Origin of the sequence: Actinomyces graevenitzii C83 (assembly GCF_000239695.1) — a bacterium.
Lineage (GTDB): Bacteria > Actinomycetota > Actinomycetes > Actinomycetales > Actinomycetaceae > Actinomyces > Actinomyces graevenitzii.
Genome location: NZ_JH470339.1, coordinates 209541 through 266045, shown reverse-complemented (window position 1 = coordinate 266045; position 56505 = coordinate 209541). Strand labels below are relative to the sequence as shown.

Sequence of the window (56505 nt, the reverse complement as noted above, 5' to 3'; positions counted from 1 at the left end):
ATCAGGCGCCCACCGCTAAGCAGCCCCACGGTGGATTCACGGGTTAGCACTGCAATGGCTCGTCCACCGCGCACCACCGGAATGAATTCTTCTTTAACCGCTACCGTGCCGTTCCAAACACTGTCTTTAGCGATCTTTACCTGACAGGAAGCCAGCGCCTCCAGGGCCAGTGCTTCACGCACTGCCGGCATACGTAGGCCGATTACGTCGTCGGGATGCACAGTGGGGTTGTTGGAGGGACGGCACTGATCCATAGCCATCAGCCGCCCGTTCTTGTTACGCACCCACAGCACCAGGTCTGCCATCGATAGGTCAGCTACCAGCTGCCAGTCCCCCACAAGTTGATGCAGCCAGTCCAGGTCAGCTGGGGCAAACTCAACTTTATCTCGTAGCGCTGCGGGGAGAGTCGTCATGACTCCAGCCTAGCGCGCATGGCAGGCTTATCTCATGCGTACATCAGTAAAAATTAATTATCCGGCTCCTTGTGAACAGATTTTGTCGATGTTTAATGACCCTGACTACCAACTAATCCGTTTCGGTAAGGCCCCGCTAGAAAATTTGCACGCTAGTGCCCTGCCCACCAGCACCGACGCCGCCGGTAAAACCTGGCAGGGTACGCTCACCAAGGCCGCCGTGAGCCCCCGCGTTATTCCTGCCAACGCCAGCCGTTTTATAAAGGGTGAGGTAAACCTAGCGCTGGCCCAACGTTGGTGCACCCAGCCTCAGGCCGACTCAAGCTACCAGGGCCAAATTGCCACCCAGATCAGCGGGGTGCCGCTCAAGCTAAGCGGCCAGGGCACCCTAGCCCCCACTGCCTCGGGATGCGAGCTAAATGTGGATATTGATGCGACTTTGGCGATCCCGCTTTTTGGTGAGCGCATCTTACGTAGCGCCCTGAAGTTCTCCGACGACGCCGTCGCCTATGAGCTGGCATGCGCCGCTAAGTACCTGGCCGCTCGCAGCGCCAACTAGGCGCACCCAAACTGCCTGCCCGGCCGCAGCCCTAGCGAGGCCACCTGCCGGGCACAAAGTCCATTGCGCCGCAAGCAATAGCTATGCCGGCTAGCGGCGCAGCATGTAAAGATATTGCACATGAGCGAGCTACACCCTGAACTTGTCCCTGCTAACCTACCCGCCGCCGGGGTTTGGGCTAAGCGCCTAGGCACCCGCCACTACCTGGCCGGAAACGAGGCCGGCGTAAGCGTTGAGATTGGCGGCGAAGGTAACTTCACCCCCGGTGAGCTGATGAAAATCGCCCTGCTCACCTGCCAGACCCTTTCAGCTGACCACCGTATCGCCCGCGAACTGGGTGAAAACGGCCAGCTGACCGCCGTGGCCGCCACCGTCAAAAACGAGGCTGAAGAGCGCTATGAATCCTTCACCGTTGACATTGACGCAGCCCTAGCCGGCCTAGATGAAGACCAGCTGGCCAAGCTACGCGAACGCGTGGATGTAGCCATTGACCGTTACTGCACGGTAGGCCACACGGTAGAGCACGGTGCCCACGTAACCACCCGCCTTAACGGCACCCCTATCGCCTAATTAACCACTAACTGAAGGGAGCGGGGGCTTGTCCCTAGAACCTAGCAAGTTTGAAACTGCACTAGATAAGGCCCTATCCATTCCGGCAGACCGGGTGGTTGTGCGCGCCGAGCGCATGCGGGCCCAAAACCCCCACGCCACCACTGAGGAACTGGTGGAATTGGCTGGGCGCGCCCTAGTGCGTGACGTTTCGCTATCTAGCGGGGCGGTAGGTACTGCCGCCGCTCTGCCTTCAGTTGGCACCATTGCGGCAGCGGGCCTAACCACGGCCCAAACTGCCGCATTTTTCGTGCAAGCCGCCTACTATGTGCTCACCGTAGCCCAGCTACAGGGCATTTCCGTAGTAGACCGCGAGCGCCGTCGTACCCTGCTACTCAGCGCCCTGCTGGGCAAGGAGGGCCAGGAAATTATTGAGGGCCAGCTAGGGATGCAGTCCCTGGTGTGGGTGGGGCAGCTGGTTAACACCCTGCCTATTTCCACGGTGCGTACGGTTAACGCCAAACTGGCTACTCGCGCCGCTAAGTATGCCGGGCGCAAGGTGTTGGGCGTGGCCGCTGGGCGCCTGGCTCCCCTGGGGATTGGCGCAGCTGTGGGCTGGTGGGGTGGACGTTCCCTGGCCCGGCAGGTGATTGAGTCCACCCAGGTGGCGATGCAGGATCATACTGCGGATCTAGTTTCCTCCCTCAAAGTTGTAGACCTGGACTTAGACGAAAGCAAGGTTATCGACCTATGAGCTACCCCTTTTTGGAAGCTATGGGACTGACCGCGCCTGAAGGCGTTGACGTGGCCTATGAGGAGCTTTTAGCTGAGGTACTCACCAGTGGCGCCCGTAAATCTGACCGCACCGGTACGGGCACGCTCAGTGTTTTTGGCCGCCAGTTGCGCTATGACCTAAGCAAGGGTTTTCCGCGTATTACCACCAAGTTTGTGGCTATGAAGGCGGTTAAGGGTGAGCTGCTGTGGTTTTTGCGTGGCGACACTAATGTGCGTTGGTTGCAAGAGCGCGGCATCACTATTTGGGATGAGTGGGCCGACGCCGCCGGTGAGCTGGGGCCGGTTTATGGGCACCAGTGGCGTAGCTGGCAGGGTGCTGACGGGGCCACCTATGACCAGATTGCGCAGCTAGTTGCGGATTTGCGGGCTAACCCTGATTCGCGCCGGATGATTGTTTCGGCCTGGAATGTGGGGGCTTTGCAGGATATGGCGCTGGCGCCTTGTCATGCTTTCTTCCAGTGCTATGTGGCCGATAGCAAACTGTCTTTGCAGATTTATCAGCGCAGCGCCGACCTATTCTTAGGGGTGCCGTTCAATATTGCTTCTTATGCGCTGCTAGTGCATATGTTGGCGCAGCAAACCGGTTTGCAGCCCGGTGAGCTGGTGTGGACTGGCGGGGACTGCCACATTTATTTGAACCACTTGGAGCAGGTGCGCACGCAGCTTAGCCGGGTGCCGCAGGCTTATAGCTTCCCCACTTTGCGTCTTAACCGGGCTGATTCGATTGACAGCTATCAGATGGATGACATTGATGCTTCTGAGGGCTACCGCCACCACCCCACGATTAAGGCTCCGGTAGCGGTGTGAGCGGTGTAGTTGCTGCCTCTGGCCGTGTTGGGGATGGCTTTGGCGCTGATTCTGCGGTGGTTGGCCCTGTAGCTGGCTCTGGGGCGACGGCGCCGGCTTTGTCTCCAGCTTTGGGGCGCGTGGGGCTGATTTGGGCCCAGTCTGACGACGGCGTGCTTGGGGTTGACGGCGACATGGCCTGGCGGGTGCCGGCTGATTTCAAGCATTTTCGGGCCGCCACCATGGGCTGCGGCGTGGTTATGGGTTCGCGCACCTGGCATTCGCTAGGTGGGGCCCTACCTGGACGTAACTGTGTGGTGCTTACCCGCCGGGGCGTGGCTGGGCCTACCTGCGCCTCCACCCTAGATGAAGCTTTGCAGTTGGCTGGCGCGGGCCTGGGCCCAGATCCACGTGAGGGCATTTACCGTACTTTCCCAAGGGTTTGGGTGGTAGGTGGAGCCCAGGTGTATCAGCTGGCTTTAGATAGCGACCTGGCTGATGTGCTGGTGATTAGCGAGCTGGAGCTAGACGCCCGCGCCAAGCTGGGACCATTGCATGGGCGCCAGTTAACCCTGGCTCCCCAAGTGGATTATTCACGTTTCCGTCTAGAAGCTAGCGCTAGCGATAGCCATTGGCGTCCGCTTAGTGGCGATGCCCGCTGGCGCGTAAAAACCTGGGTGCGTGCCTAAACCGCCCCCAAAAAGTCGTACCTAAAGCACCCCTAAAAGTAGTGGCCAGCGGGTTTAAACCGGCTGGCCACTAGCGTTTTAGTTGGCGCTTACTTGGTGCTTTCTTGTACTTGGCGCCTTCTTGCTCCTGACGCTTACTCAGCGTTTTCTTGCTGCTTGCGCCAGCGGATACCGGCGTCGATGAAGCCGTCAATGTCGCCGTCGAACACAGACTCAGGGTTACCCACCTCGTAGTTGGTGCGCAGGTCCTTAACCATCTGGTAGGGGTTGAGCACGTAGGAGCGCATCTGGTCACCCCAGGAGGCCTTAACGTCGCCAGCCAGTTCCTTCTTCTTGGCGTCTTCTTCCTGCTGCTTTAACAGCAACAGTCGCGACTGCAGCACGCGCATAGCGGCGGCGCGGTTTTGAATCTGGGACTTTTCATCCTGCATGGACACCACCAGGCCGGTGGGCAAGTGGGTGATGCGCACAGCCGAGTCAGTGGTGTTAACGCTCTGACCGCCCGGGCCTGAGGAACGGAAGACATCAATGCGGATGTCGGTTTCGGGAATTTCGATGTGGTCGGTGGATTCAATCAGAGGAATAACCTCAACCGCCGCAAATGAAGTCTGGCGCCTGCCCTGGTTATCGAAGGGGCTGATACGCACCAGGCGGTGGGTGCCGCCCTCAACCGAAAGCGTGCCGTAAGCGTAGGGGGCGTGTACCTCGAAGGTAACCGACTTTAGACCAGCTTCTTCAGCGTAGGAGGTGTCCAGCACTTTAACCGGGTATTCGTGGCGTTCAGCCCAACGCAAGTACATGCGTAGCAGCATCTGGGCGAAGTCTGCCGCATCCACACCGCCGGCGCCTGAACGGATAGTTACTACGGCGTCGCGCTGATCGTATTCGCCCGAAAGCAGGGTGCGGATTTCTAGGTCTGCCAGGTCTTTGGAGATAGCTTCCAGGTCAGCGCCGGCCTCGTCGAGGATAGCCTCGCGCTCGTCGCCTTCTTCTTCCTCAGCTAGCTCCACCATGGCTTGTAGGTCTTCAATGCGCTCGCCTAACTTCTCCACGCGGGCCAGTTCAGCCTGGGCGTGGGACAGGGCGCTGGTGACCACCTGGGCCGCCTCGGGGTCATCCCAAAGGTCTGGGGCGGCAGCTTTTTCGCTTAATTCGTCGATGCGTGCCCGCAGTGCTTGCGGGTCGGTTACTGCTGCGATGGAAGAGTAGGTGTGTTCTAGTCGCTCAATTTCAGCTGAAAAATCAATGGCCACTGCTTAAGTCTAACGGGTCGACAGGCAAATTGTCGGCCTAGATGGGCCGCAAGTGGCACACTTTGCTTATGCGCGTGTTGCACACTTCCGACTGGCACCTGGGCCGTTTCTTCCACGGCCATGATCTGCATGAGATCCACAGCGCTTTTTTGGATCACCTCATTGAGGTGGTTAAAGACCAAAAAATTGATTTGGTGGTGCTATCTGGGGATGTTTTTGACCGCGCGGTTGCCCCAACCCAGTCGGTAGCCCTGGCTGATGAGGCATTTAGGCGGCTAACTGAGCTGACCCGCGTGGTGTTAACTGCCGGCAACCACGACAGTGATATTCGTTTAGGCTTCAACGCTGAGCAGCTAAATGAGCGCCTAACTATTGGGGCCCGGATTGAAAATTGTGGGCGCGGCTATGACTTTCCCGACGCCAGTGGCCGGGTTGGTTTGCGGGTTTACCCCCTGCCTTATCTTGATCCCGACGCCGCCCGGGTCACTTTGCCGCCTCACTTGCGGCTTTTGGGTGAGCAAGTGTGGGCTGAGGGCGAGGAGCATCCGCAAAGTTGGCAGATGCTGGCGCGCTCCCATGAGGCGGCGGTGGGCGCAGCGCTGCGCCTGGTGCAGGCGGATTTGGCGGCGCATAAGCCGAAAACACCGGTGTTGGTGATGGCCCATGCTTTTGTGGTGGGCGGCCAAGCTAGCCAGTCTGAACGCGATATTCGCGTGGGTGGGGTTGATAGCGTGCCCAGCGCGCTTTTTACCCAAGTCCCGGGCCTGGCCTATGCAGCTTTAGGGCATTTGCACCGCCCCCAGGAGATAGCTTTAGGTGACTTAGACTCTGCCCGCCCACCGGCGCGACTGGTCTATAGCGGCTCACCTGTGCCCCTGTCTTTTGGGGAGGCTGAGTTTGAAAAGTCTTCTGTTATCGCTGAGTTTGACGGCGCCGGACTAGTTAGCTTGGAGCGGGTGGCTGTGCCCAGCTTCCAACCTATTGCCACTATTAGCGGCACTTTTGAGCAGCTAATGGGACCCGATTTTGATAACTACAGTGAGCATTGGCTGCGGGTACGCCTGGCTGGAGCGCGTCCACCGCAGGCTTTAGCTCAACTCAAGCAGCGTTTTAAGGGCTTGTGTGTGTTTGAGCAAACAGATTTGCCCCAGCAAATTGACTCCCCGCGCCTTAACCGCGACAACACGCTTTCCCCCTTGCAGTTAAGCCAAGGTTTTATGGATGAGATGGGTATTGAGTTAAATCCCTACCAGCTCCAGATTTTGCGTAGCAGCTATGAAAAAGTTGTTAAGGAGGCGCGCTGATGCGCATTTTGCGGCTAACCATGGATGCGGTGGGGCCATTTCCAGGCCACGAAGTTATTGATTTTGAGGCCTTTAGCGACGCCGGCCGCTTCCTACTCTCTGGCCCTACCGGAGCGGGTAAATCAACCATCATTGATGCGATTGTGTTTGCTCTTTACGGCAAGGTTTCTGGCGGCAGAGATTCTTCTGATAGTCGCATCCGTTCACGCTACGCCAATGAACAGGCCAAAACTGAGGTGGAGCTGATCTTTTCTACCTCCTCAGGCAACTATAAGGTGCGTCGCCAACCAGCCTATGAACGGGTTAAGAAAAACGGTAAAGGCGTCACTAAACAAAACGCTAAGGCATGGCTATTTAAGCTAGATGAGCAGCTACGGGAAGTAAGCGAACCACTTACTAAAACCAGCGACGTCGGCACTGAAATAACCCGCATTGTGGGCCTAAGCCGCGAGCAATTCACCCAAACCGTGGTTTTACCGCAAGGTAAGTTCGCCCAGTTTTTGCGTTCAACTTCAAAAGACCGCCAAGATCTGCTGCAAGAGCTATTTGGCACCGCCATTTTTGAAGATTTGCAGCTTGATCTAGTTGAGCGTGCCCGTAAGGTCAAAAAGAATCAGGAAGCTTTAGACGCCACCTTGCGCGCCAATTTGGGGGTGCTGGCCTCGCTGTTAGACGAGGCGCCCCAGTTAGACCCGGCGCGCTGCCTGGTCTACGAACCGGTGCCGGAAGTTGACTGCGAGTTTGACCCGCTAGAAACCGCTTGGGACAGCCGGTTTAAGCCGCTTACGCCCTGGCTGGAGCACAACCAGCGCTGCGCCAATTTGGAGGTGAGCGCGCTTAGAGGACAGGAAGATAAATTACGCAGCGAATTTGCATACCAGCGTGATTTGGCAGCCCGCCAAGAACGCTATTTGGCGCTTACTAAAGAGCATGAGCAGCTAGTGGCCCAGGGGCCTGCCCAGAGGCAGCGCCTAGCCCAGATTCAGGCTTTGCAGGCTCTATCTGACTTAAAGCCTTGGCATGAGCAGCTAAAACAGGCCCAAGCCCAGCAAGCTGTAGCGCAGCGCCAGCTAAGCCAGGCTCTGGAGCTTGAGCAGCTGGAGTCAGATGAGCGCGCGCAAGCTGTTTTACAGCCTTTAGATTACCGAGGTGCCCAGGCCTTAAGTGTGCAGCTAACCGCCCAGGTGGCAGCCCTAAGCCCACAGGTGGAGCTAGAGGCGGGGCTAGCCGGACGACGTCGTAATTTACAGACCAAAACCCAGGCCCACGAAAGCGCCAGTGCCAAACTAGCCCAGGGACGCGAACGCGAAAACCAGCTACCCACCCAGATTGCCTCCAAGCAGGAACTTTTGGAGCAGCTAAACGAGCAGGCCGCCACCTTGCCCGCTGCCCAGCTGGCCCAGGAGCAAGCCGCCCAGACCCTGAAACTAGCTAAAGCCCATGAGCAGCTAGTCGAAGACCAGCAGCAGGCACTTAAACTTCAGCAGCTTGTGGCGCTGGAGTTAAAGCAGGCTAGCCAGAGCCACAAGCACATGTTGGAGCAGTGGCTAAGCCAGTCGGCCCTGAACTTGGCACAAAATTTGGTTGCTGGTGAGCCTTGCCCAGTCTGCGGCGCCACCGAGCACCCTGCCCCGGCCACCCAGGGCGGCGAAAACATCAGCCAAGACCAGCTAGATCAGGCCCTTGAGGAAGTTAACGAGGTTCAAGGCCAGCTTTCGCAGGCTAGTGAAAAGGTAACGAAACTGGCCGCCCAGCTTGAGGCGCAGCCTTGCCAACTAAGCCCAGCCCAGGCTAGCGAGCAGTTACAGGAGGCTAAAGCAGCTCTGACGGCTGCCCAGCAGGCTAGTGAGCAGGCAAGCAGCTGTAAGGCGCAGATTGCCGAGCTAAATGCGCAGCTTGAGGCGCTGCGGGCAGATAATCAGACGGCCCAGGCTCGCCTGGCTGGTGACGCTAAAGAGATCCAGTTGTTGGGTGAAAAGATTGACGCCGATGCGGCTTCGCTAAGCTGTGAGGGATTTGAGAGTGTAGCCGCGAAGGTTGAGTATTTGAGTCAGTTGGCCGCCGCCCTTGAGCAGTTGGCTAACGCCGCCCAGGAGCTGGACCAATGTAAAAAGCGTGCGCAGCAGGCCGCTGACAGTTTCGCTGCGCAATGGGCCCATGCCAGTGAGAGCTTTGCTGAGCACAGTGCTAAACCGGCAGCGGCGGCAGAGTCAACCGCTACAGCCCCTGTCCCAGCAGAGCCAGCCCCGGCACAAGCGGCTACAGGCCCCGCCCCCGCAGAGTCAAGCCAAGACACCAGCGCCGCTAACGCCCAGGACGGCTATGCGCAGGCCTGCCAGGCTTTTGCCGGCCTAGATTTGACCGCTTTGAAGGCGGCTGCAGCCAGTTACGAAAAATCCTTATCGATTAACCAGGCGGCTTTAGATGAGCTTGCAGGAATTGAGCTGACCCCTCCCCCGCTGGAGCAAACCCAGGCCCAGCTAGAGCAGGCTCAAGCTAAGACACAAGCGTGCCAAACCTATGCCAGTACCTGGCAGGCTTTTGCTGGGCAGGTAAACGCGCAGCTAGCTAAGCTCAATAAGCTTCTGGCCCGCCGCAGCCAAGCTAGCGCTACAGATGCCCAGCTGTTGGCGTTGGCTAGCGCCGCCAATGGCGACAACCATGCTCGCTTGACACTGTCTGCTTGGGTATTGCAGGCCCATTTCCGCCAGGTGCTAGTGTTCGCTAATGAGCGCCTGGGGGTGATTGGGGCGGGCCGCTATGAGCTGATTAATGTTGATAGCGAGGAAGATACTCGCCAGCAAAAGCAGGGCTTAGGTCTGGCGGTGGTTGACCATTTAAGTGGCACTACGCGCTCGCCACGTACGCTTTCGGGGGGCGAAAGTTTCTATGTGTCTTTGGCTTTAGCCCTGGCTTTGGCTGATGTGGTGGCCACCCAAAATGGGGGCATCGAAATGAACACCCTGTTTATTGATGAGGGGTTTGGTTCCCTTGATGAGGGCACGCTGGCTGAGGTTATGGATGTGCTTGGCGCTTTGCATTCAGGCGGGCGCGTAGTGGGGATTGTTTCTCACGTCAGCGAGCTAAAGCGCGCTATCCCCGCCGCCATTGAGGTACGTCCTCTGCTTGGCGGTGGCTCTACCCTGCGCACGCGGGTTTAGGTGCGTGCCCTCGCCGCGTGCAAGTCTGGCGCGGCCCCAAGCTTGCACGCTAGTCTAGGGCCTGCGCGCAGTTTTAGGACCAGTTTTTAGCCAGAACCGCCACTTCGCACACGTCGAACCAGAGCAGATCGGCGTCAGCGCTGCGCTCGAAAGCTTCCTCGTCGCCTTCGGCAGCTAGTTTTACATCAGCGCTGGCTTGATCTTCATCTGCCAGCACTGCGGCCACGTCATCCCAAGGCACATCCACCAGCACCTGGACAGTGCCAGGTAGGGTTTCGTCGTCGACCTCTAATTCACGCAGGTTCTCGCGGTCCACGTCAGCAGCAATTACTACGCGACGGTAGCGTTTTTGCGCCTCATCTTGCTCAGAGATGGCAATTACTGAGGAGTCGGCTGCGCACAGGCAAGCCGACACTTCCAGGCCTTCCTCGTCTTCATCAGGTAGCGCCGCAGCCAGTGAGGCGGTGGCGGCGTGAGCCTGACGGGAGGTTATGGCCGGGGCGGAAAGGTCCGCCACTGTGGCAGGTAGATATACGCGCATAACGTTTAGTTTAACGGCCTAACCGAAACTAAAGCGCTAGCGCCTCGCCAAAGCTGGCTGGTTACACGCCGCCACCGCCTAAGCCCATATAAAGCTGCAGGGCTTTAGTCCACCAGCATCCTAAGCCCACAGGCCGCTTAAGCCAGCTGGGTCATCACTAGCTTGGCCAGTTTGGCAATGGATTTGGCGGCCGCGCTGCGGCTTTCCACCACTGCCACCGGCTGGGCTTGCATCAGGGCCTTATCGAATAGGCGATAGTCTGCCGGCACGTAGACAATGTCTGAAGCGCTGGTGTAGCGGGCAAGTACGCTGCCGATAGCACTGTTGGGGTCGGCCCCGGCAGTGCTTGAGCGTACTCGGTTAACCACCACTTGACTGCGTCCACCAACTGCTTGGCGGCTGGAGTTGAGCAGCTGGATTAGGCGTCTAATACCTACCGGGTCAGCCGCACCCACAATCAAAGTCAGGTCTGCCTGCTCAAGTAGGGCGGCGGCGACGGCGTCATGGTCGGGTTCCATGGCGAAGTCTTCTACCCGCTCTTCTTCCAGCCCACCGCTTAGGTCCACCACCGTGTATTCGGCGGTATGACGGCAAACTTCCCAGACCTTATTCATGGAGGCTACTGGCAGTTCACGCCAGCGCCCAGAGCGCCCCAGGCCGGTTAGTACCTGCAAGTCAGCTTTGGCGCTGAGCAGGGTTTGTACCAGGCGGGTGGAGTCAAGCTCGCCGTGGGTGGCTAGGCGCGCGGCGCTGGCCAGTCCAGAGGAGTCTTCAGGCAGTCCCAGCAGCTGTACCTGGGAGGGAGCATTGATATCGCAGTCAACCAAAATGGTGCTGCCCTGCTCGTTTAGGTAGGCAGCCAATGCCAGCGCCAAGGTGGAGCGTCCCGGAGCCCCGTGAGTACCCCAAACCGCAATAATTTTGCCGATTTGAGGCTTAGCAACAGCGTCAATTTCTTCGCGGTGTGAAGCTGGCGCAAAAGCACTTGTGGCCGGGCTTGAGGGGGTTCCGGCGGTGACCGGCCAGCCGAGCTTTACTTCAGGCTGCGCTGAGTGAGTGGTTGCAGCCGCGTTTAATGGGGCTGCATTATTGCGCGACGACGCCGCAGCTAAGGGGCCTGCAGCTGCGGCCGCCCCAGCCCCGGCCGCCCCAGCCCCAGCTGCGCTGGCTGCTGAAAAAGCAGCCCGCTTGGAGCGGCGCGTGGGGGCTCCTGTACCTCCAGCTGGGGTATTAGCGCCGCGCTGGCCATTGGGAGCATAAGCCCCCTGACCACCAGGCGTAGCGCCAGGCATCGCAGCGCCAGGAGCACCAGGCATAGCCGGTCCACCGGCCCCAGGCGCAGCACCCGGAACACCACCAGCGCCGGGCATAGCCGGGGTCATAGCAGCTACGCCCGGAGCTACAGCCGGAGGCGTGACCATAGCGGGAGCGGGCATACCGGTTACGCCAGCGCCAACAACTCCACCGCCGGCAATGGCGCCGGGCACACCGCGTACACCACCGGGTGCGCCACCAGGGACAGCACCAGGCACACCAGCTGGGCCAGCAACTACCGGGCCGCCTGCAACTACCGGGCCACCTGCACTAGGTGTGTTTGCGCCGGTTTTACGTGCCAAAAAGGCTCGTAAACCTTTACGACGCGGAGGCTGAGCAGCCCCATTATTAGCGCCAGGTGGATTTTGATAGCCGTTAATTTGTCCAGGAGCCAACAGAGTCTGTGCCGGCATAGGACCGCCAGGTGCCGCTGCTGAAGCCGCGAAAGGCGCTGAAGTCGCCGACCAGCCAGTGCCCGCAGCTGACATCGCCGACCAGGGCCCGCCGGCCGCTGAGGCCGCAGAGGGCATTGCAGCTGAGGCTGCTGAAGCATAAGGAGCAGCCGACGCCGCCGAGCCATAGGGTGCGGCAGAGGCAGCCGAGCCATAAGGCGCAGCTGAGGCTGCTGAAGCAAAGGAGGCGGCCGAGGCCAGCGGCCCAGCTGAAGCAGCAGACATGCCAGTGCCAGCCGAGAAACCAGAAGCTGCCAAATCTGAGCTAGCCGCGCCGCGCTGCTGCGGCGGAGCAAAAGGCGAGGTTTCTATCCCGCCGCCTGCCATCTGGCCCGCTTCACCTAAAGCTGCCATTCCAGTCTGGGGAGCCATTCCAACCTGGGGTGCCATTCCAGCTTGCGGCACCGCTCCGTTTGGGCCAGCCAGCCCAGTTTGAGCGCCTGCGGCAGGCCCAGCCGGCGCGGCGGGGCGGACCGCTTGGGAGCGACGCACACTGCGGCGCGTAACTGGTTGAACCGACTGCGGTAGCACGCGGGCAGCTAACGCCCCTTCAGGCAGTGGCGGCGAATCAACACTGGCCTGCTCACCTGAAACAGGCGAGTTGACAGCGTCTACATTCAAGTCACTTAGCTGCGCCTGCCCGGCCTGCGCAACGCTGGTCTGAGCTCCCGCAGCGCTAGCTTCAGCTCCCGCAGCGCTAGCTTGAGCCTCACCGCCTTGCCCCTGACCAGCTGTAGTGAAGTAGCTGGCCGCGCTGCCTTGGCTTGGAGTAGCCGGGCTGGCGGCATGGCTAGCACGGCGGGCCCGACGGCGCCCCATGCGGGTGGTTGGCTGCGCAGCGGTGATATCCGCCGGGCTTTGCGAAGCAGCCGTAGATTCTGCGGCCGAAAAAGCTGAACTAGCCGAAAACAAGTCAGAGCTTGCCGCCGAAGACTCAGCCTGCGCCACAGGCAAATCGACGCTTGCCGGCGCCGCAAAGCTTGGAGCCGGCGGCAACGGCAATGCCAAAGCCGGATCAAGCTGCCCACTAGGTGTCGGAAGCTCAGCTGCCCCGGTAAACGCCGTTTGTTCTGGCGCAAGTGGCGGGGGCGGCAACTGCCCTGGCGGCGCGGGAGGCGGGCTTGAGGCTGAAGCCTGACTTTGCGCGACAGCGTCGAACAAAGGAGAACTGGCCCCATCCGTCGTCGTCGGTAAGGGGACATCTAAAGGATTAAAAGCCGCAGGACGCGGAGCAGACAGGCCCAAGGCGCCGTCGTCAACTGCCGTAGGTGAAAGCCCAAACAGCTCATCACCCAAACTGGCGGCAGCAGTGGGCTGGGGCGAAACCGTGCCGGCAACTAAAACCCGTGAAATTTCAGCAACCACGCGCTGAGGCGAACCTGGCCAGGGAGCCACCCAAGCACCCAAATCATGCCAGCGCACCCCGTCATTGCGGGTCAACACAATCGCGGGCACACCATAAGAATTCAAAGTGGCGATAACCGTGCGGTCTAGACCGTCAAGCTGCTCATCAATAATGGCCAGCTGCCCTAGTCCCACGGCGGCGTCGGCCAAAAGCTCACTTATATCCGCACAGCGGCGTGAAACATACAGGTCACGCTCAGCGTCAATTTGTCGTAACAGTGTGGAATCGTCATCCCACAGAGCTAGTAATACGGCTGTTCTCATTGCTCAGACCCCGTGTTCACCAGCACCAAGCCGGCACCGGAGCCGACTGCGGTGAGCACGGGCTCAACTTGTTCGGCCGGTACCAGCACGCGCACGCTGGTGCTTTTATCTGCGACGATGGCGTTTTGATCGCCTCCGATTGCGTCCACTATCAGTCCTTGGGCCACGCGCCTAGCCCCATTGGTGCTAGCTGCTTTAGTTGCCGACGGCGTGGGTGCTACAGCCGCTACGTTTCTAGAAGGCAACTGCCACAGCTCCACGGTATCGCCAACCCGGATGCTATTTAAAAGCTGGCCACTGCTTTGCACCACAATTGAGCGCATATTCAATTTGCTTTGCTGGCTGGTGGCATCGGCTGGCAATAACTCTCCTGAGTGTAATGAACGTTGCGCATATGTGTCAGCTTTAAGTTGCTTTTGTTGCACATAAGCGCTACTTGCACTCCCAAGATTCACTGAGACTAATTTCAGGTTTTTTCCAGCTTTTAGAGCAGTTCCTGGGGCTACATCCTGACTCAAAGCCCATACTTGCTGCGTGCTAGTGGCTCTATCGATTAGTACGGAACCAGCTACCATAGACACGATGACCAGCACTATTCCAATAAAAAGCCTAGGATCACGCCAAGTTGGGCGCCTCCAACGCCAAGCGTCAATGCTCGCAGCAGCATCACTTTGATGCTGTCGAGCCTCATATCTATTTGGTTGATTCAATTCAGACATATGCGCACCCCTTGGTAAAAATCCCCAGGTCGTCCAGCTAACTGCCTATCCTAAGAGAAATTCTGAGCAGCCACGAAGTTTTCACAATCTCACCTAGCCAGTTTGCATCTGGGCTGACCCGTGACATTATTAGGTCATGGCACCTCGATTTTTATCTATCGCCGACGTCGCCGAGCAGTTATCGATTTCCGCCCAGGCCGTCCGTTCACTTATCCGCACCGGAGAGCTACCCGCCATTCAGGTTGGCGCTCGCGGTCTATGGCGCATTGAAGTAGCTGCACTCGAAGACTACATCGACAAGCAGTATGCGCACACCCGCGAGGCCGTATCCGAAGGCGGACTAGACCTCTAAGCACTATCGCTAGCACCCAATTTCGGGTAGCGATAGTGGCCGCACGACCTAAATATTAGCCGCTTGCGGCTAAATACTGGTCACAATTTCGATTGCTGACAGGATAAGCGTGACTCTATCCGATAAGTCACGCTTATCCATGCTCAGCACGTCCACATGATCCGCACCGACGCGGATGATCCTTCCCGTGATGTCACCCGCCGCCGTGTTGAATCTGGCCGGTCGCTTAGTTCGCATGATCTGGCGCAAAACTGCCGCAACCGTGTAGCTAACCCGCTGCGACGACGTCGTCTCCAACTGGCGCCCTACGCCCCGCACACTAACCACTGCTCCCATTGGCACCAGCATCTGACTGGAGTCGGCGGCGCGCAGTAGCAAAAATTCTTGGCGCGCTTGCAGCAGCTTTCCGCTAACTACCCGCCCAGTGCGGGTGGTCACGCTAAGCGCACCGCCTTCCACCGCCCGCAGGCGATCTACCAGCGCGGTTCTACCAGCTTCAGCCTCCGCCAGCTCCCACGCCTGAGCTGCCCGGGCAGAGCGTTCGTACTGCTCAAACTGGCTATCTAGATCCGCTAGCAGGCTCTCTAAATGCATGATTCAAGATTGCCATAACCAAAGTCACATTTACTATTGACAGGGCACTTTCGGCAAAACATAATTAAACATCATTACTCCTCACCAAAGAAGGTGTACCGATGTCTAAGAGCCTAAAATGTTGGCTAGGTCTTCACCTAGTTGCCTGGCTCGGCACAGCGCTGAGCGTCTTGCTGATAGCAGCCGCCGTGGCTTTGCTCAGGCCCTTGTCTTTGCAGTATTTGTCGCTATGGTCGATGGCGGATGTCAGCACTGCGCTGGCCGGCCTGGCTGCTGGGGCCGGTGCCGTACTGGTAGCTTGGCACGCGCTTGGGGCCATATGGGTGTTGCTAAGTGCTTGCACTCACCGCACTTTAAATTTGCGTCACAGCGCGCCTTTGGTGCGCAAACTGGCAACTGGGGCCACCATTATTGCCCTTAGCTGCGCCCCGGCCAGCGCTAATGACGACAATCTGGGCTGGGGTGCGCATGGTCCAGGGCCCAGGCCTACCGCGAGCACCTCGGCCACTGCTTCACCTACTAGTCATGCCAGCGCTTCGCCTAGTGCCCGGCCCACCAGCCGGGCTAGCGCCTCGCCTTCTAGCCAGGCCAGCGCTTCGCCCACCAGCGCCTCGCCCACTAGCCGCGCCAGAGCTACAGCAGCTCCCAGCGCCTCAAGCCGGCCTAGCACGCGGGCCTCAGCCAGCCCTAGCCGCTCTAGTGCTCACCCACGCACTGGCGCCCACCCACGCACTGGCGGTCCGGGCGCTAAAACCCCGGGAGCTAAAACACCTGGCGCTAAGGCCCCGGGCAAAGCACCAGGGGCCAAAGCCGCCCCTAAGACAGGCGGTAAGTCGGGCGGCGTTAAGTCGGGAGCTGGCAAGTCAGGCGGCGTTAAGTCAGGCGCCGTTAAAGCCGCCCCCGACACTAAAGCGGGCAGCAAGGCCAGCGCTAAAAGCGCTATCCCTAAGCCGAGCGGAGCGCAGCGCTCAGGCACTTGCGTCCCAGCTCCCGCAGCTAAACCAGCCCCGGTTATTCGCCAGCACCTGGTTTTAGCCGGCGAAAGCTTGTGGTCAATTTCCGTCCAGTGGCTGCGGCAAAATGGGGTACTCTCCCCCACGAACGGGCAGATAGCGCAGCTATCAAAGCAAATTTTTGCGGCCAATGCGGCGTTAATTGGCTCTAATCCTGATTTGATTCGTCCCGGCTTGACGCTGACGATTCCCACTAAGGGCTAGCCATGAGCACGCTTTACGCACCCACCATGCCCACCGCGCGTCAGCAAGCCGCCCAAAAAAGCCAAAGCACAGGGCCCACCGCCCGCAGCCCGCAGCGCCAGGCAAGCGGCGCCGTCGGCTATGGACCCACCGCGCCCAGTGTGCAGCAAAGCCACCAGCCCCAAAACCAGCAACTACCCGATCCAGGGCGCTGGGCGGGGACGGTAGCCGTTTATGCCTGGGAAATCATGCACGGAATGCGCCAGCCGCAGCATTTAGCCCGCTGGCTCACCCCGGAACTGTACGATGCGCTCAGCCGCCGCGCGCAGGTGGCCGTGCGTTGCCAGGTCGGCAAACCGGCCCGGATCCCCTACCTATATGCGGTACGGGCCCAGGCCAGTGCCAGTGGTTGGGAGGTTAGCGTGCTGCTCTCCCACGATGGGCGTATCCACGCCTGTGCCTGCCAGATCCAGTCGCGCCACGGGCACTGGGTGATGACCTACCTGCACATGGGCTAATGGATTCTTGGGTGCTTTATGTATTGGGTGCTTTGTGGCTGCGCGGCCTGCTCAGCTGCCCCAAGCACCCGCTCAGCTACCCCAGGCCCTGTACCCCAGACTTGCTCAGCGGCGACGACGCTTCTTGTTGGAGCGACGACGGCGCTCAGCGCGGTTGCCCTGATTGTCGCTGCCTTGAGTGTCGGCGTCGGAGTAGGTCACCCCGGTGGACAGGGCCTTACGGCCGGTGTCCCCCATAATCGAGGCCTGCTCGCGGGCCTGGGCGGCTTCACGGGCAACCTGCTTAGCCTGGGCCTCAAAGCGGGCACAGTAAGCGAAGATCTGCTCAATCGTGTCTTCACGAATGGCGTCCATCATGGCCTTGAACATGTGGGCACCCTCGTTGGCGTATTCAACCAACGGGTCGCGCTGGGCCATGGCCCGCAGGCCAATACCTTCCTTGAGGTAGTCCATTTCGTACAGGTGCTCGCGCCAATGCTGGTCCACCACAGCCAGCAGCAGGCGACGCTCCAGGGTACGCATGGGCTCTTCACCCAGCTGCGCTAAAGCTAGCTCGTTAGCGGACAAGTTAGCTTCAGCGTCCTCATAGGCCACCGCCATGTCCTCGGTGAGCTCTTCAGCTAGGCGCTCGCTGGTCAGAGCATCCAGGCCACCTACGCCGTCGACCACCTCATCCACGGTCAAACCCATCGGGTAGACAGTGGACAGGTCCTTCCACAGCTGGTCCAGGTCCCACTGGTCGCTGCGGCCCTCGGCGGTGCGCTGCGCCACCACGTTGGCAATCACGCGCTCACGGAAAGCCTTGATGTGGGGCTCTAGGTCCTCACCCTGCAGCACCATGCGGCGCTCGTCGTAAACCTTTTGACGCTGCTCGGTGAGCACGTCGTCGTACTTAAGCACGTTTTTACGGATCTCAAAGTTACGTGCTTCTAGCTGACGCTGGTAGGAGGCGATGTTGCGGGTGATCATCTTGGATTCCAGCGGCACGTCGTCGGGGTAACGGTCCGAGGAGATGATCTGCTGAGCCAGGCCAGTGGCGTAGGTGCGCATCAGATCGTCCTGCATGGACAGGTAGAAGCGGCTCTCACCGGGGTCACCCTGACGGCCACTACGACCACGCAGCTGGTTGTCGATACGGCGTGACTCGTGGCGTTCGGTGCCCAGCACGTACAGACCACCAAGCTCCACCACCTCGTCATGCTCCACCGAGACGGCTTCCTTGGCTGCCTTCAGGGCGGCCGGCCAGGCCTTTTCGTACTCGTCGGGGGTGTCGATGGGGTCCAGGCCGGCTTCCTTCAGGGAGGCCACGGCAATGAACTCAGCGTTACCACCCAGCATGATGTCAGTACCACGACCAGCCATGTTGGTGGCCACGGTTACCGCACCCTTACGTCCGGCCATGGCGACGACGGCGGCTTCGCGGGCGTGCTGCTTAGCGTTTAGCACCTCGTGGGGGATGCGACGCTCACGCAGTAGAGCCGAGAGCTCTTCGCTCTTTTCCACACTGGTGGTACCCACCAAAACCGGCTGCCCGGCGTCGTGACGCTCTTCAATGTCGTCAACTACCGCATTCAACTTAGCCTTGACGGACTTGTACACCAGGTCCGGCTGGTCCTTGCGGATCATGGGCTTGTTGGTGGGGATAGGCACGACGCCGATCTTGTAGGTACCAGCGAATTCTGCGGCCTCAGTTTCGGCCGTACCGGTCATACCTGAGCGCGAACCTTCCGGATACAAACGGAAGTAGTTCTGCAAGGTGATGGTAGCTAGAGTCTGGTTTTCACTCTTAATCTCTACACCTTCCTTGGCTTCAATAGCCTGGTGTAGACCTTCGTTGTAGCGGCGCCCAGCCAGCACGCGACCGGTGTGCTCATCGACAATCAGCACTTCGCCGTCGGCAACAATGTAGTCACGGTCGCGCTTGAACAGCTCCTTGGCGCGGATGGCGTTGTTGAGGAAACCGATCAGGGCCGTGTTGCCGGCTTCGTAGAGGTTGTCGATGCCTAGACGATCCTCGATCTTCTCAATACCGGGGGCCAAAATACCCACGGTGCGCTTCTTCTCGTCTACCTCATAGTCCTTGACGGGCTTTAGCAAGTTAGCGATCTCAGCGAACTCGCGGTACCACTTGTTGTTGTCGCCGTCGGCAGGGCCAGAAATAATCAGCGGGGTACGGGCCTCGTCAATAAGAATGGAGTCAACCTCGTCAACAATCACGAAGTTGTGCCCGCGCTGAACCATATCTTCAGGGCGCTGGGCCATATTGTCACGCAGGTAGTCAAAGCCCATCTCGTTGTTGGTGCCGTAAGTGATGTCGCAGTCATACTGCTTGCGGCGCTCAGAAGGGTCCTGACCAGCAAGTACACAACCGGTGGTCAGCCCCAGGAAGCGGTGCACACGCCCCATTAGGTCAGACTGGTACTCAGCCAAGAAGTCGTTGACGGTAACCACGTGCACACCCTTGCCGGTTAGCGCGCGCAGGTAGGAAGGCAAAGCGGCAACCAAGGTTTTACCTTCACCGGTCTTCATCTCAGCGATGTTGCCCAGGTGCAGGGCCGCGCCACCCATTAGCTGCACCCGGTAGGGGCGCTGGCCTAGTACGCGGTCAGCAGCTTCACGCACAGTTGCAAAAGCTTCAGGCAAGATATCGTCGAGGGTTTCGCCTTCTTCTAGGCGCTGGCGAAACTCTTTGGTCTGATCACGCAGTTCTTCGTCAGTGAATTTGCGGTAGTCATCTTCAAGAGCATCAACCTGGTCCGCGATAGCACTTAGCTTTCGCAAGGTCCGGCCTTCACCGATGCGTAGGATCCGGTCAACAATAGACACGCTTACAAGCTCCTTGCTGGCTTAAGCCTGTTACGGGCAGCCATTTGAATATATTCAACCTTGTCTATCGTACTATCGCCCGGCTAAGGCTTTGAATCTATTCGCTATTTGCTTTTCGTGCACCTGGCCTCATCGCTAAATCAAACTATGGGCTTGGGCTTATCGCTCAAGCGCTTGCCAGCCAGGCGACCGCCTCCCAATTCACGCGCCTCAGCTTCGCCTTTAAGGCGCTCTCACAGCCCCAGCTTCATGTTTCATGCACCTGCCGCACATCAGCCTTACCGGCTTGACCAGGGCTTGAGCGAGTTTTCCACAGATTTATTTTAGCTATTGGCGCCGGCAGATCATGTTAGAGATATTTGATTTATGTTTAACGCTCTTATGCCTCTTGCCCGGCCTCCTACTGCGAAAGTCAACGCTACTTCTAGCGATGAAAGCCGCGCCGGCGTTACCTCCAGGCCCCCTGCCCTCAAGGCCATCGCCCTCAAGTGCGCCCCATTCAGAACCGCCGGTCAGCTGGTTTTGCCGCGCCAATGCGCTGGTTGCGGCCTGTGGGATACAGACCTATGCCCACAGTGTCAGCAATTACTAAGCCGTAGCGCCACCTTGCTCAACAGTGATTTACTGCCAGCCACAGATCTGGCCATCTGGAGTCAAGGCACCTACGCGGGAGCTTTACGCCAAATTGTGCTCAGCTTTAAAAGCGGTCGCCACCGCGCTATCACCGGCGCCGTATTAGCTGGGATTAACGACGGCGCCGCCACCATGGTCCCCTGGCTTGCCTGCCAACTCGCTAAAGATAAACCCCTGGCAATCATTAACGCTCCTTCTAAGCTTTCGCGGCGTTGGCACGCCAACCTAGTGGCTCGCCAATTAGCCCAAGGTCTAACCGATTATTTAGCTCCACAGCTAGATATAGCTGTGGTCAGCGCCGATCCACTGCGTCTACGTTCAGGCAAGCAGCTTGGTAAAAACTCGCGTCAACGCGCTCAGCGCCAGGTGAAGTGCCTAGCCGACGCTACCGGCTGGCAGGTAGTGCTGGTGGACGACGTCGTCACTACCGGAGCCACGCTGGAAGCCAGCGCCAAAGCCATAGAGGCGGCAGGCGGCGTCGTCGTTTGCGCCTGGACACTGGCTGCAGCCCCTACCAAAAAACGCACAGCACGGCCCTAAATTCAACACAAAACACGATTTCGCCTACAGAGTACTAGCCAAAATAATGGTGACACAGAACACGATCATGTACTATAGTGTGTCTTACAACACACCATCCCAATCGTTGGTATGTTTCGGAAACAACCAAGGAGGGTTGATTCAACTATGGAAATCACGGTTGTAGGCCGCCACGCTGAGATTAGCTCCCGCTTCCGCAGCTACGCAGAAGAGAAGATCAGCAAGGTAACCCAGTACGACCCGCGCGCACAGCGAGTAGAAATCGAAGTCAGCCACGAGCGCAACCCCCGTTTGGCAGACACTTCTGAGCGAGTTGAGCTCACGGTAATCTCCAAGGGCCCGGTTATCCGCGCAGAGGCCAGCTCCAGCGACCGCTACGCAGCTTTTGACTTGGCTATCGACAAGCTATTCGAGCGCCTACGTCGTGCACGTGATCGTAAGAAGGACCACCGCCGCTACCCGATGATCACCGCTGAGGTCGAACAGGCCCTAGTTGAGCAGGGTATCGAAGTAGCCCCCGAGGCCGAGGTTGAGGAAATCGTACTGCCGCCCACCAAGCCCGGTGAGGTAGTTGAATCCCAGATCGGCGACTCCCCGGTGATTGTGCGCCAGAAACTACACCAGTCCACGCCTTTGACCATTGAAGAGGCGCTTTACGAAATGGAACTGGTAGGCCACTCCTTCTACCTATTTGTTGAAGCATCCTCCGGCCAGCCTTGCGTGATCTACCACCGCAAAGGTTGGACCTACGGTCTACTGCGTCTAGAGACGGTGTAGACACCTAAAGCGGGGCATAGAGCGTTTTAAAACGCCTGCCCACGGCTGCTAATGCAGCACGGGTGGCTGGGGAAACCCAGCCACCCTTTTTATGTCCCGGCTCTTTATGCCTGGGCCGGTTTACGCCTGGGCAGGCGCCGTTGGCAGCAGATATCTGCGCTGCACCCGACGCTAGCAGCGCAGGTACCCAGCCCTGCGGCGTCGGCAGTTCAATCAGGTAAGCGAGCGGCGCCGTCGGCAGCACAAACAGGTAAAGCGCCCGGCGCTGGCCCACATTTACACCCAAAATCGTCCGTCGCCTATGAAAATACGCGTTTAAATTATAGGGAAGGGACGATTTTGCCTGTATTTGTCTGTGTTTACCTGTACCTACCTGTGTTTGCCTGTATTTGTCTGTACCCTCATTTGTGCCTGTGACACATATGCAGGCTAGACGCGGCTGTAGGTGGCCGCTCTCAGACCCGAATAGCTGGGCACCCAGGTGGCACCCGAAGAAACCATCAGCTGCCCCTGGGTGGTCAGAACCGATACCTGCCCGCCATGCTTGCCTGAAACCAGGCGCACAGCATTAGTGACCTGAGTCATATCGGTTACCATCCCACCCACTGGGGCGTAGGTCAGCTGCCCCACCCCGGCAGTATTAGCGGTAGCCAGCACCGCCACGGTCACCTCATCAACCCAGCTCAGCGCCGCCACGTCAGTTTGGTAAATCGAATATGCTTCGCCTAGCCCAGTGGGCACGCCCTTATCGTCACGCACCACCGCACATACTGAAACTCGCATGGATTCACCCACGGCCACCGCATAGGCCAGGCGGTTGCCATCGCTAGCCACATCAAAAGCCGCAATAGGCAGGTTTGAGGGCACAGCAAGTGTGTAGCGCGTCCCCTGAGGCGAGTAAACCAGCACATTAGCGCCCTGGTAGAGCCACACCCAGCCGGAATTATCGGCGCATACCGGGCCTAAATCAGTGTCGCCATTTACTTGCGTAAGGGTCTTGGTAGATACGCTCAGCCGCTCCAAAGCATTATTGCGTTGCAGGTAAATGGTGTTGGCGTCGGCTACCGCCACCCCATTGATACCTTCACCTAGGGCGCCGGCATCTAGCAGTACCTTCGTGTTATTACCCTCCAGGCGCACCAGGCCTGCCGCGCTAGCGGCCACCACCGCACCAGGCGAACGATGGCCCTGGCGGATGGTGGCACTAGAGCCAATAACTGTGCCACCACAGTCAACTATCACCTGGTTAACTGAGCCCAACTGTCCCAAAGTAGTGGCCAATTGACGCACAATCGCCTGCTTATCGTTAGCCGAAGCGTTAGCCACCTCGCTGGATAAATCCACGGTGGCCACCGCCTGGCTCACCTCAACTCCCCCACTGCCCAGGGTGACGCCGTCGGGAATGGCACTAGAAAGAGTCTGGTTAAGCCAGGGTGCCGGGCCGGTCAGCAGCGCACTAACCACGTGAGCAGTTAGCCTGCGGCGCAACACCCAGCGCCTATCGGCCACCAAAGCAGTGCGGGAACGGTTGAAAAAGTACAGGTTTTGCGCCGCGAAAGCGTTCTGGAAAGAAGTAGCAGAAAGCAAAACGCCGTCGGGAAGCGCCGCAATACGCCACTGTCCGGACCCGTCGGTGGCCAGCGACAAGGTCAGCTCATGGTTTGCTCCCCCAAAAGCCACCGAGTAGATACCTTTAGCATCCAGCGTGGCCAGGGCCGGGGCCGAGACGTTTATAGAGCCGTCACTGGCGTCAGTCACCCGCGCATTGCCGGCAGAATCATAAATCCACACCTGGGCATCCGGACGCCAGGAGCTAGCTGCCTGACCCAGCAAGAAGCTGCGGGCGGTAGCAAATTCGTCAGAGTAGCCGGCCGCGCAAGCCAGCAAGAAACCCTCCACGATCTGGGTGGGGCTAGCGCCTTTAACCGGCCCCTGGGCGTATTGCAGCACCAGATCGGCTTGGCGCACCCCGTGATCAGCCACTCGTACCGGCCCGCTAGTGGGCAGCGTGGCGCAGGCTCCTAGCCCCAGCCCCGCCCCTGCCAGCAGTGAGGCTTTGAGCAGGGCGCGACGTGAGGCAAAGTTAGCGCCAAGACGTGAGGCAAAGTTGGCGTCAGGAAGGCGCTTAGCAGAGTTAGGAGGCATCATTTTCCTCCTCCTCATCAGCCCAGCGCGTAGCCGGAATCAGCAGCGGCAACCCTAGCGACGGCGTCGGCACCGGCTCAGGGTTAGGACCCACATGCCCGGCCACATCCTTAACCAAAGCCTCCAGCGGGGCGTCGGGAGGAATCACGTCCAGCGGGCCTCTACCTGCAGGAACATCCTGCTTGCGGGGAATAAGCAGTAAGAAAGCGGCGCCGTCACCAGGCCAGCCCCAAGCGCTGAGGGTGCCATTGTGTAAGGCAGCATCCTCACGCGAAATCGACAGGCCCAGCCCGGTGCCCCCACTTTTGCGCGCCCGCGAAGGATCGGCCCGGTAGAAGCGGTCAAAGACGTGCTCGGCCACCTCTTCGCTCATGCCAATGCCGTGGTCACGCACCCGCACAGCCACAGCGGTGTCGTCACCCACCACGTTGATATCGATGGGCTTGCCTTCGCCGTGTTCGGTTGCGTTAACCACCAGGTTGCGCAGGATTCGCTCAATTCGGGTGTGGTCGACGACGGCGGTCACCTTATTGCCTTCAATGTGCAGGCGGATTTGGCAGCCGTTAGCTTGAGCTAGTGGCTGGGCAAAATCAATGACGTCGCGGGCAATTTCGCCCACATCCCATTCCTGCAAAGATAGGGCCGCTGAGCCGGCGTCGAAACGCGAAATTTCTAGCAGGTCCGCCAGCATCTTGTCGAAACGCTCAATTTGCCCAAATAGCAGCTCGGTGCTGCGTTTTAGGCGCGGATCACTGAAGTTATCGCGGGCATCAAACAGGGTCTCACCAGCCAGCAAAATGGTGGTCATGGGCGTGCGCAGCTCATGGGAAACATCAGAAACAAAACGCTGTTGCAGACGCGAAAGCTCACTTAGGCGATCAATTTGGGCTTCAATTGAATCAGCCATGTTGTTAAAAGACAGCGCTAGGGAGGCAGCCTCATCCTGGCTTTTAATTTCTAGACGCTCACCAAAATTGCCAGCGGCTAGGCGCTGGGCAGCTAGCGAGGTGCGTCTAACTGGCAGCAGCACACGCCAAGTAAGTAATGCCACGGCAATTCCCATGGCTACCACCAGCATGGCTCCACCCGACACCAGGGCGCGGGTGGCCACATCAAGTAGGTGTTGCTCATTTTTTAGCGAATACACCAGGAACACGTTGTAAGTACCAGCCAAAGGCAAAGTAAGTTGGCTAGCCACCACAATGCCGGGTACCGCATTACCGTCGTCGGTCACCTTGGCGTACTGCCAGTATTGGCGGTGCGGATTAGATTCCAGCTGGTTGATTAGATCATTAGAAATGGCCTGGCGTAACCCGGAGGTGGAAGACAGGTCGTTAATAACAATCGAGGAGTTTGAGCTACGCGAACGCATTAGCACCACCCCCACCCCGTTGGCGCCGCTAATGGCGTCTTTTAGGGAGGTGACTTGGCTTTGGGCCAGGGCCGAGACTTCCGCCGTGGTGTTGACGGCGGTGGCGTCCATTTGGCTTTGGGCTGTGGCCACGCGCGTATCGGCATCTGCAATTACTGCGTCTAGGCGTTCGCGCAGTAGGTCGGAGCGTACCCAGGAAGTGGCGAAGATGATCAGGGCTAGCACTGACACCATCCCCACCACCATGACCTGCACGGCTACGCGCAGCACTAGTGAACGTGCTAGGGCTAGGCGAAAGTATTTTAGGGGGCTACGCGCCAGCCACTGGCGTATAGCGTCTAGGCCACGCATCAGCCCTGGGCACTACCGGCGCGGTAACCTACGCCGCGCACAGTGATAACCACCTTGGGGTGTTCGGGGTCTAGTTCCACCTTGGCCCGCAGGCGCTGCACATGCACGTTGACCAGGCGATTGTCGGCGCTGTGCTGGTAACCCCACACACGCTCTAGCAGTTCTTCGCGCGTAAACACCTTCCAGGGTTCACGCGCCAAGGTCACTACCAGGTCAAATTCCAGCGGGGTCAGCGGCACTACTTGACCGGCGCGGCGAGCCTCATGGGCAAGCACATCAATGTCAATATCGCCAATGCGCAGTTTGTCCTTGGGGGGCTCAGAGTTAGTGGCGACGTCGCTGACGCGGCGCAGGCGGGTACGTACCCGGGCCATAAGCTCACGGTTTTTGAAGGGCTTAGCCACATAGTCGTCAGCCCCGGCCTCCAGCCCCGCCACCACATCCTGGGTGTCACTGCGGGCGGTGAGCATAATGATGGGCACGTCAGAAATAGCCCTAATGCGGCGGCAGATTTCAATGCCATCCATGCCCGGCAGCATCAGGTCCAGCAGCACTAGCTCTGGCTGGTTAATAGTAAAAGCTTGCAAAGCATGCGTACCGTCTGCGCAATAAACCACGTCATAACCCCCGCTTTCGAGGGTCATGCCAACCATTTCAGACAGGGCAGTATCATCATCTACCAGTAAGATACGCGTGCTCATAACTACATTGTGACACTTAAAGCATATTTTTGCATGGTTATACAGGAAGTAGCTAAACCTCCTCCTCAAGGCGTAGGTGCAAGTTACCCAAACCTGGCAGGATTAGTTACGTAGCATATTCCCGAGGAGGTAACGGTGAGCGAAACTTGGCAAACGCCTAATTTCGACGAAAGCGCGGGTGAACACTCATCTGGGCAGCCGGCTGGATCTGCAAGCAGCTCTGGCGGCTATGCCAACCCCTACCCTGGGCAAGGTTCCTACCCGGGTGCTGGTTACGACGGCGGCGCTGGCGTGCCTGGTGTCGGTGCGGCTAGTGCTACTGGGGCTGGTTACCCTGGCTATCCCGGCACTGGTGGCCACACCCCCGGCGCTGACCCTGGTTACCCTGGCGCGGGCAGTTCTGCCACCTCCGGGGCTGGTAGTTACCCTGGCGCAGGTGGATACAACCCGGGGACTTACCCGGGCGGTAGCTACCCTGGCGCTGCTCCTGGTTACCCCGGCACTGGTAGTTACCCAGGTGGTGGCGCTTATCCGGGCGGCGGCTACGGATCTATGGGCGCTGCAAACCTATATATTTACAAACCCGGCATTATTCCCCTGCGCCCACTGTCTATTGGCGACATCTACCAGGGTGCGTTTGCGGCAATTAAAACTAATGCGCGCACCATGTTTGGTTTTACTGCCGCCCTGCTAGGGGTGGCGCTAGTAATTAGTGTTGGCATAAATTACGCAATTATCAACCTAGCATTACCTAGCTACATAAACGCTGATTCTCCATATGCTAGTGCTTTAGGAGGCGCGTTTGGTGCATTTTCTCAGCTAGGTGGCACTCTCTTACAGGGTTTAGCTACGGTTTTACTTTCAGGTTTAATTGTTGTAGCGGTATCGCGCTCTGTACTTGGGCGAGTAGCTTCCAGTAAAGAAGTGTGGGAACGCACTAAATCAAAGTTCCTGCCGTTAATTGGGTTGAATATAATCACCAGCATTATTAGCGGCCTGATGATGATAATTGGAATCGCCGTATTTTTTGTGCTGTTAGCTGGCGTAGCTTCTACAGCTAAGACAGACCGCGAATTTCTCCAAGACCTGGGTATCAGTCTAGTTGGCTTATTGATACTGATGGTGGTTAGCGCATTAGTAAGCTACTACTTATCCATTAAATTCAGTGTTGCCTCACCAGCCATGGTGCTTGAAAACCTGGGAGTATTTGCCGCTATTGGCCGCTCTTGGAGCCTAACTCGTGGAAACTTTTGGCGCCTGTTCGGCATTAATATCCTGACCAGTATAATAATCTCTGTGGTGGCCGGCGTCTTTGGCGGTATCACCAGCGTAATTGGTGCATTCTCTACTGTCGTTGCATCATCATCTACTAATGACTTTATGGGAGCACTAAGCATCACCTTCATAATATATATGGTCATGACCGCCATTAGCCTACTAATTACTCTGCCTTTCAGCTCCTCGGTCAACGCGCTGCTATATATCGATCTGCGTATGCGCAAAGAGGGCCTGGATGTGGAGCTACGTAACGCTGTAGCAGAACAACAGGCGCAATGAATTTAATCTGGAAGTTAGCCCTCCTACCGACTTGGAGTCAACCCACTCCAAGCCCAGATGAGGCACGCCAACAAGCCCACCATGAGCTCAGTAAAGTAGCTTATAAACCTAAACAAAATATTTTAGAAAAGCTGTTTAAATGGCTGGACTCCACGCTAAGTAAAGCTAAGCTAAATTTGGGTTTACCGGAATGGGTTGGAGTGCTGCTTACCTTTTTGATCTTTATGGCGCTGCTAGCTTTGCTGCTCTACTTGACCACGAAAATCACTTTGGCGCGCCGTAAACGCAAATCAAAAGCGCTTTTTGAAGATAAACGTGACGCCAGTATGCTCACGCTTAGTGCCAATAAGGCGGCGGCTGCAGGCGACTGGGTCAGCGCCGTCGTAGACCGTTTCCGTGCCATTATCCGCTCTCTAGACGAGCGCGCCTTGCTGGAAGATTATCCGGGCATGACTGCACAGGAGGCCGGTTATCTTGGCACCCAGGTAATGCCAACGCTAAGTGAGGGATTTGCCTACGCCGCTAACCTGTTTGACCGGGCTCGCTATGGCCACGAAGAAACCGGCCCTAGCGATGATCAGTGGATGCGCGATTTCGCCGTCACCGTCACCAACACCCCAGGCATAACCCAGCAAAGCGCCCACAACCTGACCCCGGAGCTAACTCACGGCTCAGCTGGCCCACTGGATGTTAACCCATATGCCTCTAACCCCTACGCCACTGAAGGTAGGCGGCGATGAGTGTACAAACAGCCCCCGCACAAGCCACTGCCAACTCTAAAAAGAGCGGCTTTAAAGGCTGGAAACTGCTGGCAATCACGCTTAGCTTGCTGCTGGCAGGCATGGTTATCTACGCCTCCATGAAAGAGGAAATCACTAAAGAGCCCTACGACATCCACAGCGTTGGCTCTAAGGGTGTGCGGGCTTTAACTCAGGTACTTGGCGACCACTATGACGTCTCAGTGGACCAGGTGCGTTCACCTGCAAAAGCTATCGAGGCTGCCCAGCAGGGCAAACCGGTAACCATCTTTAATGCTGGCCAGCTACGAAATTATGATTTTGAGACTCTACTAACCACCTCAAACGCTGATATCACCTTGGTTGGCTTCGAGTACTACCTGCCTGAGGCCCTGACTGAAAGCGGCTTGGAACCGCAAGGTTATAACGATAAACCTGTCTCTCGCGGCACCTGCTCTATACCCACCAAAGCCCAAACCATCAGCGCAACCGGAAACGCCATCATAGTGCGTAACCCGCAGGCGCTGGCCGACAGCCAGTACCTAGGCCGTGGCCCCGCTCAGCTGTGTTTCGCTTACGCTAACGGCTACGGTTACCTAGAGCTGCCCTTAAAATCTGGCAAAACCCTGCGCATCATCACTAATCCAGAGCTAGTTACCAACAAGTACCTAGACAAAGATGACAACGCAGCCTTGGCGCTTTACGCCACTGGCCGGGGCAGTGAAGTAGTTTTTTATAACGCTGAAACTAATGAGTCAGTTCATGCAGCGCAGGCACCTAAGCCCTACCCGTCCTGGCTGGTGCCATTAATGTGGCAGTTTGGGCTGTTGGCATTGGTATGGGCATTTATTGTGGGCCGGCGCCAAGGCCGGATCGTTAACGAGCCACTGCCGGTAGTCGCGCAAGGCACCGAAACCACGGTGGGACGCGCCGGACTGTATCAGCGAGCTAGAGCCAGTGAGCACAGTGGCCGTATTTTGCGCATAGCCACCATTATTAGGCTCGGCCGGCGCTTGGGAATTTCCCCAAATGCTGACGCCACCTTGGTAGCGCAAACGGTATCTATGGCCTGCAACCGCACAGCTAAAGAAATTGAATACATACTCTACGGGCCCGCGCCAGCAAGTGCAGTAGAACTGACCCAGCTAAGCCAAGCCCTTGAACAATTAGAAGAAGAGGTAAAGCACTATGAGCGCTGAAAACCTAGACTATAGCGTCCCCACCCAGGCCCGCCTGGCAGCGGTGCGCAGCGAAGTCGCTAAAGCTGTGGTGGGTCAAGACGCCGCCGTCACCGGCCTAGTGGTAGCCCTGCTAGCGGGCGGTCACGTACTGCTTGAGGGTGTACCCGGGGTGGCTAAAACCCTGCTGGTTAGGGCTTTGGCGGCGTCGTTGGAGCTGGATACTAAACGCATCCAGTTCACCCCGGACCTGATGCCCGGTGACGTAACCGGTTCGCTGATTTATGACTCACGCACCGCCGAGTTTTCTTTGCGCCCGGGCCCGGTATTCACTAACTTGCTGCTGGCTGACGAAATTAACCGTACTCCCCCCAAAACTCAGGCAGCTTTGCTTGAGGCCATGGAGGAACGCCAGGTTTCTATTGACGGCACGCCTCGGGCTTTGCCTGAGCCTTTCATGGTGATCGCCACCCAGAACCCGGTTGAGTATGAGGGCACCTATCCCCTGCCTGAGGCGCAGCTGGACCGTTTCCTAATGAAACTGGTGCTGCCGCTACCTGAGCGCGACACTGAAATTGAGGTGCTCACCCGCCACGCTAACGGTTTTAACCCGCGTGACCTGGTTAGCGCCGGGTTGCAGGCGGTTACTAACGCCCAGGATCTGCGCCTGGCCCGCAGTGAGGTGGCTAAGGTGGGTGTTGGCCCGGAGGTGACCGCCTATATTGTGGATTTGGTGCGAGCTACGCGAGTTTCGCCGTCGCTGTCACTGGGGGTCTCCCCGCGTGGAGCCACCGCTCTGCTGGCTACTTCGCGGGCTTGGGCTTGGCTTAACGGGCGCTCTTTTGTCACTCCCGACGACGTCAAAAACTTTGCGCTGCCTACCTTGCGTCACCGTATTAAGCTGCGTCCTGAAGCTGAGCTTGAAGGGGTCAGTGCCGCTTCGGTTATCGACGGCGTACTGCGTATGGTTGCGGTCCCGCGCTGAGGTAAATGCATGTTTGCCTCCAAACGGCTGGCTTTACTGCTGGCCCCGTGTTTGCTGCTGGTTTTTCTTTCCACGCGCGCAGCCCTGATCTGGGACCTGGCGGTGATCTGCCTGGCCCTGTTAGATGCCTTTTTGGCGCCAAAACCCCTGGAGCTTAGGGTTGAGCGCGAAAATGGCACCACCGTGCGTTTAGGACAACCCAGTTCTGCGCGCATTACGATCACTAACACTGCCAAACGCACTATGCGCGGAAGCCTGCGTGATGCCTGGGTGCCTAGCGCCGGGGCTAGCGATAATTTTTACCAGTTCAATTTGGGCCCTGGCCAGAAGCGACGTTTCACTACCCCGCTGCAACCTAAACGCCGAGGCAAGCGCCGGGCCGACTACGCCACTGTGCGTTCGCTTGGGCCGCTGGGTTTGGCTGGGCGTCAGCGTTCCTTGGTAGCGCCGGCACATGTGCAGGTGCTACCACCGTTTAATTCGCGTAAGCATTTGCCTTCACGCCTTAATTTGCTGCGCGAGATGGATGGGCGCAGCGCGGTTATGGTGCGTGGGGCGGGCACGGAATTTGATTCTTTGCGTCAGTATGTTCCCGGCGACGACGTGCGCTCCATTGACTGGCGTTCGACGGCGCGGCGCGGCGAAGTGGTGGTGCGTACCTGGCGCCCTGAGCGTGATAGACATGTACTGATCATTATTGACAGTGCCCGTCACAGCGCCACCCGTATGGAGGAGGGCACGCGTCTAGACGTGGGCATTGATAGCTCATTTTTGCTCTCTGCCCTAGCTAGCGCGGCTGGCGACCGGGTGGAGGTAATGGCCCTAGACACTAGGCGCCGGGCCTGGATTGCCGGTAAGAAGTCAGGTGAGTTGATTGCCACCATGGCTAATGAGCTAGCTGATGTGGAGCCGTATCTAGGTGAGCTGTCGGCGCCGGCGCTTAACTTGGCGTCCTCTCAGCGTCTAAGCCAACATGCCCTGGTGGTTTTGCTTAGCAGCCTTGAGGCGGTAAGCCACGATCAGGCCCTAACTGACGTGCTGGCCATGATTGCCCATAAGCACACGCTTATTTTTGCTAGCGCCATAAACCCGCAAATTGAGCAGATGAGCCATGAGCGTGACAACGCTGACCTGGCTTATCAGGCCGCCGCCGCTGAGCGCACACTGCTAGAAACTAACCAGGCACGCAGCCAGCTAAAGCGTCTGGGCATTGAGGTGGTGGAGTCAGCTCCGGCCACTTTGGCTCCCGCTTTGGCTGACACTTACCTGGCTCTTAAGGCCGCTGGCCGCCTCTAGAGCGGCGCAGTTAGCCAAGCTCCACTTAGTCAAGCGCAAGCCCCACCGCGCATCCGCCGTTCTGCGCTACCGCAGACCTGGCCCGCCCCTGATGGGGCGGGCCTGAATGTTTGGGGCGGGCCTGAATGTTTTAGGCCTGGGGGTTAGGCTACAGGTTTAGGCCCGGGGGTTAGGCGTTTAGGCCTGGGCGGCGTAGGCGCCGATTTGGCTTGGGTCTAGGTCGCCGTCGTCGCCTTGCAAAGCCGCACGGCGCCCCAAAATGAAGGTATAAGCCCACAAGCCCACAGCCGCACTGGCCCCCAGCGTAATCTTGATCCATAGCGGCAGATCCGAGGGGGTAACAAAGCCTTCCAAAGCCCCGGCCACAGCCAAGGCGGCAGTTAGGGAGATAACCGCTGAAACCAGCACGCGCCCTTCCTGGGCTAGGGCTTGACCGCGAGTGCGCCTGCCGGGCACCAGCATGGTCCAAAACAGGCGCAGCCCCACCCCGCCGCTCATAAATACGCAGCTAAGTTCTAGCAGGCCGTGGGGGCTTATGTAGGCAAAGAATTTACCGATTTCGCCCTGCTCACTCATCACCGCGCCCATTAGCCCCACATTTAAAGCATTTTGCCATTGCACCAAGATCGGGAAAAAACCGGTCAGGCCGCTAATGATGCTGATGGCGGCCACGCGGGCGTTGTTGGTCCACACTTGGGAGGCAAACTCTGAATGGGCGTATTGAGAGTAGTAACCCACGAATTGACTTTGGGCAATAGAGCGGCGCGTAGCCGGAGGCACCAGGAGGTCAAAAACCGTCATATTGTTGAGCAGGTACAGCGCACAGATCAGCGACACTGCCAGGGATGCCACCATCACCCCAATTGAGAACCAGCGCGCCTTATATAGCCCCATAGGCATGGTGACGGTAACGAAGCGACGCACATTGGTGGCCCGCGCATTTTGGTGGTAGCCAATGCGTCCGCGTGCTCGCGACAGCAGGCGGCTGAGCTCCACAATTGCGTCAGGGTCGGGGGCTTGGCTGCGTACAGCGGAAAGCTGCTGGCCTACCTGACCGTAGAGCGAGATCAGCTCATCGGTTTCTTTGGCGCTGAGAATACGTTTGCTAGCTAACTTGCCCAGACGTTCCCACTGGTCTTTATGAGATTGGCGCAGCGCATCTATATCCACCCGGGTACTCTTTTCTTGTGGAGACTTTGAACAGCTCATCGGAAAGAATGATCGTCCCTGAGCAGGTTATCACTGGTGAAGGCGTGGTGGTTGATATCGCCCCGGCGCCTTTGCCTACCCGCATGGGCTCAGCAGTGATTGACTATGCCGTATATTTCCTGGGTTTATCGTTCTCTCTGCGGCTTTTGTACACCGCTGTTAACCAATCGACTGTGTCTGCGGCGGTTTTGGCAACCAGCGTGGCGCTAATGCTGGCTTTTTGGCTGATTTTCATGCCGTGGCTGGTGGAAGTGTTAAGCCGGGGGCGTAGTTTAGGCCGGTTAGTTATGGGCTTGCGGATTGTGCGCGACGACGGCGGTCCGGCTCACCCTTATCAAAGCTTTGTACGGGCTATCTGTGCTCCCTTTGAAGTGCTGTTCACCACCGGGATAGTAGCCGTGGTGGTGATGTTGTTTTCTAAGCGTTCCAAGCGTGTTGGTGACATTCTGGCGGGCACCTATGCCGCCCAGGAGGACAATATTATTACCTCTCCCCCGGTACTGATCATGCCCCCTGAGCTGCGTTATTGGGCGCGTGGAGCGGATATTCGCGAACTGCCCACCCACCTGTCGCTTTCGGCCTACACCTTCTTGCAGCGCGCCTCCAGCTTGGATCTGCGCCACCGGGCCTCCCTGGGGCAGGCTTTAGCTGATCAGGTCTCTGGTTTGGTTTCTCCTCCGCCCCCGCCACACACGCATCCGGAACGGCTACTAGCTGCGGTTTTGGTGGAGCGGCGTGACAGGGAGTATTTCTTGAATTTGCAACGCGAACGCCGCCACCAACAGCAACAGTCAGCGGCGGCGCAGCTTCCTTACGGTTTAGGCACTCTATAGGCGCTTTTAGCGCGGCAGCAGCATGGCCACCCCGTCACGTACCGGGTAGGCTCGCGTAGCTTCGCGGTTAACCAGGTAGTAGTCGGCGCCAGGGGCCTGTACCTGCACGCTGCCAGATTCAGGGGCTGCCTGGAGCGAGCCAAGCCCGGGCACCAGCAGCACCGTAGGGGGCATGTGCTCGGCGTCGGTTAGCGGTGAAACATCCACCGGGTCACGCAGCAATTCACGCAGCCAAGGGGCAATCTGGCTCATCAGCCCTCCTTTTCTCCCTTTAACAGGCGCAGGTGTGACCGGCGAGTGACCTCAGTGGCGGCCGGGCGAGGATTGCGAAAATCTGCCGGCATAGAGCTGCGGGCGCGGTCTACTGCCTCAGAGCGTTTAGGTGAACGCCGCGACGCCGCCCGCACTGCCTCAGCTAGCGCGTCTAGATCATCTGGGGTGGGCGGGGCCGGCTCAAACTCGGTCACCAGGCGCACCACCTGCCACTGGCGCGGAGCCGTGAAAGAATCCACGTGCACCTCGCACAGGTCATAGGCCTGTGGATCTGCCTCCACCGACAGCGGCCCAATCACAATAGTTGAGTCCGCATAGTTGGAGGTCAACGTAGCTACCGCATTACGCCCGCAACCGGGGCGGCGGCACTTTCTGCCTCGCACTTGTGTTACACCAGCTTCTCTTGGCCGTCTGCCTTGAGGCTGTCAACAATTGCCTTAACCTGCTGCGCGTGTGCCGGGTCTGCCACCAGTAGGGCGTCAGGGGTGTCCACAACCACCAGGTTGGGTACGCCCAGTAGCGCCACTAGACGCCCGGCAGAGCTAGCCACCAGGGCGCCGTCGGAATCTACGTTACGCACCTGGGTAGTACCAGATAGATCCAGCTGTTTAACTCCCGCGCCAGTGCCTTGCTTGGCGGCCGGGATCAGCTCAATGAGGGCATCAAAGCCACCTACGTCATCCCAGCCCATAGCAGCAGGCACCACGGCTACGCCACCAGCGGCCGCTACCGGTTCAGCAATAGCGTGGTCAATGGCGATTTTTTCCAGGCCCGGCCAGGTGGCAGCCAGTACCTCTTCACGCTGCGGGGTGTCCCAAGCCTTAGCGATAGCCTCAATACCTGCAGCCAGAGCCGGCTTGGTGGTGGCCAGGTGATCTAGCAAAACCCCAGCCTTAACCACAAACATGCCCGCATTCCAGCGGTAGTCACCGCTAGCCAGGTAGGCGGCGGCAGTCTCAGCATCTGGCTTTTCCGTAAAGCCAGCCACCGCGCGGCCACTGGGAGCGCCGGGCACAGTAATGGGCTCAGCGCAGTGAATGTAGCCAAAAGCAGTAGAAGGACCGCTAGCTTCGATCCCAATAGTGACCACGTATCCGGCCAGGGCCAGCTCAGCAGCCTCTAGCACAGCCGCGTGGAAAGCGGCCTCATCAGCAATAGTTTGGTCGGCGGCAAAAGAACCCACCACAGCGTCGCGACCATTGCGGTTAGCGATCACTGCCGCTGCCAGGCCAATAGCGGCCATAGAGTCACGCGGGGCCGGCTCAGCAATTAGCTGCTCACGGTCAAGCTGTGGTAGCTGGTCAGCTACCGCAGCCACATGGGCGATACCGGTTACCACAGTAATCGAGTCAGATACCGGAGCCAGACGGGCCACAGTCCCCTGCAGCAGGGAGCGACCAGCACCGGTCAGGTCAAGGAGAAACTTCGGGCGCTCACGACGCGAAAGCGGCCACAAGCGGGTGCCGGCTCCACCGGCAGGGATGATGGCGTGGATTTGGGTCATAGACCAAGCCTAGCGGGTTTAGCTGCCGGTTAAAGCCGCGCCACCCGGGGCAGTTTCAGCTGTACTTTTCTCTTTAGTAGCAATCGCCATCCAGGCGCTGGTGTAAAGCAGCACCATGGCCGCTGCGTGCATCCAAATAAGCAGCACCACAACCGTCGAAAACGAGCCTAGCAGCGGATTTACAGTGCCAGAGGCCAATCCCTGACTGCCCACCAGGCGCAGCACTGTCATCACGCCAGCTCCGGCAAAAGAGCCAATTAGTAATACTCGCCGGCGCACCTCAACCTTGGCGAGTATAACTATTGCAGTTAACACGCCGCCGTCGACAATAAAACCCAGCCCATAAGCAAACAGCTGCAACAGCGAAGTGGAGCCAGGAATATGCAAGTAGCTATCAAGCTGGGAGTGCAGCGCCACCGCCAAAGCCAAGGCCGCTGAGCTCACACCCACCCCAATAACCACCACCAGCACCATGGCGGCGTCACGCAAACGCAAAGTCACAAAATTTGCGCGCAAAACCGGGGCTGAAAACATTGCCCGCACCCCGCCGCGCAAAACCGCCGGAATTTCCAGGGCCGTAGCCACCAACGTCACCGTGCCAATAAAGGCAGCTATCCCAATACCCTGATTTAGCTCCAGTTGATCCAAACGCACCAGCCCCGAGCTAGAGCCATCAGAAATAACCCCCGGCAGGGCATGGCTAAGCGTTTTAACCATGGCCGCGCGCCAAGCCGGAAACATGTCCGAAAGCTGCAGCAGCGAGGAAACCACAAGCGTCAGCGCCGCAAACAGGCTGACCAAGCCGGTATAGGCAATACCGGATGCCAAAATCGTCCCGCGTTCAGCCTTAAAACGCGCATAGGCTCGCCCAAACGTGGTGGCCTGCCAGCGGGCATAAACCGCTTTACAGGCCACCACAATTTTACGGATAGTTAACACTAGATACGGCCCATACCCGGGGGACGCAAATCCCCAGGGCCCCCATAGTTACCGCCAGGGGTAACAATCGTGCCGCTGTGACCAGCGATGATATCTAGCGCATCTTCCAGGCGGCCAATTGCAGCCATATCCCCAGTTAGCTCCACGAAACGGCAAGCTGCCTCCACCTTGGGGCCCATAGAGCCAGCGGGCAGACCCATTTCACGCAGACGCATCGGGGTGGCGCGCTTAACCATGCGGGCTTGGGCTGTGCCATAACCTTCGTAGACACCGTCTACGTCAGTGAGGATGATCAGCGCATCGGCTTCCAGGTCTTCAGCTAGCACCGCAGCGGTTAGATCCTTGTCAATAACCGCCTCGGCGCCTTGCAGCTGACCCTTCTCGTTACGGATCACAGGCACGCCGCCGCCACCAGCACAAATCACCACTGCCCCAGAGTTAACCAGGTTGCGGATCAGGCGGGTTTCAATCACTCGCTGCGGGGCGGGGCTACCCACCACACGGCGGAAGTGCTCGCCGTCGGCCTTAACTACCCAGCCGCGCTCGCGGGCAATGCGCTTGGCGGTTTCCTCGTCATAAACCTCGCCCACGAACTTAGTGGGATTGGCAAAGGCGGGGTCTCCAGAGAGCACCAGGGTTTGGCACACCATGGTGGCCACCTGGCGCCCGGGCAGGGCGTTTTGCATGGCTTGCAGCAGCCAGTAGCCGATCATGCCCTGGGTTTCAGCGCCCAGCGTGTCTAGCGGGTAGGCGCGGCTAAGGCGCTCGTCATTGGCACTTTCCAGGGCCAAGACACCCACCTGGGGGCCGTTACCGTGGGTGATGATCAGCTCGTGCTCGTTAGCTAGCTTGGCCAGTTGGGCCGCAGCTAGCTGTACATTAGCAATCTGGATGTCGGCATCGGGCTTGTCGCCGCGACGCAGCAGGGCGTTACCGCCCAGGGCAACCACAATGCGCAAAGGTCACTCCCCTAAGGTGGCCACCATAACGGCCTTGATGGTGTGCATACGGTTTTCGGCCTGGTCAAAGGCGATGTTCACGTCGCTTTCGAACACGTCGTTGGTAACCTCAAGGGCGTCCAGACCGGTCTTTTCGTAGATGTCGCGGCCCACGGTGGTGTTTAGGTCGTGGAAGGCAGGCAGGCAGTGCAGGAACTTCACGTTGGGGTTGCCAGTCTTGGCTACCAGCTGCGCGTTAACCTGGTAGGGCAGTAGCAGCTTGATACGCTCGTCCCAAACTTCCTTGGGCTCACCCATGGATACCCACACGTCGGTGTAGAGGAAGTCAACGCCCTTAACGCCTTCTTCTACATTGTCGGTGATGGTGATGCGGGCGCCGGTGGTCTTGGCGATTTCGCGGGCGGCCTCAACTACCTCGTCAGAGTTCTGTAGCTCGGTGGGGGCCACCATGCGCACGTCCATGCCCATCATGGCGCCGGAAACTAGCAGCGAGTTACCTACGTTGTTGCGGGCGTCGCCTAGGTAGGCAAAAGCTACCTCGCTTAGGGGCTTGTCAGAGTGCTCGATCATGGTCAGCTGGTCGGCCAGCATCTGGGTGGGGTGCCAGTCGTCGGTTAGACCGTTCCATACGGGCACGCCAGAGAGCTGGGCTAGCTGGTCTACGTTGGACTGCTTGTCGCCACGGTATTCGATGCCGTCATAGAAGCGGCCTAGTACGCGGGCGGTGTCGGCTACGGATTCCTTGTGACCGATCTGGGAACCGGTGGGCTCCAGGTAGGTTACGTTTGCACCCTGGTCGTAAGCGCCAACCTCGAAGGAGCAGCGGGTACGAGTGGAGGTCTTTTCGAAGATCAGGGCGATGTTCTTGCCCTTGAGGTGCTGGACCTCGCGGCCTTCCTTCTTGGCAGCCTTGAGCTCAGCGGCCAGGTTTAGCAGGCCACGCCACTCTTCGGGGGTGAAGTCTAGTTCGCGCAGGAAGGAACGACCGTGCAGGGGGTATGCCATGAGTGGCTTCTCCGTTTCTTTGGCTTTAGAGGGTTTGGATTGGTCTAGGGGTGGATTGTGGCCAGTTTTTTACGACGACGCCGCCAGGCGCTTGGCCTTTAACGCCCGGGCGGGTGGTTATCCGGTTATGTCCGCTCGGCGGCCCGATTGGCGGGCCACCAACTGGACTTAGACCGGCTGGCGCAGGGTCGGGCAGCTCATGCAACGCGGGCCACCACGACCACGGCCGAGCTCACTGCCAGGTACGGTGAGTACCTCCAGGCCGCGACTTTGTAGGTAGGTGTTGGTGGCCACGTTACGTTCGTAAGTGACTACGGTGCCAGGGGAAATGGTTAGACAGTTGTTTGCGTCGTCCCACTGCTCACGGGCAGCAGCCAGGGAGTCTTGCGGGGTGGTTAGCACCTCAATGTCGGCTAGGCCCAGGGCGCGAGCGATGACATGGTGCATGTCTTCAGCTGGGTGGGAGACGATAGCCGGGTGCTTGGGGTCCGGTCCGGGGGTGATCACCAGCGAGGGGCGCATACCCAGACCCGCGTATTTGGTGAAGGTACCCTGGTTGATCATGGTCATGACCGTGTCTAGGTGCATCTGCGAGCGCACCTTGGGCATGTCTAGGGCCACAATTCGGTTTACCTTGCCTGAGGCAAACAGTTTGCTGGCCAGGATTTCTACACCTTGGGTGGTGGAGCGTTCACCTAGACCGATTAGTACTGCGCCGTTGCCAATAACCAGTACGTCTCCACCTTCGACGGCGCCGGTGCCGTTCATGGAACCAAAGTTAAATACGGGGAATTCTTCGTTAGCAAACAGCGGGTGCCAACGGTAGATTGCCTGGTAGTTAACGGTTTCACGGCGTCGGGCCGGCAGGCGCATGGAGTTAATGGATACGCCGTTATAGATCCAGCAGGAGGTGTCGCGGGTAAAGAGGTGGTTTACCAGCGGCTCTAGGACTAGATCGTCGCCGTCCATACCAGCAATCACTACTGAGGAGGGGACGCTAGTGTTTTCTAGTAGCTCGTTCTTAGTTAGGCCGGCCACCAAAATGCGGGCGAGTTCCTCGCTGGGCAGGGTGCTGAAGTGGCTGCGGATATTGTCTACAGCTAGCGGACCGAAGGTGGCCGGGGTAAAGGTGTTTTCTAGTACGTGAGTGCGGGCTTCACTGTTGTCTAGCGATTGGGCCAGCAGATCTTGCATATAAAGTACTTCGACGCCGCGTGAGCGCAGTACGTTTGCGAATTTATCGTGTTCTTCCTGCGCTTCGGCTAGCCACAAAATGTCGTCAAAGAGCAGGTCGTCTTTGTTTTGTGGGGTCAGGCGCTTCATCTCGTCACCAGGGCGGTGCAAGATAACTTGTTCTAGGCGACCAATTTCCGACTCAACAGCTAGAGCCATTTGCATCACTCCTCGGGATTTGACTGTGCCCATAGATACGCTCAGCTCGTCACTGTTTGCACGTTAACGAGGCTTCGACACATGCATTAAGGCCGCATTCCTAGGGCATTATATGTTGCCTCTTCGACCCTAACCAAGAGTTCAACTAAGTCAAACTCTTTGAACTTATAAAGCCAACAAGAAGCAACAATATGGCAAAATATCTACCGTGAGTGACAATACCGGAACCCCCATGCTGGCACGCCAACGCCAGGACTTCATCATGGATTTAGTTACGCGCAACGGTGGCGTGCGCGTGGCAGAAGTAGTTGAGGCATTGGGCATCTCTGAGATGACTGTGCGCCGCGACATTACCGAGCTGGTTAGCGCCGGCCTAGTAGAGCGCGTCCACGGCGGCGCGGTAGCCGCTGGACCCAGCTCTATGGAGCCGCGTTTTGCCACTAAGTCTGAGCAGCACACCAATGAAAAACGCCAGATTGCGCTAGCTGCCGCTAAGCTTGTGCGCCCCCAGGATTCTTTGGCGCTATCGGGAGGCACCACCACTTTGGCAGTGGCGCGCGCCCTAACTGAGTTGGAACATTTTCCAACTTTGACCATCATTACTAACTCGCTGCCAGCAGCTAATTTGCTGTTCGACGCCGCAGATACGGCCCGTGAGCAGGGCCACCCCGCCCCCACCGTGATTTTGATTGGTGGTGAGCGCACCCCTTCTGCCGCCTTGGTGGGGCTGACCGGGATTGATGCGCTCTCTTCGCTACGCGTGGAATGGTCATTTATGGGTACTCACGCTTTCGATGCGCGTGTAGGTTTGATGACCCCGAACCTTTCCGAGGCTGCCACTAACCGTGCGCTGGTGCGTTGCGCGCGCACCACGGTGGCGGTTATGGACGTCTCTAAGTGGGATGCGCTCGGTCTGCAATGCTTCTGCTCCCTCGATGACCTGGATGTTTTGATCACCGACCGCTCACCTGAGCCCCAGACCGTGGCCCACCTGGAAGACCACGGCATCACGCTAACCATCGCGGATTAACTACTAGTGCAGGCTAACTACTAGCCTGGACTGACCATATATAAAGGAGCAACGATGCTAAACCTGCCCGCTTTGAGCTTTAGTCAGGGCGCTAAGGGTGCCACAGATTTGTTTGTGGCTACCTTTGGCAGCCAGCCTGAGGGCGTGTGGCAAGCCCCTGGGCGCGTCAATGTTATTGGCGAACACACTGACTACAATGGCGGCCTGGCCTTCCCAATTGCCTTACCGCACCGCGCTTTTGTGGCTTTGAGCCGGCGCCCAGACCGCCTGGTACGCCTGGTTTCTTCAGCCGACCCTAGCGATGTGGTGAGCTTGGATTTGGATCAGGTGGCCCCTAAAGGCGAAAACGGCGAGGTTAGCGGCTGGGCTGCTTACCTGGTGGGTGTGGCTTGGGCACTGGAGCAAGATGGTTTGGGTCCGCTACCAGGCTTCGATATTGCTCTAGAGTCTTGCGTGCCACTGGGGGCGGGTTTGTCTTCTTCTGCCGCTTTGGAATGCGCGGTGGCGGTAGCTCTCGACGACGTCGCCGGGCTGGCTTTGGCTGGTCCAGCTGATAACCCCTCGGATGTGGGCCGCGAGCGCCTAGCTCGGCTGTGCTGTTTGGCTGAAAATAAGATTGCTGGCGCCCCTACTGGCGGGCTAGATCAGGCGGCGTCGCTGCGGTGCCGTGCCGGACATGCTTTGGCGCTAGATTGCACTGATTTTTCTGCTGAGCAGGTGCCTTTTAACTTGAGTGAGTCGGGTTTGAGCCTGCTGGTGATTGATACCCGCGCCCCGCACGCACTGGTTGATGGCCAGTATGCGGCGCGTCGCAGTAGCTGTGAGCAGGCTGCAAAGCTGTTGGAAGTGGAGCTTTTGGCTGATTTGGATCCTGAGCAGCTTGACTACAACCTGGAGCTGCTAGCGCAAAGCGCTCGCGAGCAGGGCCTAGAGCAGCAGGTGGATACTTTGGTGCGTCGCACGCGCCATGTGGTTAGCGAGATTGAGCGTACGGAAAAGCTCATTGAGCTGCTGCAAACTCAAGATTTAACTGATGCATCCGCGCTAGCTGAGGTTGGCCAGTTGATGAATGCTTCGCATGACTCGCTGCGCTATGACTATGAAGTGACTGTAGGCGAGTTGGATACGGCGGTTGAGGCAGCCCGCGCTGCTGGAGCTATTGGGGCGCGTATGACTGGCGGTGGGTTTGGTGGCTCTGCCATTGCCTTGGTGCATACCCAGGAGTTGGAGCAGGTAGCCCAGGCTATTGCGCAGGCCTTCGCTAAGGCTGGTTACCGTGAGCCGGCCTTTTTGCAGGCCGAGCCCGGCCCGGGAGCCGGCGGCTTAGACTGAATCGAGCTAATCGAGCTCTCCGTAATAGTGCATACGTGCACTATCATGGATTTATGGCTCGGTTTCGGCGGGAAGATGCGCCGTCCCTAGTGCGTGAGGCACGTAGGGACGCGTCTCTTACGCAGGCAGAGCTGGCGGGGTTGACCGGAATGACTCAGTCAACCCTTGCACAGATTGAGTCTGGTAAGCGTGCCGTGTCTACTGAAATGCTTGAGCGTATCTTGCGTATGGCAGACTATCGGCCCTCTGTGCCACTGGCCCGCCATGCTTCCTCAATCGGTAGCTACGCCAAGGAACGAGGCCTTGAGGCTCTGCGTGTCTTTGGCTCTATTGTTCAGGGAACGGATGGCTTCGAGTCGGATATTGATCTGATCGGTACTCCGAGCCGTGATTTATCACTGTTTGAGTTGGCGGATATCGCCGCATACACAAGCGAGCTAACCGGTTTTCCTGTCGAGGTCCACACGGACACGCATGTGCCTGTGGCCTTGCAGCGGGCAATTGACGAAGCCGTGCCAGTTGAGCACTGCACTATTTAATGAACTTGCTTGCCAGGCTATGTACTTGCTTTACTTCCCGGCTTTGCAAGCTCCACGTGCCCAGCTGCGCTGCAACCAAGTCTGGGAATTTCTTACTAATATCCCGCAAGGCATTTCCCACAGACTTGCGAACGTACTCGCTGCTATCACTTCGAAGCCGCGATAATCTCTCGATTGCTTCACATGGGTTATCTCTGAAGTACGGACGACTCGTCCAAATCCGTAAACCTTCAGTAACGGCTCGCCGCACATGTGGGCGAGAATCATTCAACCACTCGTCGATAACACCCAGTGCTTGCTCATATCCCCTGGTCGCACAGAACTCATCGACGGCTTTGGCAAGAACCTCTTGAACCCTCCAATTGTCATCTTTGGAGACTTCATCTCTGAGGAAGTTTAAAATCTCTTCCTCTTGTGACAGGTGTCCCAGCAGGAATACTGCATACATACGCACCTGGTAAACCTGGGACCGATAAGCCAGGTGGGCAAGTGCCTTAGCCTCTTCTCGGTCAAATGAGTGGTAGTCAGCCTGGGCGCGGCGCTGCTCTTCTTTGAAGCCTCTCTCAATAAGCGCGAGCTCACGTTCTAGCTGTGCGACATACTCGTTCATAGAAATTTGTGCCTCTCAGAACAAAACCTCACAAGCTGTTTCCATGATACGCCGGTAGAGGCGTTAATAAATGGTGGTGGCGCAGCCCTAGGGCTGCGCCACCACCATTATTGTGTGTAGCTGCTTTGCAGGCGCCGCCTAGCGGCGCTAGCTTGTAGCTGTATCCAGTTAAGTAGCGCTAAGCAGGCGCTCACTTCTTCTGGTATACGCGCACGTAGTCAACACTCATGTCCTGACCGTTAACATACTGCCTTTCGATGTAACCGCCAGCCTGGTTGTAGCGTCCCTCCAGGAAGTTACCGCCTACACCGTGGTTAAGCAGCAGGTAGAACTCCTTGTCAAAGGGCATGAAACCATTGGAGTGAGTGCCGCGCAGCGGACTCTTGATCTCGTGGGTCTTTACGCCATCAATGTAGTAGGTAAGCTTATTGGGCTCCCACAGCAGACCGTAGGTGTGGTAGCCATCTTGGGTGTTGATCCCAAAGTGCTTCTTGTTCCAGTTGTTGGACTGGTCGCGCTTACCCTTGTCCTTGTTAAACCAGTGCGCGGTGGACTGCACAAACTGGGGGTCGTAGCCCTTGGATTCAAAGACGTCAATTTCACCAGAGTGCGGCCAGTCCCCATAAGTCTTGTCCTGGGCCAGCAGCCAGAAGCTAGACCAGGAAGAGTGGCCCTTAGGCAGCTTGATACGGGCCTCGTAGTAGCCGTACTTGAAGTGCTGCTTGTCGCGCGAGCGCAGCATGGCAGAGGTGTAACGGCGGGTCTGAATGCAGTTTTTGCCAGTCTTAACCTTCTGACCACCACATACGTTAGTCTTTACGCCACCCTTCTCGTAGTAGGCCACCAGGTGCAGTGAGCCATCCTTAACGTAAAGGTTACGGGGCTGGTCCTTGTAAACCATCTGCATATTGTCGCCCCAGGCGCCAGTGGCAGGGGTCCAGTTGCTGGCGTTTAGCGAATTGCCCTCAAACTCATCACTCCACACCAGGCGGTACCTGGCAGGCACATAGGGGCTGTTAGCAGCCTGAGCTTCCTGGGGGCCCACCAGGTTCAGACCAGCCACAGCAGTAACCAGTGCCGTCAATGCTGCAAACTTGCGCAGCCAACCTCGGCGCAACACACGCTTCTGCTTCACTTAAATCTCCATCATTGTCCAGCCACGGCTACCAGTCCGTGGCATTTGGCGTAAAAACGACCAGAAAACTTGATCGCCGCGTTATGGAAATGAGATTAAAGTTGGTTTCTGCATGGATCCTGGGAAACTTTGACGACTATTCTGAGGTGGGGATACATCCCCATGCCCAACCCATCAAGTAAAATTCTCATTAGTACTTATGTCCCGAATAGGTAAGGATGCCCATCATGAAGCGTTACTTACTAACTGGTTTAAAAGTTCTGCTGGCCCTGGTTGTGACAGCAGCGCTAGTAAAACTCGCATTCTTTCCAGACAGCGAGCAAACCACGCCCACCGCAGCGCAAACAGGTTTTTCAGTTAGCACCCCGCTAGTTACCGTCACCAAAGCTGACGTTAAATCCGCCGTCGACATTGACGGCCAAGTAGTTGCCGACGCCCCCACCCAAGTGCCAGCCACCTCCGTGGGCACCGTAGCGCGCCTCTACTTTGACAACGGCGCTGCGGTTACCTCCGGTGAACCCATCTTGACCATCAAGAAAACCGAAACCGTAACCACCACCGACAACGGCTCTAATGGATCCAACGGCGCAAACGGATCTAGTGACTCTAAGGGGACCAACGGCTCTGCAGACTCTTCAGATTCAGACTCCAAAGCCGACACCACCCCCAAAACCACCGAAAAAGTCACCTACATTGATGTCTACGCCCCCACCACCGGCACCATCAATTACTCGGTGATTAAAGACCAAGAAACCACGGTAGGCACCTCCATCGCTTCTATCTCCACCGGTACCTACAGCGCCACCGGTACCATCAGCGCCTCTCAGCAGTACCAGCTGACCCAGGCCCCCACCAGCGCTACGCTCACCATCAAATCCGGGCCGGCGCCCTTTGCCTGCGGCAACCTAAAAATCGGCGCTGGGACAGCCAGTTCCTCAACTAACTCCACCGCTGCCCCCAAAGACAGTACCGATACCTCCAGTGGCGACGCCACCACCGTACAGGTACGTTGCGCCGTCCCCGCAGACAAGAAAGTATTCCCGGGACTGAAAGCCACCATTTCGATCGCCGTCGGCGAAGCTAAAGGGGCCCTAACCGTGCCCCTAACCGCCGTACAAGGCAACTACGCAACCGGCAAGGTGTGGCTTGTGCCAGACCCAACCAAACCCACCAAAACCGTAGAAACCACCGTCAAACTGGGCATTAACGACGGCAACCAGATCGTAGTGACCTCCGGACTTAAAGAAGGCGACTCCATCTTGCAGTTCGTGCCCGGCCAAGACGTAGACAAAACCGGCAAACCCAACAGCTGCGACCCTGACGGGACCTGCTATGACTCAGCCGGTAAGGAAATTAAGTGAGCGCCCTGATCGAGCTGGAGTCAATCGCCCGCTCCTTCATAGTTGACGACGCCGAACTGAAAATCCTCACCGACATCAACCTGCGCGTTGAGGCCGGCCAACACGTTGCCATTGTGGGGCGCTCAGGTACTGGTAAATCCACCCTGCTCAACATCATCGGCATGTTGGATACCCCCTCCAGCGGCGAATACCGCTTTAACGGCTCCAGTGTGAACCGGCTAGGTGAGGCTGCCCGTGCTAAAGTGCGCGGACGCGGATTTGGGTTCATTTTCCAATCCTTCAACCTCATCAACGGGCTAACCACCACCGAAAACGTCTACACTCCGCTGCTCTACGCCAGCGGCTCACAGTTTTGGACCCGCAACACCCGCGCCAAGCAGCTGCTTGAAGCAGTGGGGCTGGAAAGCAAAATAGACCAATCCATTGAGCGTCTCTCCGGCGGTGAGCAGCAGCGGGTAGCTATCGCCCGCGCCCTAAGCCGTCGCCCCCAGGTGATCTTGGCTGATGAGCCCACCGGCGCCCTGGATGTACACACCGCCGCCAGTGTTATGGATCTACTTGAAAAACAGTGCCATGAAAGCGGGGCGGCGCTAATCGTGATCACCCATGATCTGGCTGTAGCCGCCCGCGCCCAAATGGCCTACCAGCTAGCAGACGGGTGCCTGCACCCAATTGATATCAGACAGGGGCTGGCATGAGCGTAATTATTGGTTCCCTCATTGAAGCCTGGACCCAGCTGCGTATCTCTAAACTGCGTGTGCTGCTGTCCCTGGTGGGCGTGGCCGCCTCCGTGGCCGCCATGACTTTCGTGATTGCGCTCGGACAAGTCTCAGTCATAGTCATCCAAAACGAAATGGCCCGCTACTCCGGTTACCCCGGCACAGTTAGCGTGCAGATAAGCCCCAGCAGCGGTGAAAGTGACGGCGCTGACGAGAGCCAAGCCACCAACTCTGACAGCGCGGGTGGGGTAACCCAGCAGGCCAGCGCCTCCCAAGCCCACAAAGTATCCAAATCCATGAACGACTTTGTTAAGCGCTACAAGGTGCAGGCCGCCACCACCTCCTATGAAACCAACATCAGGTTCATGTTCCCCTTTGGCCCCCAACGGGTAAACACCACCGTGGTCAGTGCCAGCTACAACAAGGTGGTGCCAGTGAACCTGTCACAGGGGCGCTGGTTTAGCCAGGCAGACACTAAAAACCTGGCCACCCCCATCGTGGTAAATAAGGCGTTCGCGAAAGAACTGGGCATTGAAACCCTCAGCGCCCCCTTCACAGTGCAGTCTTTCACCCCTTCGCGCACTTCCTTCACGATTGTGGGTATCACTGCGGAAAAAGACTCACCCAACTGCTACGACGACGAAAACGGCAAGCAGGTGTGCACCCAGGAATACAAGGCCTACGTGTTGCGTGATCCTTTTGAAGCTAGCCTTACCGACGCCGCCACCGCGCCTGTGCCCACGTTAAGTATGTATGTGGGGCGCGAGCAGGTCAGCAAAATGCAGGCCCTGGCTAAACGCGAATTTGGGGCCCAGTTTGGCGCCAAAACCCTACAGGTCAACTCCAATATTGATACTGCCGCCAGCAATAGCTCCATGCGTACCTTCACCATGGTGGTATCCGCTGCCGGCGTGTTCATGATGGTGCTAGGTGCGCTGGGTCTGATCAACGTCTCTATTGTGACCGTGCGTCAACGTATCCATGAGATCGGGGTGCGCCGCGCCTTTGGGGCCAGCAGTTGGCGTATTTTCTTCTCAATCATGCTCGAATCGGTGGTGGCCACGGTGGTGGCCGGCATAGTGGGTATTGCGATATCTATCCTGGCGCTACGGTTTGTGCCGCTCGGCCCAATCTTGGGGATCCAAGCCGATGTGCCCACCCCCGCCTACCCCTTCAGCGCTGCCCTAATCGGTTTAGCTGCAGCCACCGGCGTGGGCGCCCTGGCAGGTATCATCCCCGCCTGGGTAGCTATGCGCATCAAACCCATTGACGCCATCCGCTTCTAAAGCAGACCAAAACACTAAGCGCGCGCCGCCCGGCGCGCGCTTTGGTTTAGTTGGTGCCCGTCCAGGGGTGCATAAATGCGTCCAGGGCTGCGCACCCAGCGATGGCCGTGATGGCCGCTCTAGCTTTCTAGGTCGTAGCTAACCTCCAGCGGAGCGTGGTCTGACCAACGCTCGGCGTAGCTTGGCGCGCGGCCAATACTAAAATCTTGTGCCTGCCCCGCCAGGGCCGGGGTGGCCACCTGGTAGTCAATACGCCAACCAGTGTTGTTATCAAAAGCCTTACCGCGCTGAGACCACCAGGTGTAAGGCCCCTGCGCATCTGGCCCGGTCAGTTGGCGCTGCACATCCACCCAACCCTGGCTAAACCAACCCTCCAGGTGGGCGATTTCCTCATCCAACACACCCGCAGTCTTGTTGTGGTTAGGCTTCCAGTTCTTAATGTCCTTCTCGCTACGCACCACATTAAGATCGCCCGCCATCAGCGCCTGCGGCCCACCCGCAGCAGCACGCTCAAACAGCTGGCTCATGCGCTCATCAACCAACTCCAGGTGAGCATACTTCTGCTCCATCTTGGGGGTACCCACCTCGCCAGAGTGAATATAAGCGCTAACCACCGTCAGCTGCTGGCCAGCGGGCAAAACCAAATCCGCTTCCAACCAACGCCCCGAATCGACGTCGGGCTCCAAAGTACCAGGGCGAGCCACGCCGTCGCGCACCTGCGCCACCTGGACGCCACTGCCCTCACGCACCGCAACCGCCACGCCCGCGCGACCCTTAATCCGGCACGGCAACACGTGGGCCTCATAGCCGGGCAGCAAACCCGCCGCAATCTCACTATCAGCGCGCACCTCCTGCAACAGCAACACCTGCGGGGCGCTTTGCTCCAGCCACTGGCCCATACCTTTACGGGCAGCGGCCCGAATCCCATTAACGTTGACGGTAACAATACGCATAAACCAAGAATAGCTAAGCCCGCCCTAACCAGGGCGGTAGACCCGGCGGGCGTAGTTAATGCGGTGATTAACCCGGCGCGGGCAGCAAAATGGGGCGCCAACCCCCAGCGCACGCTTAACCAGGTACACACTTAACGCGATAATTAACCCAAACCAGCCACCCAGCTAAGGAACAAAACATGCGCGGAATTCATGCCTATATCAGTGGACGCGTGCAAGGCGTGGGCTTTCGCTACAGCTGCCACCAAGAAGCCCTCAAATATCAGCTCTCCGGCAGCGTCCGTAATCTCGACGACGGCCGGGTTGAGGTGTGGGCCGCCGGTGACAGTGCACTAATGGCTAGGTTCATCACCTGGCTGGGCCACGGGCCGCGCTGGGCCCACGTTACCGATGTGGAGCTGCGCGAATTAAGCCAGGTGCAAACCGAACTGCTACGCCGCCAAGGCGAATTCAAATACGGCAACTAAGTTAGCGCGGTAGGATCGCAGCCATGCACCAGCATCACCAGGCCTCCTTTGAAGACCTACCCATCGACGAAGACTACCGCACTCCCCCGCGCTCGCGGCGTCGGCTCTGGGTAGGGGCATCCATCACCATAATTGCGGCGTTATGCCCGCTACTGGCGCAGCTGCCCGTACTAAACAACCTGGCCACTACGCTTTGGCTAGTTTCTCTGCCGCTATGCTTTGTGGGGGTCGCGCTAATCGCCTCCTACCTGCACCACCGCTACAACAAGCCCTAAAGGCCAGCATTGCAGCTGGCCTTTAGGGCTTTATCTGATTTAAGACGGTTGCAACTAGCTCGCTAAGTAGCCGGGCTTGTTTCAACCGGCAACGGCTAGCTGTCAGCGGCTAGCTTGCAGCAGCTAACCGGCAGTGGCTAACTGGCGCTGGGCAGTTTCCACCACATTAGCCAGTAGTAGTGCGCGAGTCATGGGGCCCACCCCGCCCGGGTTAGGCGACAGGGCACTAGCTACGTCGTCGACGCCGTCGGCCACATCCCCGCAGATACGGGCCTTACCGTCAGCGCCAACCACGCGGCTGACCCCCACATCCAGCACCACCGCGCCAGGCTTGACCATATCGGGAGTAATAATCCCAGCCACGCCAGCGGCACTAATAATGATGTCTGCGCGGCGAGTGTGGCTGGCCAGATCACGCGTGCCCGTGTGGCAGATATCCACCGTGGCATTGACCTCGCGCCTACCCAGCAGCAAGCCAATCGAGCGCCCCACAGTGACGCCCCTACCCACCACGCAAATATCCTGGTTAGCCAGGGAAATGCCGTTACGAACCAGCAGCTCAATACAGCCGCGCGGAGTGCAAGGCAGAGGCGAATCAATAGGACCACTGACTCGCAGCACCAGGCGCCCCAGGTTAGTGGGGTGCAAGCCGTCAGCGTCCTTAGCTGGGTCAATGCGCTCCAACACTGCGTTAGTGTCGATACCGCGCGGCAAAGGCAGCTGCACAATATAGCCGGTGCAGGCCGGGTCAGCATTTAGCTGATCCACCGCCGCCTCAATCTGGGCCTGGGTGGCCTCAGCGGGCAGATCAACGCGGATAGAGTTAATCCCCACCTCGGCGCAGTCGGCGTGCTTGCCGGCCACATACTTCACGCTACCGGGGTCGCTGCCCACCAGCAGCGTGCCCAGCCCGGGCACAACCCCCGCCGCGCGCAACTGCTCCACGCTAGCGCGCAGCTCAGCCTTAATCTGGCCGGCAATCAGCTTGCCATCTAGCACCCGGGCGCTACCGGCCCAAGGCGCCCTCACTGCACCAGGCCCGGGTAGAGCGGGAAGGCCTTGGTCAGGTTAGTAACCCGCCCGCGCAGCGTCTCTAGCAGCTCCTGGCTGACGCTATCAGTGGCGCCAGCCTTAAGCACAGCCGCAATAATCTCAGCTACCTCACCAAACTCGGCGGCGCCAAAGCCGCGCGTGGCCAAAGCCGGGGTGCCAATACGCAGGCCGGAGGTTACTCGCGGCGGGCGCGGGTCGAAAGGCACCGCGTTGCGGTTAACGGTGATGCCAATCTGTGCCAGCAGGTCCTCAGCTTGTTGCCCGTCTAGTGCGCTGTCACGCAGGTCAACCAGCACCAGGTGTACGTCGGTGCCGCCGGTAACCACCTGGATGCCGGCGCTGCTAACGTCGTCGGCTAGCAGGCGCTGGGCGATCAGCTGCGCCCCCTGCAAGGTGCGCCGCTGACGGTCCACAAATTCTTCAGTGCCCGCAGCCTTCATAGCCACCGCCTTAGCGGCAATAACGTGCATCAGCGGGCCGCCCTGCTGGCCGGGGAACACAGCCGAGTTAAGTTTCTTACCCCACTGCTCGCCCCGGTTAGACAGCAGCATGCCAGAGCGCGGCCCAGCTAGGGTCTTGTGCACGGTGGTGGAAACAACGTCCGCATACGGCAGTGGTGAGGGGTGCAGCCCCGCCGCCACCAGCCCGGCAAAGTGGGCCATATCCACCCACAGGGCGGCGCCAACCTCGTCAGCAATCTCGCGGAAAGCCGCAAAGTCCAGGTGGCGCGGGTAAGCCGACCAGCCAGCAATAATCACGCTGGGCTTTTCGGCCTTGGCCACGGCGCGCACCTGATCCATTTCAATGCGCATCGATTCGCGGTCAACCTCATAGGCGGTGGCGTGGTAAACCTTGCCGGAGAAGTTAATCCTCATGCCGTGGGTTAAGTGACCGCCGTGGGCTAGGCTCAGGCCCAAAATGGTGTCTCCCGGCTGGGCCAGGGCGTGCAGCACAGCGGCGTTGGCCTGGGCCCCCGAGTGCGGCTGCACATTGACCCATTGGGCCCCAAACACAGCTTTGGCGCGCTCAATGGCCAGGTTTTCGGCCTTGTCTACCTCCTCGCAGCCGCCGTAGTAACGACGGCCCGGGTAACCTTCCGCGTACTTGTTGGTTAGCACGCTTCCTTGGGCCTGCAGCACTGCACGGGGCACAAAGTTTTCACTGGCGATCATCTCTAAACCGTCGCGCTGGCGCTCCAGCTCCGCGTCAAGGATAGCTGCGATCTCAGGGTCGAATTCTTGCAGGGTCTGGTCTGTAAGTGACATGGTCCGCCTTAAGGTCTGGTTCGGTTTTAGGGGTTTTGCTGCGGTTTTGCTACGGTTTTGCTGCCAGCTTTTGGCCAGGGGCAGGGCCGCAGTTGCGGTTTTTAGGGTGTTTTTAGCCGACGACGGCGCGGCGGCGGCAGGATTCCAGCCAGGCTTCGATTAGGGGCTGGTCTACTGCTGCAATCGAGGGCACCACCAAGATGCCCGGGTCAGTGGCAAAGGCACGCTGACGTGAAATCTGCATGGCAGCGATGCCGCCGCCACGGGCAGCGGCTACCCCGTTAATGGAGTCCTCCAATACCACTGCGTTAGCGCGGCCCACATTGAACTTGTGTAGTGCCAGTTCATAGGGGTCCGGCCAGGGCTTGCCTAGCTCTGAGTCTTCACCGGAAACCACCAGGTCAACTACGCCTAGTGCGTCAGCTACCGGTTCAATCACGCCGCGCGGCGAAGCCGAAACAATAGCAATCTTGATGCCGGCCTCATGTAGGGCATGCACTAGTTCCTGGGCGCCCGGCTCAAACGGGGGTGCTTCAGCAATACGCTGCGCTACCTGTTTGGCCACAATCGCATAGAACTCATAGCCGCCGGCCAGGTCTTTTACCGTACCCAACTCCACCATCAAGTTGGCGGTAAAGTCACGTGAGGCCCCACGCATTTTTTCACGAGTTTGCTGGTCAATGAGCACCCCTCGCTTAGCGCATTCTGAGCGCAAAAACTCTTCCCAGATGATCTCTGAATCCACCAGGGTGCCGTCCATGTCAAAAAGCACCGCTGCTAGGTTAGCCATGCGTGATCCTCACTTTAAATTGGGTGCCGACGTAGTCGCTATAGTCACATCTTAAAGGGCGCAGGCAATTTAACGCAGCAACTAAGCCGCTAATGCCTGCGCCCTTAAAACCAAGAACTACTTAACCAGCTGGCTACTTAACCAGCTGCCCGGCGCGGTACACCTCAACCGGGTTCAGATCGCAGTCGGTTACCACCACGTCAGCAATCATCCCGGCGGCCAACTCGCCACGGGCAGGGTCGCCTAGGATCTCGGCGCCCTGCACACTGGCGGCGTAGACGGCGTCCTCTAGCGCCACCCCAGCGTGCCAGGTGGTGCGCACGACGTCGATCAGGTGGGCAGTGCCGCCCGCAATCGCCCCGCCTTCGGTTAGGCGAGCTACGCCGTCGGCCACAGTAACCGGCTGGGAACCGAGCACATAGGAGCCGTCAGCCATACCCGCCGCAGCCATAGCGTCAGTGATCAGCACCAGGTTGGCTGGGCCCAGAGTGTCGAATAGGTCGCGCACGATAGCTGGCGCCAGGTGTACGCCGTCGCCAATAAGCTCAGCAATAACCTCGCCGCGCTGGGCACCAGCCACCACCTCGGGCACGGGGCCGGGGTCACGGTGGTGAATGGGACGCATCCCGTTAAACAGGTGGGTGGCGGTGGCACGCTCTGAACGCACTGGCTTGTCGGTGGCTAGACGCGACCAAATACGCCGGTCGGTTTCCTCCAGGCAGCGACGTACCGGCTCGGCGCCAGAGTCAGTGTGTCCAAAGGAAGGCAGCGCTCCGCCCTCAAGCAGGGCCTCGATTACGCCGTCGTCACCCAGCAAACCCGGCTTTTCGGGGGCGATAGTCATGGTGACCACATGCCCGCGCCCCAATTGCAGCAACTCACGGGTTAGTTCAGCGTCAGGGTCAATGATGTAGGTAGGATCCTGGGCGCCGCAGCGCTCAACTGAAACGAATGGGCCCTCATAGTGGATACCGGCAATTTCGCCCTCATCAGCCAAATCTGCCAGCAGCTTGGTGCGTTCACGCAGCACCTCGGGGCTGGCGGTGACGCAAGAGGTGACAATGGTGGTGGTGCCGTGACGGCGATGCTCAAGCACGGCGGTCATGGCCTGCTCGCGGGTGGTGGCGTTGGGGAACGACTCTCCGCCGCCGCCGTGACAGTGCACGTCGATCAGGCCAGGCAGCAGGTAGCCGCCCTCGGGAGCAGGGCTGGCTTGCTCAAGTTCGCGGGCAAAACCGGCAGCTGCGGCCTGCTCAGCTTCCCCCACCCACAACAGGTGTGAACCGTTAACAACAACTAGGCCGTCTAACAGGATGGTTTCGGGTAGTACAACTCGCCCGCGTAGGGCGAAACTGGCTTCTTTGCTCATGTGCCCAGTTTATCTGCCCTTTGTGCGCTTTTAGAGCGTTAAAGTCACTGTTAAAAGTGATTTTTGAGCTACTTAATGGCGCCCTGTTAGAACAAGCGGGAGTCAGCGTCGTCCATGCCGCGCATAGCGTCATAGTCCAAGATCAGACAAGTGATGCCGCGATCTTCAGCCAATGTGCGGGCCTGGGGTTTAATGGTTTGGGCGGCGAACACGGCCTTGACTGGGGCCAGTAGCGGGTCGCGGTCTAGCAACTCACGGTAGCGGGTTAGCTGCTCGACGCCGTCGATGCCGCCTACGCGCTTAATTTCCACGGCCACAGTGTGGTCATCAGCGTCTTTAGCCAAAATGTCTACCGGGCCGATGGCGGTGTAGTACTCGCGGCGGATCAGGCGGTGGCCGGGGCCTAGCAGCTCAATTTGCTGGGCTAACAGTTCTTGCAGGTGGGCTTCCACGCCGTCTTTAGTCAATCCAGGCTCTGCCCCTAGCTCTTCATTAACGTCGGCATATACCTGGTAGATACGGATACGCAGGCGGTCATCAGTTTTGGCAGAGCGCACGTCGAGCAGCTGCACTACCCCGGCCTGCTGGTGTTCGGCGTCGATGTCTAGTTCTTCCACGCTTAGCGGGGGCATCATCCAGTTAAGGGGCTTGTAGGAGCCGCCGTCGGAGTGAATTAGCACTGAGCCGTCAGCTTTAAACATGATTAGCCGCTTGGCTTTGGGAAGGTGGGCACTTAGGCGGCCAGAGTAGTCAACAGAGCAGTCAGCAATCAGCAAGCGCATTGGATAACCCAATCATTTACACCCAAAATCATCCTTCACAGGTGATTTTTCCATGGGGTTTTATAGGGAAGGGACGAAATGTCAGTTTTTGTGTAGTGTTTAGTAGGCCTTGGGGTTAGTAGGCCTTGGGGCTAGTAGGCCTTGGAACTATACAAAGCCCTCTGCACGCGGGGCAGCAGAATCGGCCCAGGCCACCAGCGCCGAATGGAATTCTTCAGCCATAGCCAGCTCGTATTCGGTCTGCCCATAGGTGAGGGTCACTTCCACCACGCTGCCGCCATTAACTCGACGACGCGGCTGGCTTAACTCCACAAACCTGCGTTCAATGCGCAGGCGCGGGCTGGGTGAGGCAGACACGATGCGATACCAGTCAAGGGTTTCACTACGCATCTGGGCGATGCCGCCCATCCAACCAGATTTAACGGCTAGCGCACACTCGAAAGCCCCCACTCGGGCAGATAGCGTACGCAGACGAACAAAAAACAGTACTAGCGCGATTAGCGCCGCAACCAGTGCAATTAGACCCCATACCCAGACAGCGTGCATGGGTATTAGTCTAGGTCGTCACCATCCAAAGCAGCGAGAGCGACGTGCTCAACCTTGGTATCTACCTCGATGCTTTCGACATCGAGGCTGCCAACTTCGTCCTCACCCACAGCGTCGGCGGCCACGGTGACCTGGTCATGGTCAACTGAACAGAATCCCCCACGCACATGCACACGGTAGGGCTTATCGCCCTCCACCTGCACATATCCGTCACCAAGAAGGGCCAGCACCGGGGCGCGGCCAGGTAGTACACCCAGTGCGCCGGTGACGGTGGGCAGCGAAACGCTGTCTGCCTGCCCGCTGAATACCTGCCTGCGCAGGGAGACAATCTCAACGTTTAGCTTGCTCACTTTTTTCTCCTGGCTTGGTTAATTTACTGCCGTTACGTCACTGGGGCGTCACTTAATTTCCGACGACGCCGCCCACCCCACTGCCGGAGCTAAACTGCCGGGGCTAGGGGCGCCGTCGCCGTCCCGCCCAGGTAACCCCAGGCGGGACGTAAGCCGACTACTTAGTCAGCTCGTGAGCGCGGCGCTCTAGATCTTCGATGCCACCGATGTTGAAGAATGCCTGCTCAGGCACGTGGTCGTAGGTACCTTCACAGATAGCCTTGAAGGCGGCCACAGTCTCAGACAGGGGCACGGTAGAACCGGCAACACCGGTGAACTTTTCAGCCATGTAGGTGTTCTGGCTCAGGAACTGCTGGATACGGCGGGCACGTGCAACCGTAACCTTGTCTTCTTCACTCAGCTCATCAACACCCAAGATGGCGATGATGTCCTGCAGCTCCTGGTTCTTCTGCAAGATGGACTTAACCTGGGTGGCCACCTCGTAGTGTTCCTTACCCACATAGCGCGGGTCCAAAATACGCGAGGTAGAGGTCAGCGGGTCCACAGCCGGGTACAGACCACGTGAAGC

The 56505-nt window shown here is 58.4% G+C and carries 55 protein-coding genes (2 of these 55 running past the window's edge); 26 read left to right on the top strand and 29 right to left on the bottom strand.

The genetic code is table 11. The features are described from left to right. Positions 1–413: the start of a sensor histidine kinase gene (locus tag HMPREF0045_RS08850; RefSeq protein WP_005987602.1), read on the bottom strand. The gene continues 1039 nt to the left of window position 1, outside the view; 413 of the gene's 1452 nt are visible here — the first part of the coding sequence; its start codon is at positions 411–413; the stop codon falls past the left edge of the window. 34 nt (positions 414–447) lie between these two features. Here HMPREF0045_RS08850 and HMPREF0045_RS08845 point away from each other — a divergent pair, with 34 nt between their 5' ends. From HMPREF0045_RS08845 to HMPREF0045_RS08825, 5 genes are all read left to right on the top strand, one after another. Beyond that, positions 448–972: a DUF2505 domain-containing protein gene (locus HMPREF0045_RS08845; protein WP_005987600.1), complete on the top strand. Its 525-nt coding sequence runs from the start codon at positions 448–450 to the stop codon at positions 970–972. 120 nt (positions 973–1092) lie between these two features. Continuing rightward, positions 1093–1542, top strand: coding sequence for an OsmC family protein (locus HMPREF0045_RS08840; RefSeq protein ID WP_005987598.1), 450 nt, complete (start codon positions 1093–1095; stop codon positions 1540–1542). Positions 1543–1570: 28 nt separating this feature from the next. Beyond that, positions 1571–2275 carry a hypothetical protein gene (locus tag HMPREF0045_RS08835; RefSeq protein WP_005987595.1) on the top strand — a complete coding sequence of 235 codons (705 nt, stop codon included), beginning with the start codon at positions 1571–1573 and terminating at the stop codon, positions 2273–2275. After that, positions 2272–3123, top strand: coding sequence for a thymidylate synthase (locus HMPREF0045_RS08830; protein ID WP_005987593.1), 852 nt, complete (start codon positions 2272–2274; stop codon positions 3121–3123). The genes HMPREF0045_RS08835 and HMPREF0045_RS08830 overlap by 4 nt, the downstream gene beginning before the upstream one ends. Continuing rightward, complete coding sequence (locus HMPREF0045_RS08825; protein ID WP_005987591.1) at positions 3120–3791, top strand: dihydrofolate reductase; 672 nt, start codon at positions 3120–3122, stop codon at positions 3789–3791. The genes HMPREF0045_RS08830 and HMPREF0045_RS08825 overlap by 4 nt, the downstream gene beginning before the upstream one ends. Before the next feature lie 134 nt (positions 3792–3925). On the opposite strand, the gene prfB is transcribed toward HMPREF0045_RS08825, so the two are convergent. Further along, positions 3926–5044, bottom strand: coding sequence for a peptide chain release factor 2 (gene prfB, locus HMPREF0045_RS08820; RefSeq protein WP_005987589.1), 1119 nt, complete (start codon positions 5042–5044; stop codon positions 3926–3928). A 68-nt stretch (positions 5045–5112) separates the two neighbouring features. On the opposite strand from prfB, the gene HMPREF0045_RS08815 reads away from it, so the two are divergent. Both HMPREF0045_RS08815 and HMPREF0045_RS08810 read left to right on the top strand, forming a co-directional pair. Further along, complete coding sequence (locus tag HMPREF0045_RS08815) at positions 5113–6348, top strand: metallophosphoesterase family protein (RefSeq protein ID WP_040316339.1); 1236 nt, start codon at positions 5113–5115, stop codon at positions 6346–6348. Then, the gene (locus tag HMPREF0045_RS08810) at positions 6348–9509 is read left to right on the top strand and encodes an AAA family ATPase (protein ID WP_005987585.1); all 3162 of its coding nucleotides are present in this window, start codon (positions 6348–6350) and stop codon (positions 9507–9509) included. Before HMPREF0045_RS08815 ends, HMPREF0045_RS08810 begins: the two co-directional genes overlap by 1 nt. A gap of 73 nt (positions 9510–9582) precedes the next feature. On the opposite strand, the gene HMPREF0045_RS08805 is transcribed toward HMPREF0045_RS08810, so the two are convergent. From HMPREF0045_RS08805 to HMPREF0045_RS10595, 3 genes are all read right to left on the bottom strand, one after another. Next, positions 9583–10050, bottom strand: a complete 468-nt coding sequence (locus HMPREF0045_RS08805; protein WP_005987583.1) for a DUF6912 family protein — start codon at positions 10048–10050, stop codon at positions 9583–9585. A 137-nt stretch (positions 10051–10187) separates the two neighbouring features. Beyond that, positions 10188–13484 carry an AAA family ATPase gene (locus tag HMPREF0045_RS09830; RefSeq protein ID WP_005987581.1) on the bottom strand — a complete coding sequence of 1099 codons (3297 nt, stop codon included), beginning with the start codon at positions 13482–13484 and terminating at the stop codon, positions 10188–10190. Continuing rightward, positions 13481–14203, bottom strand: coding sequence for a hypothetical protein (locus HMPREF0045_RS10595; protein ID WP_005987578.1), 723 nt, complete (start codon positions 14201–14203; stop codon positions 13481–13483). The genes HMPREF0045_RS09830 and HMPREF0045_RS10595 overlap by 4 nt, the downstream gene beginning before the upstream one ends. 136 nt (positions 14204–14339) lie before the next feature. Here HMPREF0045_RS10595 and HMPREF0045_RS08775 point away from each other — a divergent pair, with 136 nt between their 5' ends. Further along, positions 14340–14555: a helix-turn-helix domain-containing protein gene (locus HMPREF0045_RS08775; RefSeq protein WP_005987577.1), complete on the top strand. Its 216-nt coding sequence runs from the start codon at positions 14340–14342 to the stop codon at positions 14553–14555. A 69-nt stretch (positions 14556–14624) separates the two neighbouring features. On the opposite strand, the gene HMPREF0045_RS08770 is transcribed toward HMPREF0045_RS08775, so the two are convergent. After that, a complete protein-coding gene (locus HMPREF0045_RS08770) occupies positions 14625–15149 on the bottom strand; it encodes a hypothetical protein (RefSeq protein WP_005987575.1) in 525 nt (174 codons plus the stop codon). A gap of 188 nt (positions 15150–15337) precedes the next feature. Between HMPREF0045_RS08770 and HMPREF0045_RS08765 the strand changes: the two genes are divergently transcribed. Continuing rightward, the gene (locus HMPREF0045_RS08765) at positions 15338–16366 is read left to right on the top strand and encodes a LysM peptidoglycan-binding domain-containing protein (protein WP_155813183.1); all 1029 of its coding nucleotides are present in this window, start codon (positions 15338–15340) and stop codon (positions 16364–16366) included. Positions 16367–16368: 2 nt separating this feature from the next. After that, complete coding sequence (locus HMPREF0045_RS08760; RefSeq protein WP_005987572.1) at positions 16369–16863, top strand: Rv3235 family protein; 495 nt, start codon at positions 16369–16371, stop codon at positions 16861–16863. Between the two features lie 105 nt (positions 16864–16968). Here the strand turns inward: HMPREF0045_RS08760 and secA are convergent, their stop codons facing one another. Continuing rightward, the gene (secA, locus tag HMPREF0045_RS08755; RefSeq protein WP_005987570.1) at positions 16969–19689 is read right to left on the bottom strand and encodes a preprotein translocase subunit SecA; all 2721 of its coding nucleotides are present in this window, start codon (positions 19687–19689) and stop codon (positions 16969–16971) included. A 366-nt stretch (positions 19690–20055) separates the two neighbouring features. Here secA and HMPREF0045_RS08750 point away from each other — a divergent pair, with 366 nt between their 5' ends. Together HMPREF0045_RS08750 and hpf are read left to right on the top strand one after the other, a co-directional pair. Further along, positions 20056–20862: a ComF family protein gene (locus HMPREF0045_RS08750; protein ID WP_005987568.1), complete on the top strand. Its 807-nt coding sequence runs from the start codon at positions 20056–20058 to the stop codon at positions 20860–20862. 147 nt (positions 20863–21009) lie between these two features. After that, positions 21010–21639, top strand: a complete 630-nt coding sequence (gene hpf / locus HMPREF0045_RS08745) for a ribosome hibernation-promoting factor, HPF/YfiA family (RefSeq protein ID WP_005987566.1) — start codon at positions 21010–21012, stop codon at positions 21637–21639. Positions 21640–22068: 429 nt separating this feature from the next. On the opposite strand, the gene HMPREF0045_RS08735 is transcribed toward hpf, so the two are convergent. Genes HMPREF0045_RS08735 through mtrA form a run of 3 tightly spaced genes read right to left on the bottom strand, consistent with a single transcriptional unit; the run spans position 22069 to position 26208 of the window. Beyond that, positions 22069–23787, bottom strand: coding sequence for a GerMN domain-containing protein (locus tag HMPREF0045_RS08735; protein ID WP_005987565.1), 1719 nt, complete (start codon positions 23785–23787; stop codon positions 22069–22071). Further along, on the bottom strand, positions 23774–25507 hold the full coding sequence (gene mtrB, locus HMPREF0045_RS08730; RefSeq protein WP_005987563.1) for an MtrAB system histidine kinase MtrB: 1734 nt from the start codon (positions 25505–25507) through the stop codon (positions 23774–23776). The genes HMPREF0045_RS08735 and mtrB overlap by 14 nt, the downstream gene beginning before the upstream one ends. Further along, positions 25507–26208: an MtrAB system response regulator MtrA gene (gene mtrA / locus HMPREF0045_RS08725; protein ID WP_005987561.1), complete on the bottom strand. Its 702-nt coding sequence runs from the start codon at positions 26206–26208 to the stop codon at positions 25507–25509. The genes mtrB and mtrA overlap by 1 nt, the downstream gene beginning before the upstream one ends. A gap of 135 nt (positions 26209–26343) precedes the next feature. Between mtrA and HMPREF0045_RS11160 the strand changes: the two genes are divergently transcribed. From HMPREF0045_RS11160 to HMPREF0045_RS08700, 5 genes are read left to right on the top strand one after another with little or no spacing between them, the layout of a single operon-like run. Next, positions 26344–27765 carry a glycerophosphoryl diester phosphodiesterase membrane domain-containing protein gene (locus tag HMPREF0045_RS11160; protein WP_005987559.1) on the top strand — a complete coding sequence of 474 codons (1422 nt, stop codon included), beginning with the start codon at positions 26344–26346 and terminating at the stop codon, positions 27763–27765. Further along, positions 27762–28505: a DUF4129 domain-containing protein gene (locus HMPREF0045_RS08715; RefSeq protein WP_005987557.1), complete on the top strand. Its 744-nt coding sequence runs from the start codon at positions 27762–27764 to the stop codon at positions 28503–28505. The genes HMPREF0045_RS11160 and HMPREF0045_RS08715 overlap by 4 nt, the downstream gene beginning before the upstream one ends. Continuing rightward, the gene (locus HMPREF0045_RS08710) at positions 28502–29701 is read left to right on the top strand and encodes a DUF4350 domain-containing protein (RefSeq protein ID WP_005987555.1); all 1200 of its coding nucleotides are present in this window, start codon (positions 28502–28504) and stop codon (positions 29699–29701) included. Before HMPREF0045_RS08715 ends, HMPREF0045_RS08710 begins: the two co-directional genes overlap by 4 nt. Next, positions 29691–30665 carry an AAA family ATPase gene (locus HMPREF0045_RS08705; RefSeq protein ID WP_005987553.1) on the top strand — a complete coding sequence of 325 codons (975 nt, stop codon included), beginning with the start codon at positions 29691–29693 and terminating at the stop codon, positions 30663–30665. The genes HMPREF0045_RS08710 and HMPREF0045_RS08705 overlap by 11 nt, the downstream gene beginning before the upstream one ends. Before the next feature lie 9 nt (positions 30666–30674). Next, the gene (locus tag HMPREF0045_RS08700) at positions 30675–31961 is read left to right on the top strand and encodes a DUF58 domain-containing protein (RefSeq protein ID WP_005987551.1); all 1287 of its coding nucleotides are present in this window, start codon (positions 30675–30677) and stop codon (positions 31959–31961) included. Between the two features lie 177 nt (positions 31962–32138). Here the strand turns inward: HMPREF0045_RS08700 and HMPREF0045_RS08695 are convergent, their stop codons facing one another. Next, positions 32139–33131 (bottom strand): stage II sporulation protein M, encoded by a 993-nt coding sequence (locus tag HMPREF0045_RS08695; protein WP_005987550.1) that lies wholly within the window; start codon positions 33129–33131, stop codon positions 32139–32141. A 17-nt stretch (positions 33132–33148) separates the two neighbouring features. Here HMPREF0045_RS08695 and HMPREF0045_RS08690 point away from each other — a divergent pair, with 17 nt between their 5' ends. Beyond that, on the top strand, positions 33149–34003 hold the full coding sequence (locus tag HMPREF0045_RS08690) for an RDD family protein (protein ID WP_146002460.1): 855 nt from the start codon (positions 33149–33151) through the stop codon (positions 34001–34003). A 6-nt stretch (positions 34004–34009) separates the two neighbouring features. Here the strand turns inward: HMPREF0045_RS08690 and HMPREF0045_RS08685 are convergent, their stop codons facing one another. The 7 genes from HMPREF0045_RS08685 to HMPREF0045_RS08655 all read right to left on the bottom strand — a co-directional run bounded on the left by HMPREF0045_RS08685 (position 34010) and on the right by HMPREF0045_RS08655 (position 40075). Continuing rightward, positions 34010–34255: a hypothetical protein gene (locus HMPREF0045_RS08685; protein WP_005987546.1), complete on the bottom strand. Its 246-nt coding sequence runs from the start codon at positions 34253–34255 to the stop codon at positions 34010–34012. Continuing rightward, the gene (locus HMPREF0045_RS08680; protein WP_005987543.1) at positions 34255–34659 is read right to left on the bottom strand and encodes a DUF3499 domain-containing protein; all 405 of its coding nucleotides are present in this window, start codon (positions 34657–34659) and stop codon (positions 34255–34257) included. The genes HMPREF0045_RS08685 and HMPREF0045_RS08680 overlap by 1 nt, the downstream gene beginning before the upstream one ends. A gap of 5 nt (positions 34660–34664) precedes the next feature. After that, positions 34665–35780, bottom strand: coding sequence for a mannose-1-phosphate guanylyltransferase (locus HMPREF0045_RS08675; protein WP_005987541.1), 1116 nt, complete (start codon positions 35778–35780; stop codon positions 34665–34667). Positions 35781–35798: 18 nt separating this feature from the next. Further along, complete coding sequence (locus HMPREF0045_RS08670) at positions 35799–36719, bottom strand: YihY/virulence factor BrkB family protein (RefSeq protein WP_005987539.1); 921 nt, start codon at positions 36717–36719, stop codon at positions 35799–35801. Further along, positions 36719–37678 carry a carbamate kinase gene (gene arcC, locus HMPREF0045_RS08665; protein ID WP_005987538.1) on the bottom strand — a complete coding sequence of 320 codons (960 nt, stop codon included), beginning with the start codon at positions 37676–37678 and terminating at the stop codon, positions 36719–36721. The genes HMPREF0045_RS08670 and arcC overlap by 1 nt, the downstream gene beginning before the upstream one ends. A 3-nt stretch (positions 37679–37681) precedes the next feature. Beyond that, positions 37682–38683 (bottom strand): ornithine carbamoyltransferase, encoded by a 1002-nt coding sequence (argF, locus tag HMPREF0045_RS08660; protein ID WP_005987536.1) that lies wholly within the window; start codon positions 38681–38683, stop codon positions 37682–37684. Between the two features lie 168 nt (positions 38684–38851). After that, a complete protein-coding gene (locus HMPREF0045_RS08655) occupies positions 38852–40075 on the bottom strand; it encodes an arginine deiminase (RefSeq protein WP_005987534.1) in 1224 nt (407 codons plus the stop codon). A 208-nt stretch (positions 40076–40283) separates the two neighbouring features. Here HMPREF0045_RS08655 and HMPREF0045_RS08650 point away from each other — a divergent pair, with 208 nt between their 5' ends. From HMPREF0045_RS08650 to HMPREF0045_RS08640, 3 genes are read left to right on the top strand one after another with little or no spacing between them, the layout of a single operon-like run. Next, positions 40284–41105 (top strand): DeoR/GlpR family DNA-binding transcription regulator, encoded by an 822-nt coding sequence (locus HMPREF0045_RS08650; protein WP_231196723.1) that lies wholly within the window; start codon positions 40284–40286, stop codon positions 41103–41105. Positions 41106–41159: 54 nt separating this feature from the next. Then, positions 41160–42437 (top strand): galactokinase, encoded by a 1278-nt coding sequence (gene galK / locus HMPREF0045_RS08645; RefSeq protein WP_005987530.1) that lies wholly within the window; start codon positions 41160–41162, stop codon positions 42435–42437. A gap of 53 nt (positions 42438–42490) precedes the next feature. Continuing rightward, positions 42491–42976 carry a helix-turn-helix domain-containing protein gene (locus HMPREF0045_RS08640; RefSeq protein ID WP_005987529.1) on the top strand — a complete coding sequence of 162 codons (486 nt, stop codon included), beginning with the start codon at positions 42491–42493 and terminating at the stop codon, positions 42974–42976. On the opposite strand, the gene HMPREF0045_RS08635 is transcribed toward HMPREF0045_RS08640, so the two are convergent. Both HMPREF0045_RS08635 and HMPREF0045_RS08630 read right to left on the bottom strand, forming a co-directional pair. Next, on the bottom strand, positions 42969–43586 hold the full coding sequence (locus HMPREF0045_RS08635; protein ID WP_005987527.1) for a HEAT repeat domain-containing protein: 618 nt from the start codon (positions 43584–43586) through the stop codon (positions 42969–42971). The genes HMPREF0045_RS08640 and HMPREF0045_RS08635 overlap by 8 nt on opposite strands. A gap of 190 nt (positions 43587–43776) precedes the next feature. After that, positions 43777–44721: a glycoside hydrolase family 16 protein gene (locus HMPREF0045_RS08630; protein ID WP_005987524.1), complete on the bottom strand. Its 945-nt coding sequence runs from the start codon at positions 44719–44721 to the stop codon at positions 43777–43779. A gap of 227 nt (positions 44722–44948) precedes the next feature. On the opposite strand from HMPREF0045_RS08630, the gene HMPREF0045_RS08625 reads away from it, so the two are divergent. From HMPREF0045_RS08625 to HMPREF0045_RS08615, 3 genes are read left to right on the top strand one after another with little or no spacing between them, the layout of a single operon-like run. Next, positions 44949–46082, top strand: a complete 1134-nt coding sequence (locus HMPREF0045_RS08625; protein ID WP_005987522.1) for an efflux RND transporter periplasmic adaptor subunit — start codon at positions 44949–44951, stop codon at positions 46080–46082. Beyond that, positions 46079–46780 carry an ABC transporter ATP-binding protein gene (locus HMPREF0045_RS08620; RefSeq protein ID WP_005987520.1) on the top strand — a complete coding sequence of 234 codons (702 nt, stop codon included), beginning with the start codon at positions 46079–46081 and terminating at the stop codon, positions 46778–46780. The genes HMPREF0045_RS08625 and HMPREF0045_RS08620 overlap by 4 nt, the downstream gene beginning before the upstream one ends. Next, entirely contained in the window at positions 46777–48087 is a 1311-nt protein-coding gene (locus HMPREF0045_RS08615) for an ABC transporter permease (protein ID WP_005987518.1), read from the top strand. The genes HMPREF0045_RS08620 and HMPREF0045_RS08615 overlap by 4 nt, the downstream gene beginning before the upstream one ends. A 119-nt stretch (positions 48088–48206) precedes the next feature. Here the strand turns inward: HMPREF0045_RS08615 and HMPREF0045_RS08610 are convergent, their stop codons facing one another. Continuing rightward, a complete protein-coding gene (locus HMPREF0045_RS08610) occupies positions 48207–49040 on the bottom strand; it encodes an exodeoxyribonuclease III (protein ID WP_005987516.1) in 834 nt (277 codons plus the stop codon). 179 nt (positions 49041–49219) lie between these two features. Between HMPREF0045_RS08610 and HMPREF0045_RS08605 the strand changes: the two genes are divergently transcribed. Together HMPREF0045_RS08605 and HMPREF0045_RS08600 are read left to right on the top strand one after the other, a co-directional pair. After that, a complete protein-coding gene (locus HMPREF0045_RS08605) occupies positions 49220–49507 on the top strand; it encodes an acylphosphatase (protein WP_005987513.1) in 288 nt (95 codons plus the stop codon). A gap of 23 nt (positions 49508–49530) precedes the next feature. Continuing rightward, the gene (locus HMPREF0045_RS08600; RefSeq protein WP_005987511.1) at positions 49531–49782 is read left to right on the top strand and encodes a hypothetical protein; all 252 of its coding nucleotides are present in this window, start codon (positions 49531–49533) and stop codon (positions 49780–49782) included. A gap of 123 nt (positions 49783–49905) precedes the next feature. On the opposite strand, the gene HMPREF0045_RS08595 is transcribed toward HMPREF0045_RS08600, so the two are convergent. The 8 genes from HMPREF0045_RS08595 to atpD all read right to left on the bottom strand — a co-directional run. Further along, the gene (locus HMPREF0045_RS08595) at positions 49906–50811 is read right to left on the bottom strand and encodes a bifunctional methylenetetrahydrofolate dehydrogenase/methenyltetrahydrofolate cyclohydrolase (protein ID WP_005987509.1); all 906 of its coding nucleotides are present in this window, start codon (positions 50809–50811) and stop codon (positions 49906–49908) included. Further along, entirely contained in the window at positions 50808–52100 is a 1293-nt protein-coding gene (gene glyA, locus HMPREF0045_RS08590) for a serine hydroxymethyltransferase (RefSeq protein WP_005987507.1), read from the bottom strand. The genes HMPREF0045_RS08595 and glyA overlap by 4 nt, the downstream gene beginning before the upstream one ends. A gap of 112 nt (positions 52101–52212) precedes the next feature. Next, positions 52213–52890 (bottom strand): HAD family hydrolase, encoded by a 678-nt coding sequence (locus tag HMPREF0045_RS08585; protein ID WP_005987505.1) that lies wholly within the window; start codon positions 52888–52890, stop codon positions 52213–52215. Positions 52891–53023: 133 nt separating this feature from the next. Next, on the bottom strand, positions 53024–54259 hold the full coding sequence (locus HMPREF0045_RS08580) for an N-acetylglucosamine-6-phosphate deacetylase (protein ID WP_005987503.1): 1236 nt from the start codon (positions 54257–54259) through the stop codon (positions 53024–53026). Between the two features lie 86 nt (positions 54260–54345). After that, entirely contained in the window at positions 54346–55041 is a 696-nt protein-coding gene (nucS, locus tag HMPREF0045_RS08575; RefSeq protein ID WP_005987501.1) for an endonuclease NucS, read from the bottom strand. Positions 55042–55188: 147 nt separating this feature from the next. Further along, entirely contained in the window at positions 55189–55587 is a 399-nt protein-coding gene (locus HMPREF0045_RS08570) for a DUF2550 family protein (RefSeq protein WP_005987499.1), read from the bottom strand. A gap of 5 nt (positions 55588–55592) precedes the next feature. Next, complete coding sequence (locus HMPREF0045_RS08565; RefSeq protein WP_005987498.1) at positions 55593–55937, bottom strand: F0F1 ATP synthase subunit epsilon; 345 nt, start codon at positions 55935–55937, stop codon at positions 55593–55595. A gap of 157 nt (positions 55938–56094) precedes the next feature. After that, a protein-coding gene (gene atpD, locus HMPREF0045_RS08560; RefSeq protein ID WP_005987497.1) for a F0F1 ATP synthase subunit beta crosses the window boundary here: on the bottom strand, positions 56095–56505 show its 3' portion. Its footprint extends 1020 nt past the window's final position; 411 of the gene's 1431 nt are visible here — the last part of the coding sequence; its start codon lies beyond the right edge, outside the window — the gene reads right to left on this strand; its stop codon occupies positions 56095–56097.

Excerpts from the sequence above, each read along its gene's own strand:
- HMPREF0045_RS08845 (WP_005987600.1), top strand. The coding sequence starts at position 448 with ATGCGTACATCAGTAAAAATTAATTATCCGGCTCCTTGTGAACAGATT.
- HMPREF0045_RS08840 (WP_005987598.1), top strand. The coding sequence starts at position 1,093 with ATGAGCGAGCTACACCCTGAACTTGTCCCTGCTAACCTACCCGCCGCC.
- HMPREF0045_RS08830 (WP_005987593.1), top strand. The coding sequence starts at position 2,272 with ATGAGCTACCCCTTTTTGGAAGCTATGGGACTGACCGCGCCTGAAGGC.
- HMPREF0045_RS08815 (WP_040316339.1), top strand. The coding sequence starts at position 5,113 with ATGCGCGTGTTGCACACTTCCGACTGGCACCTGGGCCGTTTCTTCCAC.
- HMPREF0045_RS08810 (WP_005987585.1), top strand. The coding sequence starts at position 6,348 with ATGCGCATTTTGCGGCTAACCATGGATGCGGTGGGGCCATTTCCAGGC.
- HMPREF0045_RS08805 (WP_005987583.1), bottom strand. The coding sequence starts at position 10,050 with ATGCGCGTATATCTACCTGCCACAGTGGCGGACCTTTCCGCCCCGGCC.
- HMPREF0045_RS09830 (WP_005987581.1), bottom strand. The coding sequence starts at position 13,484 with ATGAGAACAGCCGTATTACTAGCTCTGTGGGATGACGATTCCACACTG.
- HMPREF0045_RS10595 (WP_005987578.1), bottom strand. The coding sequence starts at position 14,203 with ATGTCTGAATTGAATCAACCAAATAGATATGAGGCTCGACAGCATCAA.
- HMPREF0045_RS08775 (WP_005987577.1), top strand. The coding sequence starts at position 14,340 with ATGGCACCTCGATTTTTATCTATCGCCGACGTCGCCGAGCAGTTATCG.
- HMPREF0045_RS08770 (WP_005987575.1), bottom strand. The coding sequence starts at position 15,149 with ATGCATTTAGAGAGCCTGCTAGCGGATCTAGATAGCCAGTTTGAGCAG.
- HMPREF0045_RS08760 (WP_005987572.1), top strand. The coding sequence starts at position 16,369 with ATGAGCACGCTTTACGCACCCACCATGCCCACCGCGCGTCAGCAAGCC.
- HMPREF0045_RS08750 (WP_005987568.1), top strand. The coding sequence starts at position 20,056 with ATGTTTAACGCTCTTATGCCTCTTGCCCGGCCTCCTACTGCGAAAGTC.
- hpf (WP_005987566.1), top strand. The coding sequence starts at position 21,010 with ATGGAAATCACGGTTGTAGGCCGCCACGCTGAGATTAGCTCCCGCTTC.
- HMPREF0045_RS08735 (WP_005987565.1), bottom strand. The coding sequence starts at position 23,787 with ATGATGCCTCCTAACTCTGCTAAGCGCCTTCCTGACGCCAACTTTGCC.
- mtrB (WP_005987563.1), bottom strand. The coding sequence starts at position 25,507 with ATGCGTGGCCTAGACGCTATACGCCAGTGGCTGGCGCGTAGCCCCCTA.
- mtrA (WP_005987561.1), bottom strand. The coding sequence starts at position 26,208 with ATGAGCACGCGTATCTTACTGGTAGATGATGATACTGCCCTGTCTGAA.
- HMPREF0045_RS08715 (WP_005987557.1), top strand. The coding sequence starts at position 27,762 with ATGAATTTAATCTGGAAGTTAGCCCTCCTACCGACTTGGAGTCAACCC.
- HMPREF0045_RS08710 (WP_005987555.1), top strand. The coding sequence starts at position 28,502 with ATGAGTGTACAAACAGCCCCCGCACAAGCCACTGCCAACTCTAAAAAG.
- HMPREF0045_RS08705 (WP_005987553.1), top strand. The coding sequence starts at position 29,691 with ATGAGCGCTGAAAACCTAGACTATAGCGTCCCCACCCAGGCCCGCCTG.
- HMPREF0045_RS08700 (WP_005987551.1), top strand. The coding sequence starts at position 30,675 with ATGTTTGCCTCCAAACGGCTGGCTTTACTGCTGGCCCCGTGTTTGCTG.
- HMPREF0045_RS08685 (WP_005987546.1), bottom strand. The coding sequence starts at position 34,255 with ATGAGCCAGATTGCCCCTTGGCTGCGTGAATTGCTGCGTGACCCGGTG.
- HMPREF0045_RS08675 (WP_005987541.1), bottom strand. The coding sequence starts at position 35,780 with ATGACCCAAATCCACGCCATCATCCCTGCCGGTGGAGCCGGCACCCGC.
- argF (WP_005987536.1), bottom strand. The coding sequence starts at position 38,683 with ATGGCATACCCCCTGCACGGTCGTTCCTTCCTGCGCGAACTAGACTTC.
- HMPREF0045_RS08655 (WP_005987534.1), bottom strand. The coding sequence starts at position 40,075 with ATGGCTCTAGCTGTTGAGTCGGAAATTGGTCGCCTAGAACAAGTTATC.
- galK (WP_005987530.1), top strand. The coding sequence starts at position 41,160 with ATGCTAAACCTGCCCGCTTTGAGCTTTAGTCAGGGCGCTAAGGGTGCC.
- HMPREF0045_RS08640 (WP_005987529.1), top strand. The coding sequence starts at position 42,491 with ATGGCTCGGTTTCGGCGGGAAGATGCGCCGTCCCTAGTGCGTGAGGCA.
- HMPREF0045_RS08635 (WP_005987527.1), bottom strand. The coding sequence starts at position 43,586 with ATGAACGAGTATGTCGCACAGCTAGAACGTGAGCTCGCGCTTATTGAG.
- HMPREF0045_RS08625 (WP_005987522.1), top strand. The coding sequence starts at position 44,949 with ATGAAGCGTTACTTACTAACTGGTTTAAAAGTTCTGCTGGCCCTGGTT.
- HMPREF0045_RS08615 (WP_005987518.1), top strand. The coding sequence starts at position 46,777 with ATGAGCGTAATTATTGGTTCCCTCATTGAAGCCTGGACCCAGCTGCGT.
- HMPREF0045_RS08610 (WP_005987516.1), bottom strand. The coding sequence starts at position 49,040 with ATGCGTATTGTTACCGTCAACGTTAATGGGATTCGGGCCGCTGCCCGT.
- HMPREF0045_RS08605 (WP_005987513.1), top strand. The coding sequence starts at position 49,220 with ATGCGCGGAATTCATGCCTATATCAGTGGACGCGTGCAAGGCGTGGGC.
- HMPREF0045_RS08600 (WP_005987511.1), top strand. The coding sequence starts at position 49,531 with ATGCACCAGCATCACCAGGCCTCCTTTGAAGACCTACCCATCGACGAA.
- glyA (WP_005987507.1), bottom strand. The coding sequence starts at position 52,100 with ATGTCACTTACAGACCAGACCCTGCAAGAATTCGACCCTGAGATCGCA.
- HMPREF0045_RS08585 (WP_005987505.1), bottom strand. The coding sequence starts at position 52,890 with ATGGCTAACCTAGCAGCGGTGCTTTTTGACATGGACGGCACCCTGGTG.
- HMPREF0045_RS08580 (WP_005987503.1), bottom strand. The coding sequence starts at position 54,259 with ATGAGCAAAGAAGCCAGTTTCGCCCTACGCGGGCGAGTTGTACTACCC.
- nucS (WP_005987501.1), bottom strand. The coding sequence starts at position 55,041 with ATGCGCTTGCTGATTGCTGACTGCTCTGTTGACTACTCTGGCCGCCTA.
- HMPREF0045_RS08570 (WP_005987499.1), bottom strand. The coding sequence starts at position 55,587 with ATGCACGCTGTCTGGGTATGGGGTCTAATTGCACTGGTTGCGGCGCTA.